The sequence below is a fragment of the Gordonia rhizosphera NBRC 16068 genome, from assembly GCF_000298195.1.
GTDB classification, from domain to species: domain Bacteria; phylum Actinomycetota; class Actinomycetes; order Mycobacteriales; family Mycobacteriaceae; genus Gordonia; species Gordonia rhizosphera.
Window position 1 is genome coordinate 1 of the sequence record NZ_BAHC01000048.1, and the last position, 43,764, is coordinate 43,764.

At 68.2% G+C, this 43,764-nt stretch carries 44 protein-coding genes, 1 tRNA gene and 1 pseudogene; 27 read left to right on the forward strand and 19 right to left on the reverse strand.

Translation table 11 applies throughout. The features are described from left to right. Window positions 1–77: 77 nt before the first annotated feature. Both GORHZ_RS04745 and GORHZ_RS04750 read right to left on the reverse strand, forming a co-directional pair. Window positions 78–752, reverse strand: a complete 675-nt coding sequence (locus tag GORHZ_RS04745) for a Crp/Fnr family transcriptional regulator (RefSeq protein WP_006330855.1) — start codon at window positions 750–752, stop codon at window positions 78–80. Between the two features lie 189 nt (window positions 753–941). Further along, the gene (locus GORHZ_RS04750; RefSeq protein WP_040530221.1) at window positions 942–1,214 is read right to left on the reverse strand and encodes a hypothetical protein; all 273 of its coding nucleotides are present in this window, start codon (window positions 1,212–1,214) and stop codon (window positions 942–944) included. 270 nt (window positions 1,215–1,484) lie between these two features. Here GORHZ_RS04750 and nth point away from each other — a divergent pair, with 270 nt between their 5' ends. From nth to GORHZ_RS04770, 4 genes are all read left to right on the forward strand, one after another. Further along, complete coding sequence (gene nth, locus GORHZ_RS04755) at window positions 1,485–2,174, forward strand: endonuclease III (protein ID WP_245551349.1); 690 nt, start codon at window positions 1,485–1,487, stop codon at window positions 2,172–2,174. Further along, window positions 2,171–2,929 carry a TlpA family protein disulfide reductase gene (locus GORHZ_RS04760; RefSeq protein ID WP_006330871.1) on the forward strand — a complete coding sequence of 253 codons (759 nt, stop codon included), beginning with the start codon at window positions 2,171–2,173 and terminating at the stop codon, window positions 2,927–2,929. Before nth ends, GORHZ_RS04760 begins: the two co-directional genes overlap by 4 nt. 110 nt (window positions 2,930–3,039) lie before the next feature. Continuing rightward, window positions 3,040–3,819: an NUDIX hydrolase gene (locus tag GORHZ_RS04765; RefSeq protein ID WP_006330873.1), complete on the forward strand. Its 780-nt coding sequence runs from the start codon at window positions 3,040–3,042 to the stop codon at window positions 3,817–3,819. Beyond that, entirely contained in the window at window positions 3,816–5,015 is a 1,200-nt protein-coding gene (locus GORHZ_RS04770; protein ID WP_006330875.1) for a MarP family serine protease, read from the forward strand. The genes GORHZ_RS04765 and GORHZ_RS04770 overlap by 4 nt, the downstream gene beginning before the upstream one ends. Before the next feature lie 16 nt (window positions 5,016–5,031). On the opposite strand, the gene GORHZ_RS04775 is transcribed toward GORHZ_RS04770, so the two are convergent. The 3 genes from GORHZ_RS04775 to acs all read right to left on the reverse strand — a co-directional run bounded on the left by GORHZ_RS04775 (window position 5,032) and on the right by acs (window position 8,748). Continuing rightward, window positions 5,032–5,976: an alpha/beta fold hydrolase gene (locus tag GORHZ_RS04775; protein ID WP_006330886.1), complete on the reverse strand. Its 945-nt coding sequence runs from the start codon at window positions 5,974–5,976 to the stop codon at window positions 5,032–5,034. 3 nt (window positions 5,977–5,979) lie between these two features. Next, on the reverse strand, window positions 5,980–6,567 hold the full coding sequence (locus GORHZ_RS04780; protein ID WP_006330887.1) for a phage holin family protein: 588 nt from the start codon (window positions 6,565–6,567) through the stop codon (window positions 5,980–5,982). 225 nt (window positions 6,568–6,792) lie between these two features. Continuing rightward, window positions 6,793–8,748 (reverse strand): acetate--CoA ligase, encoded by a 1,956-nt coding sequence (gene acs, locus GORHZ_RS04785; protein ID WP_006330888.1) that lies wholly within the window; start codon window positions 8,746–8,748, stop codon window positions 6,793–6,795. Window positions 8,749–8,975: 227 nt separating this feature from the next. On the opposite strand from acs, the gene GORHZ_RS04790 reads away from it, so the two are divergent. Beyond that, complete coding sequence (locus tag GORHZ_RS04790) at window positions 8,976–9,731, forward strand: Fic family protein (RefSeq protein WP_006330889.1); 756 nt, start codon at window positions 8,976–8,978, stop codon at window positions 9,729–9,731. A 585-nt stretch (window positions 9,732–10,316) separates the two neighbouring features. Here the strand turns inward: GORHZ_RS04790 and GORHZ_RS04795 are convergent. After that, a complete protein-coding gene (locus GORHZ_RS04795; protein ID WP_006330890.1) occupies window positions 10,317–11,177 on the reverse strand; it encodes an HAD family hydrolase in 861 nt (286 codons plus the stop codon). 439 nt (window positions 11,178–11,616) lie between these two features. On the opposite strand from GORHZ_RS04795, the pseudogene GORHZ_RS04800 reads away from it, so the two are divergent. The 9 genes and pseudogenes from GORHZ_RS04800 to GORHZ_RS04840 form a co-directional block, all read left to right on the forward strand. Then, window positions 11,617–12,060: pseudogene (locus tag GORHZ_RS04800) on the forward strand (esterase/lipase family protein); the annotation flags it as partial. A gap of 92 nt (window positions 12,061–12,152) precedes the next feature. Continuing rightward, a complete protein-coding gene (gene ssd, locus GORHZ_RS04805) occupies window positions 12,153–13,211 on the forward strand; it encodes a septum site-determining protein Ssd (protein WP_006330892.1) in 1,059 nt (352 codons plus the stop codon). Next, window positions 13,208–14,383 carry a TadA family conjugal transfer-associated ATPase gene (locus tag GORHZ_RS04810; protein WP_006330894.1) on the forward strand — a complete coding sequence of 392 codons (1,176 nt, stop codon included), beginning with the start codon at window positions 13,208–13,210 and terminating at the stop codon, window positions 14,381–14,383. Before ssd ends, GORHZ_RS04810 begins: the two co-directional genes overlap by 4 nt. Continuing rightward, the gene (locus GORHZ_RS30530) at window positions 14,380–15,180 is read left to right on the forward strand and encodes a type II secretion system F family protein (protein ID WP_006330895.1); all 801 of its coding nucleotides are present in this window, start codon (window positions 14,380–14,382) and stop codon (window positions 15,178–15,180) included. The genes GORHZ_RS04810 and GORHZ_RS30530 overlap by 4 nt, the downstream gene beginning before the upstream one ends. Beyond that, the gene (locus tag GORHZ_RS04820) at window positions 15,177–15,806 is read left to right on the forward strand and encodes a type II secretion system F family protein (RefSeq protein ID WP_006330897.1); all 630 of its coding nucleotides are present in this window, start codon (window positions 15,177–15,179) and stop codon (window positions 15,804–15,806) included. Before GORHZ_RS30530 ends, GORHZ_RS04820 begins: the two co-directional genes overlap by 4 nt. A gap of 95 nt (window positions 15,807–15,901) precedes the next feature. Continuing rightward, complete coding sequence (locus tag GORHZ_RS04825; protein WP_006330899.1) at window positions 15,902–16,120, forward strand: DUF4244 domain-containing protein; 219 nt, start codon at window positions 15,902–15,904, stop codon at window positions 16,118–16,120. Window positions 16,121–16,134: 14 nt separating this feature from the next. After that, the gene (locus tag GORHZ_RS04830; protein WP_006330901.1) at window positions 16,135–16,557 is read left to right on the forward strand and encodes a TadE family type IV pilus minor pilin; all 423 of its coding nucleotides are present in this window, start codon (window positions 16,135–16,137) and stop codon (window positions 16,555–16,557) included. Continuing rightward, complete coding sequence (locus tag GORHZ_RS04835; RefSeq protein WP_006330903.1) at window positions 16,554–16,916, forward strand: Rv3654c family TadE-like protein; 363 nt, start codon at window positions 16,554–16,556, stop codon at window positions 16,914–16,916. Before GORHZ_RS04830 ends, GORHZ_RS04835 begins: the two co-directional genes overlap by 4 nt. A gap of 74 nt (window positions 16,917–16,990) precedes the next feature. Beyond that, window positions 16,991–17,344, forward strand: a complete 354-nt coding sequence (locus GORHZ_RS04840; RefSeq protein WP_006330905.1) for a SpoIIAA family protein — start codon at window positions 16,991–16,993, stop codon at window positions 17,342–17,344. Between the two features lie 25 nt (window positions 17,345–17,369). Here the strand turns inward: GORHZ_RS04840 and GORHZ_RS04845 are convergent, their stop codons facing one another. Together GORHZ_RS04845 and sftH are read right to left on the reverse strand one after the other, a co-directional pair. Beyond that, on the reverse strand, window positions 17,370–17,930 hold the full coding sequence (locus GORHZ_RS04845; RefSeq protein WP_006330907.1) for a hypothetical protein: 561 nt from the start codon (window positions 17,928–17,930) through the stop codon (window positions 17,370–17,372). Further along, a complete protein-coding gene (gene sftH, locus GORHZ_RS04850) occupies window positions 17,920–20,247 on the reverse strand; it encodes a DEAD/DEAH box helicase (protein WP_006330909.1) in 2,328 nt (775 codons plus the stop codon). Before sftH ends, GORHZ_RS04845 begins: the two co-directional genes overlap by 11 nt. Between sftH and GORHZ_RS30710 the strand changes: the two genes are divergently transcribed. From GORHZ_RS30710 to topA, 4 genes are all read left to right on the forward strand, one after another. Beyond that, window positions 20,246–20,389, forward strand: a complete 144-nt coding sequence (locus tag GORHZ_RS30710; RefSeq protein WP_157205064.1) for a hypothetical protein — start codon at window positions 20,246–20,248, stop codon at window positions 20,387–20,389. The genes sftH and GORHZ_RS30710 overlap by 2 nt on opposite strands. A 192-nt stretch (window positions 20,390–20,581) precedes the next feature. Further along, complete coding sequence (locus GORHZ_RS04855; protein ID WP_006330911.1) at window positions 20,582–20,785, forward strand: cold-shock protein; 204 nt, start codon at window positions 20,582–20,584, stop codon at window positions 20,783–20,785. Window positions 20,786–20,946: 161 nt separating this feature from the next. After that, entirely contained in the window at window positions 20,947–21,534 is a 588-nt protein-coding gene (locus tag GORHZ_RS04860) for a hypothetical protein (protein WP_006330913.1), read from the forward strand. A 164-nt stretch (window positions 21,535–21,698) separates the two neighbouring features. Then, window positions 21,699–24,698, forward strand: a complete 3,000-nt coding sequence (gene topA / locus GORHZ_RS04865; protein WP_006330915.1) for a type I DNA topoisomerase — start codon at window positions 21,699–21,701, stop codon at window positions 24,696–24,698. A gap of 96 nt (window positions 24,699–24,794) precedes the next feature. On the opposite strand, the gene GORHZ_RS04870 is transcribed toward topA, so the two are convergent. After that, window positions 24,795–26,336, reverse strand: coding sequence for an adenylate/guanylate cyclase domain-containing protein (locus GORHZ_RS04870; RefSeq protein WP_006330917.1), 1,542 nt, complete (start codon window positions 26,334–26,336; stop codon window positions 24,795–24,797). Window positions 26,337–26,459: 123 nt separating this feature from the next. Between GORHZ_RS04870 and GORHZ_RS04875 the strand changes: the two genes are divergently transcribed. The 5 genes from GORHZ_RS04875 to GORHZ_RS04895 all read left to right on the forward strand — a co-directional run bounded on the left by GORHZ_RS04875 (window position 26,460) and on the right by GORHZ_RS04895 (window position 31,435). Further along, window positions 26,460–27,794 carry a DNA polymerase III subunit delta' gene (locus GORHZ_RS04875; RefSeq protein ID WP_006330918.1) on the forward strand — a complete coding sequence of 445 codons (1,335 nt, stop codon included), beginning with the start codon at window positions 26,460–26,462 and terminating at the stop codon, window positions 27,792–27,794. Between the two features lie 70 nt (window positions 27,795–27,864). Next, window positions 27,865–28,731, forward strand: a complete 867-nt coding sequence (locus GORHZ_RS04880; protein WP_006330919.1) for an ABC transporter ATP-binding protein — start codon at window positions 27,865–27,867, stop codon at window positions 28,729–28,731. After that, window positions 28,676–29,497 carry an ABC transporter permease gene (locus GORHZ_RS04885; RefSeq protein ID WP_051998757.1) on the forward strand — a complete coding sequence of 274 codons (822 nt, stop codon included), beginning with the start codon at window positions 28,676–28,678 and terminating at the stop codon, window positions 29,495–29,497. Before GORHZ_RS04880 ends, GORHZ_RS04885 begins: the two co-directional genes overlap by 56 nt. Then, window positions 29,494–30,291, forward strand: coding sequence for an ABC transporter permease (locus GORHZ_RS04890; protein ID WP_006330921.1), 798 nt, complete (start codon window positions 29,494–29,496; stop codon window positions 30,289–30,291). The genes GORHZ_RS04885 and GORHZ_RS04890 overlap by 4 nt, the downstream gene beginning before the upstream one ends. Before the next feature lie 61 nt (window positions 30,292–30,352). Next, window positions 30,353–31,435, forward strand: a complete 1,083-nt coding sequence (locus tag GORHZ_RS04895) for an ABC transporter substrate-binding protein (protein WP_006330922.1) — start codon at window positions 30,353–30,355, stop codon at window positions 31,433–31,435. 13 nt (window positions 31,436–31,448) lie between these two features. On the opposite strand, the gene GORHZ_RS04900 is transcribed toward GORHZ_RS04895, so the two are convergent. The 7 genes from GORHZ_RS04900 to GORHZ_RS04930 form a co-directional block, all read right to left on the reverse strand. Next, window positions 31,449–32,360, reverse strand: coding sequence for a LysR family transcriptional regulator (locus GORHZ_RS04900; RefSeq protein ID WP_006330923.1), 912 nt, complete (start codon window positions 32,358–32,360; stop codon window positions 31,449–31,451). Window positions 32,361–32,432: 72 nt separating this feature from the next. Then, a complete protein-coding gene (locus GORHZ_RS04905) occupies window positions 32,433–32,627 on the reverse strand; it encodes a hypothetical protein (protein WP_006330924.1) in 195 nt (64 codons plus the stop codon). A 231-nt stretch (window positions 32,628–32,858) separates the two neighbouring features. Continuing rightward, entirely contained in the window at window positions 32,859–33,830 is a 972-nt protein-coding gene (locus tag GORHZ_RS04910; RefSeq protein ID WP_006330926.1) for an alpha/beta hydrolase, read from the reverse strand. A gap of 291 nt (window positions 33,831–34,121) precedes the next feature. Continuing rightward, window positions 34,122–34,197 (reverse strand) — tRNA-Thr (locus tag GORHZ_RS04915). A gap of 137 nt (window positions 34,198–34,334) precedes the next feature. Next, window positions 34,335–34,766 carry a VOC family protein gene (locus GORHZ_RS04920; RefSeq protein ID WP_006330928.1) on the reverse strand — a complete coding sequence of 144 codons (432 nt, stop codon included), beginning with the start codon at window positions 34,764–34,766 and terminating at the stop codon, window positions 34,335–34,337. A 60-nt stretch (window positions 34,767–34,826) separates the two neighbouring features. Next, a complete protein-coding gene (locus GORHZ_RS04925) occupies window positions 34,827–35,282 on the reverse strand; it encodes a helix-turn-helix domain-containing protein (protein WP_006330930.1) in 456 nt (151 codons plus the stop codon). 7 nt (window positions 35,283–35,289) lie between these two features. Beyond that, a complete protein-coding gene (locus tag GORHZ_RS04930; protein ID WP_006330932.1) occupies window positions 35,290–35,898 on the reverse strand; it encodes a hypothetical protein in 609 nt (202 codons plus the stop codon). Window positions 35,899–35,943: 45 nt separating this feature from the next. On the opposite strand from GORHZ_RS04930, the gene GORHZ_RS04935 reads away from it, so the two are divergent. Beyond that, window positions 35,944–36,615: a 4a-hydroxytetrahydrobiopterin dehydratase gene (locus tag GORHZ_RS04935; protein ID WP_006330933.1), complete on the forward strand. Its 672-nt coding sequence runs from the start codon at window positions 35,944–35,946 to the stop codon at window positions 36,613–36,615. A gap of 131 nt (window positions 36,616–36,746) precedes the next feature. On the opposite strand, the gene GORHZ_RS04940 is transcribed toward GORHZ_RS04935, so the two are convergent. Together GORHZ_RS04940 and GORHZ_RS04945 are read right to left on the reverse strand one after the other, a co-directional pair. Next, on the reverse strand, window positions 36,747–37,580 hold the full coding sequence (locus GORHZ_RS04940) for a type IV toxin-antitoxin system AbiEi family antitoxin domain-containing protein (protein ID WP_006330934.1): 834 nt from the start codon (window positions 37,578–37,580) through the stop codon (window positions 36,747–36,749). A 231-nt stretch (window positions 37,581–37,811) separates the two neighbouring features. Beyond that, window positions 37,812–39,041, reverse strand: a complete 1,230-nt coding sequence (locus GORHZ_RS04945; protein WP_006330935.1) for an NAD(P)-dependent malic enzyme — start codon at window positions 39,039–39,041, stop codon at window positions 37,812–37,814. Between the two features lie 251 nt (window positions 39,042–39,292). Here GORHZ_RS04945 and GORHZ_RS04950 point away from each other — a divergent pair, with 251 nt between their 5' ends. From GORHZ_RS04950 to GORHZ_RS04960, 3 genes are read left to right on the forward strand one after another with little or no spacing between them, the layout of a single operon-like run. After that, window positions 39,293–39,958, forward strand: coding sequence for a GntR family transcriptional regulator (locus GORHZ_RS04950; RefSeq protein WP_006330936.1), 666 nt, complete (start codon window positions 39,293–39,295; stop codon window positions 39,956–39,958). Next, a complete protein-coding gene (locus tag GORHZ_RS04955; RefSeq protein WP_006330945.1) occupies window positions 39,955–41,187 on the forward strand; it encodes an MFS transporter in 1,233 nt (410 codons plus the stop codon). Before GORHZ_RS04950 ends, GORHZ_RS04955 begins: the two co-directional genes overlap by 4 nt. A 55-nt stretch (window positions 41,188–41,242) precedes the next feature. Next, window positions 41,243–43,300 (forward strand): DUF6541 family protein, encoded by a 2,058-nt coding sequence (locus GORHZ_RS04960; RefSeq protein ID WP_006330946.1) that lies wholly within the window; start codon window positions 41,243–41,245, stop codon window positions 43,298–43,300. An 8-nt stretch (window positions 43,301–43,308) separates the two neighbouring features. On the opposite strand, the gene GORHZ_RS04965 is transcribed toward GORHZ_RS04960, so the two are convergent. Next, a partial coding sequence (locus GORHZ_RS04965; protein ID WP_006330947.1) for a GDP-mannose 4,6-dehydratase occupies window positions 43,309–43,764 on the reverse strand: 456 nt, incomplete at its 5' end.

The window sequence follows — 43,764 nt, forward strand, 5'->3', positions numbered from 1 at the left end:
CGTTACGACTGCGGCGGAGGGTGCGGTGATCTCAATTTGAGAACGTTGAGAACGCAGATGAAGCCGGAGGAGGAAGGTCAGCGAGCCCGTCGCGCGAGTCGCTCGGAGTCGGCGATCAGCACGCTCTTGCCCTCCAGACGCAGCCAGCCGCGCTGGGCGAAGTCGGCGAGCGCCTTGTTGACGGTCTCTCGGGACGCGCCGACGAGCTGCGCGATCTCTTCCTGGGTCAGATCGTGGGTGACGCGCAGCGCGCCGCCCTCCTGGGTGCCGAAGCGCTGGGCGAGCTGCAGCAGCTGCTTGGCCACACGGCCCGGCACGTCGGTGAAGATCAGGTCGGCGAGGTTGTTGTTGGTCCGGCGCAGGCGGCGCGCGAGAACGCGCAGGAGCTGCTCGGCGATCTCGGGGCGATCCTTGATCCACGCGCGCAGCGCGTCACGGTCCATCGAGACCGCGCGCACCTCGGTCACCGTTGTCGCCGACGAGGTCCGCGGTCCGGGGTCGAAGATGGAGAGTTCACCGAACATGTCCGACGGTCCCATGATCGTCAGCAGGTTCTCCCGGCCGTCCGGAGAACGCCGACCCACCTTCACCTTGCCGGACAGGATGATGTAGAGCCGGTCACCGGGTTCGCCTTCGTGGAAGATGACGTGCCCGCGAGGGAAATCGACCGGTTGTAGCTGCTTGGTCAGCGCCGCGACGGCCGAGGGCTCGACACCCTGAAATATGCCCGCCCTCGCCAGTACGTCTTCCACCTATGGAACCTTTCTCGTCCAAACCACTCGCGTGACAACACCACCACCTGCGTCAGCTGCGCCTCTGGCGCGGCGGACGGGTGGTGGTTACCCTGTGCAACGCTACTCTCGGGTCAAGCATAAGTGTTGGATGGGTCACGAGCCGGACCATTCCGGCGAGTCGGCCCGGTCGGTTTGTGCTGCCGCCGATCAGCTCGCACGCTGCGGTGACGTCGACAACGCGTCTGACGAATCGGACGTGCCGTGTCCGTTCTTGCTGCGGCGGCTGCGCAATTCGTCAAGCGCGGCGGGAAAACCCTGTGTGGCCAGTGTGTCCACGTGGTCGGCACCGCCCGACTCCAGGAACTCCTCGACGTGGTCGCGAGAGACGGCAAGGCGGTCGATTCGGTTCTGCACCTTCTCCATCGCTAGTGCGAAAAGCATCAGGACGGCTGGGAACAGCAACGTGGCGAGACCTTGCATGCGCACCAGTAAACACAATCGGATCCGGCTTCTGCCAACCAGAACGGTTGCCTTCACTAACTTGTTACCAACGCTCAAGATGGTCCGTGACCTACGTCTCACGGGTGCCCCGCGGACGGACTCCGTCGGTCGGCGCGCGCAGACCTGGCTAACCTGAATCAGGTGAGCGCACGCAAGACCAGGGACATCCCGGCCCCCGAATCGCGGACACGTCCCCGGCCTGCGGGGCGTGCCGAGAGCCACCTCGCACTCGTGCGCCGTGCCCGGCGGATGAACCGGATGCTGCAGGTCGCGTTTCCGCACGTCTACTGTGAGCTCGATTTCACCACCCCGCTGGAGTTGTCCGTCGCGACGATCCTGTCGGCGCAGTGCACCGACGTGCGGGTCAACCAGGTCACGCCGGCGCTGTTCGCCAAGTACCCCACCGCGCGCTCGTATGCCGAGGCCGACCGGGTCGAACTCGAGGAGATGATCCGATCCACCGGGTTCTATCGCAACAAGGCGAATTCGATCATCGGCCTGGGGCAGGCCCTGCTCGAGCGGTACGACGGCGAGGTGCCGAACACGCTGAAAGACCTGGTCACGCTGCCGGGGTTCGGGCGTAAGACCGCCAACGTGGTGCTCGGCAATGCCTTCGGTGTGCCCGGCATCACCGTGGACACCCACTTCTCGCGGCTGGTGCGTCGCTGGGGATGGACCGCTGAGACCGATCCGGTCAAGATCGAGCACGCCGTCGGCGAGCTCATCGAACGCAAGGAATGGACCGACCTGTCCCACCGGGTGATCTTCCACGGGCGTCGGGTCTGTCATGCGCGTAAACCGGCATGCGGCGTCTGCATCCTGGCCAAGGAGTGCCCGTCGGTCGGCGCGGGCCCGATGGACAAAGCCGAGGCCGCCCGCTTGGTGAAGGGGCCGGAGACCGAGCATCTTCTCGGGCTGGCGGGGCTGGCGGCGCCGTGAACCAGACCCCGACCGGCGCCGAGTCGACACCGTCGGAAGCCGACCACAGCGCCCCGAATCCACCCTCGCGCCCGCCGAGCCGGTTCCCGGCATCGGTGCGGTGGACGCTGGTGTTCGTCGTCGTGATGATCGGCCTGGTCGTCGCGATCTGGCCGCGGGGCTCAGGTGCGGACGCACCGTCGGGGTCGAGCATGTCGGGGGTGACCGTGTCGGGGCCGCGGGCGACCGACGCGCAGGTCGACGATGCGCAGCTCGCGCAGGCCCGTCAGTCCGCGGCGCTGCCGGGTTGCCCGGCGACGGGACTGACCCCTGCGGCGCAGTCGGTGCTCGCCGGGGTCACCGAGCCGTGTCTCGCCGACGGACGGCCCTACGACGTCGGTGCCGGCACGGCCGGGAAACCGCTGGTCGTCAACATGTGGGCGGTGTGGTGCCTGCCCTGCCGGCACGAACTGCCGGTGATGGAGGACTACGCGCAGCGAGCCGCCGGCACGGTGAACGTCCTGGCCGTCCACGCCCGCGAAGGCGCCAACAACCCCTACCTTGTCCTGAAGTATCTGTCCGAGAACGGAGTCAGGTTGCCGGTGGTCCTCGACGCCGATGCGGGTATCGCCGCGGCCCTCGGCGCACCCCGCGTCTACCCCTCCACGGTCCTGGTGCGTCCCGACGGCACCGTCGCCAAGGTGCTGCCGGAGATCTTCGACGACCCCGATCAGGTCGCCGCGGCGGTCCGCGAATATCTCGGGGTGAGCACGTGAGCGGCCGCCACACGGGGGAGCACCACACGGCCCGTGACCACCCGCCGGGTGACGATCTATCTCGCTCGCCGATCGGGCCGCTCGTGCCGTCGTCGCAGATCCCGCCGTGGATGCGCCGGCTGACCGGCAACGTCGAGGCGGTGCGGGAGTCGGTACTCGGCCGGGGCGGGGATCGTCACCGATGGGCGTCGGTGATGGGCGGCCGCAAACGTGACGCGGCGGTCCTGGTGCTGATCGCCGGGAGTTGGGGCTCCGCGCCCGACCATCCCGGTGGGCTGCCGTCCGACGCCGACGTCCTTCTCATCGAACGGGCCTCGACGCTGCGCCAGCACAGCGGCCAGGTCGCCTTCCCCGGCGGAGCCATGGACCCCGGCGACGACTACCCGATCGGTACGGCGATGCGGGAGGCCACCGAGGAGACCGGACTGCTGGCCGAAGGGGTGCACGTCCTCGCGAACCTGCCGTCGTTCCCGGTCCCGGTCTCGGGATTCGACGTCATGCCGGTGTTGGCGCACTGGCGGACCCCGGGCGAGGTCCGGGTGATGGACACCGGTGAGACGGCCCGGGTCGCCCGGGTCAACCTGCGGACGCTGCTGGCAGCGGAGAACCGCTTCCAGGTGCAGCGCAACATCTTGGGCGCCCGGGCCTACCGCGGACCGGCGTTCATGGTCGACGGGTTGCTGGTGTGGGGCTTCACCGGTGGTCTGATCGCGGCCATCAGCGAAGCGGCCGGCTGGGATGTCCCGTGGGACGCCACCGACGTTCGGCCGCTCGACGATGCAATCGCCGCGGCCGGCAGCGCCCAGACGGTCGGGCCCGCGGCGGTCCTCTCCGACGCGATGCATCGCCTGATCGAGGGTGGCGGTCACGGCGAGGAGGAACGGCCGTGAGCGGCTCGGCGTGGGTGGACCTCATCGTCGTGGTCATCGCACTGCTCGCCGCCGGCAGCGGTTACCGCCAGGGCGCGGTTGCCTCCGCGCTGGCGTTCCTGGGCGTCATCCTCGGCGCGATCGCCGGCATCCTCCTCGCGCCGCACGTCATCTCGAACTTCTCCGATCGCACGGTGCGGTTGCTCGTCGGGGTGGTGTTGCTGGTCGGGCTGATCATCGTCGGTGAGGTGTCGGGCATGGTCCTGGGGCGGGCCGCCCGCAGCGGCATCCGGTCGCGGGGGGTCCGTCGCGTCGACAGCGTGGTCGGATCCGTGCTGCAGGTGCTGGCCGTGCTGGTCGCCGCCTGGCTGCTCGCCATCCCGCTGACCAGTGTCTCCGACTCCCAGGTCTCCGCGGCGGTCCGCGACTCCCGGGTGCTCGGCGGGGTGGATTCGGTGGCGCCGCAGTGGCTGCGCGACCTTCCCAACGATTTCGGTGCGCTGCTGGACAATTCGGGGCTCCCGCAGGTCATCGGACCGTTCGGCCGCACCCCGGTCGCCAACGTCGCACCCCCCGATGAGACTGTGCTGCAACTGCCTGTGGTCGAGCAGGTCCGGCCGAGCGTGGTCAAGATCGACGGCACCGCACCGAGTTGTCGGCAGGCGCTGGAAGGCAGCGGATTCGTGGTGTCACCGGAACGGGTGATGACCAACGCACATGTGGTGGCCGGCACCCGTCGGCTCGTCGTGTCGTCGCCGGGAGGACAAGAACTCGCCGCACGGGTTGTCCTGTTCGACAGCGACAACGACATCGCGGTCCTCGACGTGCCGGGTCTGGACGCGCCCGCCCTGCAGTTCGCCGACGGACCGGCGAACTCCGGTGACGACGCCATCGTGCTCGGCTACCCGGAAGCCGGACCGTTCGCGGCTACCGCGGTCCGCGTGCGTGACACCATCAACCTGTCGGGACCCGACATCTATCGCACCGGCCAGATCCTGCGTGAGGTCTACACGGTGCGCGGCCAGATCCGGCAGGGCAACTCGGGCGGACCGATGGTCAATTCCGATGGGGATGTTCTCGGCGTGGTGTTCGGTGCCGCGGAGGACACCACCGATCAGACCGGGTTCGTGTTGACCGCCAAGCAGGTGCAGTCCGATCTCGTCGCGTCGGAAACCCGGTCGGCGCGGGTCAGCACCCAGTCCTGTGTGCACGCCTGAGTCTCGCCGGTGACGATCAGGCCGGATCGGTGCCCATCAGGTCGACGAGGTGCTCGTTGACGACGTCCGGCCGCTCCTGGTGGGCGAAGTGTCCGCTGCCTTCGACCTGCCGGGGCACCATGTCGGTCGCCCACTGGGCGCTCGCGGTCATCAGATGATCGAGGATGTAGGGGTCCTGCCGGCCGCGTAGCCCGAGGACCGGGATGCTCAGCGGCCGGTCCATCAGTTCCATGAAACGCGCGCCGTCGGGCCGGAACTGCGATCGGAACGCCCAGCGCTGGTATTCCAGGCTGCAATGCGCGACATAGGGGATCTGGATCGCGGCGCGGTTGTGGTGGACCGCTTCGGCGAAGTCGTCGGTCGCGATCCATCCGGTGGCGGCGCGCTCGCGGAAGTACTCCTCGATGAAGGCGCCGTCGCGACGGGTCAGGTGTCGTTCACCCATGCGGGGCAGCTGGTTGCGCAGGAATCCGCCCAGGAACGCCGACCGCTGGCCGCGGTCGCGGAGTACGTCGTGCCGCAGAGCCCGTGGATGGGGGGAGGCGATCACGGCGATGCGGTTCACGATGCGCGGATGCAGGGTGGCGGCGGCCCAGCACACCAGGCCGCCGTCGGCGTGGCCGACGAGCGTCGCGTCGGTGTGCCCGAGCGCACGCACCAGACCGTGCGCATCGCCGGCGAGGGTCCAGCCGTCATAGCCGCGGGGAGGTTTGTCGGTGTCGCCGTAGCCGCGCAGATCGACGGCGACGGCCCGGAACCCGGCGTCGGTCAACGTGGTGATCTGATGGCGCCAACTCCACCAGAACTCGCCGAAACCATGCAAGAGCAGGATCAGCGGGCGGTCCGCCAGCCATCGACCGTCGGCCTCGACGGCATGGAACCGGACCCCGTTGGCGCGGACGTCGAAATGGTGCCAGTCACCGGGTATCCGGACGCTCGACGGGTCGGGCGGCTCCGCCAAGGCTCACCCCCGCCGGGGATCGTGCGCCCGGGGGATATCCGGATGGTCCGACGAGGACGCCGGTGCCGGGGACGAAGCGCGGGACGAGGGCGTCGGAGACGAACCCGCCGGTGATGCGGTCGAGGCGGAGGTGGAGTGGCTGCCCGGCAGGACCGCCTGCACCTCCTTGACACTGGCGATCGTCTTCTCCGGACCCCGGATCCTGCGGAAGAAGACGTAACCCACGATCGCCATGACGATGGTGACGAGCACCAGCAGCAGGAAGACGATCAGGAACGCGAGCCACCGCGGCATCCAGATGTCGAGCAGTTCGGCGAGGAAGAAGAAGAAGAAGAAGCTCGAGTAGAGCGCCATCACGCCGGCGGCGATCAGCAGGCCGGTACCCGCGCCGGCCTTCTTCGCCTCCCCGACGAGTTCGGCCTTGGCGAGGGCCACCTCCGACCGGAACAGGGTCGACACGCTCGCGGTCGCGTCCTTCACCAGGTTCCCGATGGACGGCTCACCATTGCGGCCGAGGTTCGGGTCCGACAGCGGGATCGACGGGACCGTCCCCGTCGTCTGTGCGGGTTGGCCGGGCTCGTTGCGGCTCACAGCATCCTCCGTTGCTCGGTGTCGAGAGCTTATGTTGCCATGCCTTCGGCCGAACCGACGTTGGCGGGGAGATGTCTCGTGTCGAGTGGGCGCCGAATTTCGTCGAGTGGGCGCCGCTTTTCGTCGAGAGTGCTCGGCTCACCGAGGCGAGCGCCCACTCGAGGCAAAAACGACGCCCACTCGACGGCCGTGGTGTGGGCTGGGAGGCTGGGCCTGGGCCTGGGGTCAGGCCTTACGCTGCCGGATGGCCTCGAAGACCGAGGGGTCGACGAGGGTAGAGGTGTCGCCGAGTTCGCGTCCTTCGGCGACGTCTTTGAGGAGGCGTCGCATGATCTTGCCCGAGCGGGTCTTGGGCAGTTCGGGGACGACGTTGATCTCGCGGGGTTTGGCGATCGGGGAGATCTCGACCGACACCTGTTCGCGGAGTTCGGCGATGAGGCCTTCGCCGGTGTCGATGACGCCTTCGCGCAGGATGACGAAGGCGACGATGCCCTGGCCGGTGGTTTCGTCGGCGGCGCCGATGACGGCGGCCTCGGCGACCCCGGCATGTCCGACGAGGGCGGATTCGACTTCGGCGGTGGAGATGCGGTGTCCGGAGACGTTCATGACGTCGTCGACACGGCCCAGCACCCACAGGGCGTGGTCGTCGTCGTAGCGGGCGCCGTCACCGGCGAAGTACCAGCCCTGTTCGGCGAAGCGTGACCAGTAGGTCTCGCGGTAGCGTTCGTCGTCGCCCCAGATGCCGCGCAGCATGGATGGCCACGGCTTGTCGAGCACCAGGTAGCCCTGCTCGCCGGCGCCAACGGGGTTGCCGTGGTCGTCGACGATGTTGGCCGAGATGCCGGGCAGCGGCGCCATGGCCGAGCCGGGTTTGGTGACGGTCACCCCAGGCAGCGGGGAGATCATGATGGCGCCGGTCTCGGTCTGCCACCAGGTGTCCACGATGGGGGCCTTGTTGCCGCCGATGACCTCGCGGTACCACTTCCACGCCTCGGGATTGATCGGTTCGCCGACGCTGCCGAGCAGCCGCACGCTCGACAGGTCGTGGGCGTCGGGGATCTCACGACCCCACTTCATGAAGGTTCGGATCAGGGTCGGGGCGATGTAATAGACGGTCACCCCGTAGCGCTCGATGATCTCGAAATGCCGGTGCTCGTTGGGGGAGTTGGGGGTGCCCTCGTAGACGACCTCGGTGGCGCCGTTGGACAGCGGGCCGTAGACGAGGTAGGAGTGTCCGGTCACCCAGCCGATGTCGGCGCCGCACCAGAAGACGTCGCGGCCTTCCTTGTGGTCGAACACGTAGTGGAAGGTGTAGGAGGCCTGGGTCAGGTAGCCGCCCGAGGAGTGCACGATGCCCTTGGGCTTGCCGGTGGTGCCCGAGGTGTAGAGCAGAAACAGCGGGTGTTCGGCGTCGAAGGCCTCGGGTTCGTGGTGCGGGGACTGTTCGGCGACGGTGTCCTCCCACCACACGTCACGCCCGTCGACCCAGGGCAGGTTCTCGTCGTGGTTGGTGCGACGTACCACCAGCACCTTTTCCACCGAGGCGGCGGCGTCGGCGCCGGTGCCCAGCGCCTCGTCGACGGCGGCCTTGAGCGGGGCGGGCTTGCCGCGGCGGTACTGACCGTCGGTGGTGATGACCAGTTTGGCCTCGGCGTCGTCGACGCGGGAGCGCAGCGCGCCGGCGGAGAAGCCGGCGAACACCACCGAGTGGGTCAGGCCCAGGCGGGCACAGGCGAGCATCGAGATCAGCGCCTCGGGCACCATCGGCATGTAGATGGCCACCCGGTCGCCGGCGACCAGGCCGATCGCGGTGAAGTAGTTGGCGGCCTTGGATACCTCGTCCTGGAGTTGGGCGTAGGTGAGGTCGCGCGAATCGCCCGGTTCACCGACCCAGTGGATCGCTACTCGGTCGCCCTTGCCGGCGGCGACGTGGCGGTCCACACAGTTGTAGGCGACATTGAGTTTGCCGCCGACGAACCATTTCGCGAACGGCGCATCCGACCAGTCGAGGACCTGGTCGAAATCGGTCGCCCAGTCCAGACGACGTGCCTGCTCGGCCCAGAACGCCAGGCGATCCGCATCGGCCCGGTCGTACAGTTGTGCGCCGGCATTGGCCTGCGCGGCGAATTCCTCCGAAGGCGGGTACCCCTGGGCTGCAGACGAGGTGGTGGCGGAAGACATCGGTCAGATGAGCCTTTCACTATCGACGGACAAAACGGCGTGATACAACGTGACGTGCATTCATACCGGGTTCTCATTGTGAGGGTAGTCACGTTGGGAGCCCGTTGCAGGTGCCTATCCGCCCGACCACCGCGGATCCGCGGTGAGTGGTCGGATGGGCGCGACGAGCGGTGCGAGCGGTCCCCGCAAGCCGGGGCAGGACACACCGATCATTATCGTGGAGACCCATGACCGACGACCCGCTGGCGCCGCTTCTGACTCTTCCCGGTGTCGCCGATGCCGCCGATCGGGCCCGTGACGCGTTGAGCGCGGTGCACCGGCATCCCGCGAATCTGCGGGGCTGGGACAAAACCGCGACCGAGGCCTCCTGGCGGGCGGGCCGATCCTCGGCCGCCATCGACGGCGGCAGCGTCGAACTCCGCCGCGACGGCGACTTCGACGACCCGATCCTGGCCGGTGCGATGCGCGTCGCGCAGGCGCTCGACGGGGATGCCCTCGACCAGCTGACCGGGGTGTTCCGGCGCGCCCCCGCGCAGGCCATAGCCCGACTGCACATGCTGGCGGCGGCCGATCTGGTGACCGACCCGGACGATCTCGGCCGCCCGAGCGGTGAACCAGGCGTGGCCGCCCGACTCGATCTGCTGGGGCAACTCATCACCGGCGCGACGTCGGTTCCGGCGCCGGTACTGGCCGCCGTCGTCCACGGCGAACTCCTGGGGGTGCGCGCGTTCCCGACCGCGAACGGTGTCGTCGCGCGCGCGGCGTCTCGTCTGGTGTGCACCTCGTCAGGACTGGACCCTCACAATCTCGGCGTGCCCGAGGTCACCTGGCTGCGGCGCCTCGATGAATACCGGACACTGTCGGCGCGATTCGGCGAGGGCGACGCCGAGGGTATCGGTCGCTGGATCGTCCTGTGCTGCGAGGCATTCGAGGCCGGGGCGGCCGAAGCGCGTTCCATCGCCGATGCGGCACGCGCGGGATGACAGCCCGATAGCGGCGGGCAACAGCGCCCTCACAAGATGGGCCCTGCAACGCACTGCGGGCGGCCACCGAGACCGTGTCACCGGTCACGCTGCCGCCCGCGTAGCACGGACCCAAGTTACCAAGCGTGCTTGGTGGGTTGTGGGGATCGCCTCGGCGAGGGACCGCGTGCCGACCCGGTCTGTTCCAGTGTGGCGCATTCGATTTCGGTGCCGTGCAGCGAAGTCGAGCATCCTCGGATCGATTCGTTCCGTCTGGCGAACTCACGCTCGTCCCGATCGGATCGATTCGTCCGGCCCGACCCAGAACTCCTCGGGTTCTGTGGTCTACGGCCCGTGTGCCTACTGCCTGGAATGTTCCGTGCCGATCTGCGATGTCGCAGGCGCACAACGCTTTTGCCTTTATGCGGCTTGTGCTCCGCGTGGGTACTTGCCGCCCGTGCTGGGAAGTGCTCGGCGTGGGGGTTCGCTCCTTCTCTTCCGGATCGAACTTTGCCTTCCGAGTTTCCGTAGCTCTTTTGTACACCGTGACTGCGATCACAGCAAGGGTCTTTCGCACCACCCGCCGCCGGTGTCGGCGGGACTGCGTCAGGAGCCCGCGGGCCGGCGTCGGCGGCCGAGAAGTGAACGCAGAGCGAGGAAACCGGTGGTCACGCCGACCCCGAGCAGCAGCGCGGCGACCATCCGCGACGACGCTGACCCGATGCGCGTGCGCAGCGGAACGGGACGATCGAAGCGCAGGACCGGCCATCCCACCTCGGCCGCGTGTCGTCGTAGTTGCCGATCCGGATTGACCGCGACGGGGTTGCCGACGGCCCCGAGCATGGGCAGGTCGGTGATCGAGTCGGTGTAGGCGTGGCACTGCGAGAGGTCGTAGCCGTGGACCGCGGCGAGTGCGGCCATCGCCGTCGCCTTGTTCTCGCCGTAGCAGTAGAACTCGAGCTCGCCGGTGTAGCGACCGTCGACGATCTCCATCTGTGTCGCCTCGACGTGGTCGACGCCGAGCAGCTCCCCGATCGGGCCGACCATCTCGATCCCCGACGCCGAGATGAGCACCACGTCGTGACCGCGGGCCCGGTGACCGGCGATGAGTTCGGCCGCCTCGGCGAACACCAGCGGATTCACGACGTCGTGCAGGGTCTCCTCGACGATCGCGCGGACCTGTTCGACTTCCCAGCCACGGCACATGTCAGTGACCTGGCGACGGAGGGTCTCGACCTGGTCACGGTCGGCGGCCGTCAGGAGGAACAGGAACTGGGCGTAGCTGGACTTGAGGACCGTCCGACGGTTGATGAGCCCCTGGTCGAAGAAGGGCCGGGAGAACGCCAGGGCACTCGACCTGGCGATGACCGTTTTGTCCAGGTCGAAGAAGGCGGCGATGCGTGAGGAGCGATCGGTCCGCTCGGAGGGCTGCTGCGATTGCGGCGTCTCCGGTGAGATGTCCGTCACGACGCCAGCCTACGGGTTTGCCGCGTTTCGCCGGTAGCGTCGATGCAACGTTGCTGCTGCGTGAATCCGCAGGCAGTGATGCGGAAACGTGATCTTCGGGGCCGGTTGGTTGTGGTTGCACGAATTCCGGCAGGCTGTGTATAGTCGGTCTCAACCGGTTGATACCGGTGCCTTTCAGCCCGACCCCCCGGGGCTGAAACGCGATGACCCCGGCCTCCTCCCCCCCTGGCCGGGGTCGTCCTCTATCTGGAGGTCTTTTTCTCTCTCCCTCGTGGCGCATGTCGTTGCGCTGTGCGTGCGGTCCGCTGAAAACCAATTCGCCCAACCAGGCAATTGCCGGGTTGGGGGTGGGCGGATCAATGACACCTGGGGAGGGGTTCGCATGTCTGTCACTCGAAGAAGCCTCCGCAACAGCGCATCGAGGGCTGCGGCGCAGACGATGGCGTTGGCCATGACCTGCGTGTTCGCGATCCTCGGCTCCGGAGTCGCGCAGGCGGTGCCACGGGATCCGCTACCGGAGACCCACAGCTTCCTGGCGGGGATTCCCGCCGAGCTCGCTCATCGCGGTGGGTCGCTCCCCGGATCCAACGACTTCTCGTGCCGGCCCACCGCACGCCATCCGCGTCCGGTCGTCCTGGTCCACGGCACCGGCGGATCACAGCAGACCAACTGGGGTGCCTACGTCGCGATGCTCGCCAACCGCGGGTACTGCGTGTTCGCACCCACCTACGGAGCGTTGCCCGGCACGGCCCGGCCGGTGTCCGCGATCGGCGGAATGACCCGGATGGAGACCGGTGCGGCGCAGCTGTCGCGGTTCATCGACCGTGTACTGGCCGCGACCGGTGCGAAAACCGTGGATCTCGCCGGACATTCGCAAGGCACGCGGTTCATCCACAAACGCGGAGAATTCCACAGATCCTGCCCTCGCCGGACTACGCGGGTGGCGTGCGCAGATCCGCACGTGACGATGGGCCCATGACCGATGAACTCCTCGCCCTCGTGGGCCCCGATCTGCGCGAGGACGTCGCGCGGTGCGCGGCCGCCGCGGGATACCGGATTCGGACCGCCCCTGCGGCCGACTGTCGACGCGACTGGCTGCGCGCCGGTGTCGTGATCGTCGACGTCGAGGCCATCGGGGTGCTCGCCGGGCTCGGGCCGCCAGGTCGCGACGGGGTCATCGCGGTGACCGATCACGAACCGGCAGAGGAGATCCGGCGATCGGCGATGAATCTCGGCGCGGACCAGATGATCACCCTGCCGGCCGACGAGGCACGGTTGGTGGGGGTGCTGACCGGATTCCGGTCACCGAGCCGGGGCACGGCGGGCGCGCTCGCGCTGATCGGCGGCCACGGCGGTGCGGGCGCGACGACCCTGGCGGCTGCGGTCGCGGCGGTCGCATCCGAGTCGTCGAGGGTCCTGGTGCTCGATGTCGACGAGTACGGGGCGGGCATCGACCTCGCCCTGGGGATCGAGGGGCGTTCCGGATTGCGTTGGCAGGACCTGACTCTCGAGGGCGGTGCGGTGCGCGCATCGTCGCTGCACCGAGCGCTGCCGCAGGTGAACGACCATCTGTCGGTGCTGTGCCCGCAGCGGGACAACGCGCGCCGGATCGGGGTCGACGCCGTGACGGCGACCATGGACGCCGCCCGCGTCGACGGCGACCTCGTGGTCGTGGATCTGCCCCGGACGTTCGAGGCCATCACGAATGCCATCCTCGACTCGGTCGATCTCGTCGTACTCGTGACCACGGCGTCACTGCCCGGGGTCGCGGCGTCTCGCCGGGTCGCCGCACGGATCGCGGAACGCGCCGTGACAGCCGAGGTCGCGGTTCGGGGTCCGGCGCCGAGCGGTCTGCGCGCCGTCGAGGTCGCCGACGCGATCGGGCTGCCCCTCATCACCGCGTATCGGGCGGACCCGGCACTGCCGTCCCGGATGGAATCGGGACGGCTACGAGCCGCGCCGCGCAGTCCGCTCGGTCGTGCCGCGCGGACCATCCGTGGGCGCATCGGAACCGCGGATCGGCCTGCGGCATGACCGGCGGGCAGGAAGCGCTCCTGCACCGGGTGCGGGACCGCCTCGCGGCGCTGGCCGTGGAACCGACCGCCGAGGTGATCGCCGATGCGATTCGCGCGGAGTCCGGGGGCCTGCTCGGCGACACGGATCTGCTGGCCGCGCTGCGGTTCCTGCAGACCGAGCTGATCGGTGCGGGCCGGCTCGAGCATCTGCTCGCCGAGCCCGACATCGCCGACATCCTCGTCGTCGGCGCCGATCAGGTCTGGGCCGACCGCGGACACGGGTTGCAGCGCACCGACATCCGGTTCGAGGACGAGGCGGCCGTCCGACGGCTGGCCGGTCGTCTGGCGTTGAGCGCCGGCAAGCGCCTCGACGACGCGCAGCCCTGGGTCGACGGGCAACTCGCCGATGTCGGCAAACGGGGACACACGGTGCGGTTACACGCCGTGATCCCGCCCGTGGCGACCGATGGGACGTGCATCTCGCTGCGCGTACTGCGCACCGCCACCATCGATTTCGACGATCTCGTGAGGCTCGGTGCGATCCCGGCGGATGCGGCCGGTGTGCTGCGGTCGATGCTCCGGGCGAAGCTGGCGTTCCTGATCGTGGGCGGTACGGGCTCGGGCAAGACCACACTGCTCGGGTCGCTCATCGGTGCGATGGACCCCACCGAACGCATCCTGTGCGTCGAAGATGCTCTCGAACTCGACCCGCCCCACCCGCACGTCGTGCGGTTGGTCGCCCGCACGCCCAATGTCGAAGGGGTGGGGGAGGTTCCGGTCCGCGCGCTGGTCCGGCAGGCGCTGCGGATGAGGCCGGACCGGATCGTGGTGGGGGAGGTGCGCGGTGCGGAGGTCATCGACCTGCTCACCGCACTCAACACCGGGCACGAAGGCTGCGCGGGCACATTGCACGCGAACTCGACCGCCGAGGTGCCGGCCCGGATGGAGGCGCTCGCCGCGCTCGGCGGGATGGACCGGGCCGCGTTGCACAGCCAGCTCTCGGCCGCGGTGCACATCGTGCTCGGCGTCGCACGCACGACGGGCGGGTCGCGTGGCCTCGCGGAGATCGGGCTGGTCTCGCGTGGCGACGACGGCTTCGTGAAGATCCGGCCGCTGTGGATGCGCAACGTCGGCTTCGCTGATGCCATGACCGATTTCGAGCGCCTGCTGCAGGCACGGCCGGATCCGTGACCCTTCTGCTGGGCGCGCTCGCGGTCGGGGTGCTGTGGTGTCCCGCCACCCGCGCCGAGATCCGTCTGGCGTGGCTCGCCGACACCGGTCGGTCCCCACGCCGCCGCTCATGGCGGTGGTTCGCCGCCGGTGCGGCCCCGGTCGTCGCGCTGGTCGTCCTCCCGGTGGCCGCCGCCGCGTCGACCGGCATGATCGCGGCCGCGTTGACCTGGCGATGGCGGCGCCGGTCCCGGGATCGGAGGCGAGCCGCGGAGTCGGCAGACCTGCTGCAGGCGCTGGCGGTGATGATCGCGGAGCTCTCGGTGGGCGCGCCGCCGGCCCACGCCTGTACCTCGGCCGCACGGGAACTCGGGGCGCGATCCGATTCGGCGGTGGCGCGGGGCCTGGCCACGATGGCGGGCCGAGCCGAGCTCGGCGGCGATGTCGTGCCCGACACCGACGGCATCGACACGACGAGCGCGATGTCGTGGCAGCGGATCGGGGTCGCATGGCAGATGGCCGACCGGTACGGCCTGCCGATGGTGGAACTGCTGGAATCGGTGCGGGCGGATCTGCTCGCGCGCCGGCAGTTCGCGGACCGCACACGGGCGGGACTGGCCGGTCCCCGCGCGACCGCGGCGGTCCTGGCAGGGTTGCCGGCCGTGGGTGTCGCGCTCGGCGAGCTGATCGGTGCCCACCCGTTGGGCATCCTGCTCGGGACGCGTGCCGGCGGCGCCCTGCTGGTCGTCGGTACCGCGCTGGCACTGGCCGGCCTGGCCTGGTCGGACCGGATCGTCGATCGGGTGGTCAGCGGGTGAGCACGCCGACCCTGGTCGCCGTCTTCCTCGTCGCGGCCGCGGTGTGGTGGTGGCCATCTCCCCGCTGGTGGTTGCTGCGGGTCATCGACCCCGCGGGAGCCGAACGGTGGAACACCCTGGAAACCCATGGCACTCACAGTCGGAACGATCCCTTCGCGGTCGCGGCCAGCTTCGATCAGCTGGCCGTGTGCCTGGGTGCCGGGTTACCGGTCGCGTCGGCGGTCGAGATCGTGGCGCGGACCGCGCCACCCGGTCTGGGCGAGCCGTTGTCGGCGACAGCGGAACTCCTGGCACTGGGCGCTGACGCAGAACACGCCTGGCGCCGGTTCGCGCCCCGCTACGCCTCCGGACGATCCACGCGCACCGACGATCTCGACGCGGAACGGTTCGAGGCGCTGGCGGTGCTGGCGCGGCGGTCGGCCCGATCCGGATCGTCATTGTCGCGTGGGCTGGCCGAACTCGCGGAGACCACCCGACGGCAGGCCGACAACGACGCGCTGGCCGCCGCCGAACGTGCCGGCGTGAAGATCAGCGGGCCGTTGGGCCTGTGCTTCCTGCCCGCCTTCGTGTGCCTGGGCATCGTGCCGGTGGTGATCGGACTCGCCGGCACCGTACTCGGTAGATGATCGGACGTGCAGACGAAATCGTTGGATCCGTTCGGGGCCCTGAAACGTCCAAGTAGACAGCACACATCGTGCCACGACAGGAGGTCACAAACATCATGCTGGACAGGATCTTTCATCGACCGATGACGCGCGCCGGTGCCGCGGTGACGCGACTGGTCGCCGATGACACAGGGATGAGCACGGCAGAATATGCCATCGGGACCATCGCCGCGGCCGCCTTCGGCGCCGTGCTCTATACCGTTGTCAGCGGAGACAATGTCGTGAACGCCCTCACGGGCATCATCGGTCGGGCACTGAACACCTCGGTGGGATGAGACACCTCGGTCCGATGAGCGACGACGAGTCGGTCGGCGGTCGGCGCAGCGGGTTCTGGTTGCGTCGACTGTGGTCCGACGAGCGTGGGATGGTCACGGTCGAGGCGGCCTATGTGATCGCGGCGATCGTCGGGGTGGTGGTGCTCGGTATCGGCGCGATCGTCGGTGCGTCGGTGCAGATCCGCTGCACCGACGCAGCCCGGGAGGCCGCCCGGCTGACCGCCGCGGGCGATCCGTCCGCGCGCACCGTCGCCGCCCGCCTCGCCGGGGATCGCGCACGCATCTCCATCACCGACAACGGCGCTCAGGTCGTCGTCGAGGTGCGCTCGCCGATACCGCTGATCGGGGCGATCGAGATGTCCGCCTATGCGGTCGCGGCCAAGGAACCCACTGCCGCAACGGCCGTCGCCGATCTCCCCGCGGAGGTACCCCCGTGACGCCATGCTGGCGCGACGAACGTGGGTTCGCCACGATCACAGGCGCTTTCGCAATCGCCGCGGTCGCCGCGGCCACGCTTGCGGTGCTGTATGTCGGTGGTGCCGTGCTGGCACGCCACCGCGCCCAGTCCGCCGCCGATCTGGCCGCACTGGCCGGGGCCGCCGATCTTGTGATGGCGCTACCCGATCCGTGCGTTACGGCGAGGCAGATCGCCGAGGTGCAGCGGACTCGGGCCCGAGTGCGATCGTGCCGGACGGACGGAACCGACCTGGTCCTCAGCGTCGCCGTGCCGGTCGCACTCGGTCCGTTCGGCATGCACGAAGCGGTGGCGACCGCACGGGCCGGGCCGGTCGGGTGAGTTCGCCGTGAGTTCATCGATGCGTAGCGCGGCCCGCGGTAGCGTGGGACACAGCCGATCAGGAGGAACAAGAGATGTTCACCGTGGTGAAGGAACAGGGCCCGAACGTCATCGTTGAGGCCGAGGGCATGATCCACTCCAGCGACTACGACGTGTTGACACCGACGCTCGAAGGCGTCGTGAAAGAACACGGCCACGCCAATCTGATGATCATCGCCGAGGGCCTCAAGGGGGAGACGCCGAGAGCCATGACGAAGGACGCAGAGTTCGGCTTCGGCGTCTATAAGGACGTGAAGAAGTTCGCGCTGGTCTCCGACGAGACGTGGCTGCGCGTGGCCGTGCACATGATGTCGCCGTTCACCGGCACCGAAGAGAAGGTCTTCGGGCTCGACGAGCGGGCCGATGCCGAGGCGTGGCTGACGGCCTGACCGGGCCGCGCCGGTCTCGTTCGTGTCAGTCCTCGTCGACGACAATCTGTTTCGGATAGACCCGCTGAGACCGCAACGGCGAGAACCGGATCCTGCCGAAGCTGACCGTCTCGTCGCCGAGATGCGACACCACCAGCGAGGAGTTCGGCGGCAGGTCGGGGAGGTGGGACTGCACCGCACGGACGAACGGTGACCAATGGAGGAGTTCGCCCTCGGTGAGAAACCCTCCGGCGATGGCTCGGGCTCGACTGTCGGCAGCGACGACGGCGAGGTACACCTCACCGAGGCCGGGGGACACCCGCGGCCCGACCATCGCGCTCTGCAGATACCACAGCGCTGTGGTCACCTCACCGGCGAAGCCGCCGCGCTCGGCCGCACACCAGGCGTAGTGCACGTCCAGACTGTCGAGGGCCGCTGCCTCGCTGACGAAGAGATCACGTTCCCCGATGGTCGCAGGGCCGTCGCCGTCGGCGAGCCCCACGGGCTGGGCGAGGAGGAAATAGACAGGTGTCGGTTGGGTGATCGCGCCCAGGGACAGCACCGGGTCGTCGGCGCGGGGTTCGTCGGGACGATCGTCAGGCACCATCCCAGTATCGCCTACCGATCAGCGTGAGGACCTTGATCGCGCCATCCTTGTCGAGCGGGTGGTTGCCATTGCCGCATTTCGGCGACTGCACACACGACGGGCAGCCCGACTCGCACCGGCAACTCGACACCGCATCGCGGGTCGCGGCGATCCACGTCGGGAACGCGGCGTAGCCCCGGTCGGCGAAACCGGCTCCACCCAGGTAGCCGTCGTAGACGAAGACGGTCGGGAGAGCGGTGTCGGGATGGGAGTTGGTGGAGAGCCCGCCGATGTCCCATCGGTCGCAGGAAGCGACCAGCGGTAACAGACCGATCGCGGCATGTTCGGCCGCGTGTAACGCGCCGGGGAAGCGGCCGACGGTGACCCCGACCTCCTCGAGTGCCTCGGGAGTGATCGTGTACATCACCGCGCGAGTGCTCAGAGTCTGCGGCGGCATGTCGAGTTCGACCGCGTCGAGCACCTCCCCCGACAGCAGGGTCCGCAGATACCCGACGACCTGATGGGTGACGTCGACATCGACGAGGGCCACGGTCAGTGCGTCGCAGTCGCGGCGGTCCACCACGTTGGTCACGGTGATGTCGGTGGTCTCGCGGGCAGCGGTGGTCCAGTCGGGTTCCTCCGGATGTGCCAGCGCGAGACCGTCGGACAGGTCGAGTTCGTCGATCACATAGGACTGACCCTGATGGATGTGCAGGGCACCGGGATGCACTGTCGAGGGTGCTCGTCCGGTGTCCACGGTGCCGAGCAGCTGCGAGGTCGTGGTGTCGACGATGAGTACCTGCCCGCCGATACCGCCGCGGATGTCGATGTCGCCGTGCGGCTCCACGCCGGGGGCGACGTACCAGCCGGCCTTACGTCGCTTCAGCATTCCGTCGGAAGCGAGGGCGGCCACCGCCTCGCCGGCACCCCATGCCTCGATCTCCTTGTCCTGTAACGGGAGTTCGGCGGCGGCACACAACAGATGAGGTGTGAGGATGTACGGGTTGGTCGGATCGGTGACCGTCGCCTCGACCGGCCGCGAGAGCAACGCCTCGGGATGGTGGACCAGGTAGGTGTCGAGCGGATCGTCGCGCGCGACGAGCACGACCAGCGAATCACCCGACGTCCGCTGCCGCCCCGCGCGCCCGGCCTGCTGCCAGAAGGAGGCGACCGTGCCGGGATAGCCGCCGACGATGACGGCGTCGAGTCCACTGATGTCCACCCCGAGTTCCAGGGCGTTAGTGGTCGCGACCCCGACCAGATCCCCGGAGGAGATGGCCTGCTCGAGGCGGCGCCGATCGTCGGCGAGGTACCCGGCACGGTAGGCGGCCACCCGGTCGACGAGTTCCGGTGCGCTCTGGGCGAGGAGATGACGTGCCTGGCGGGCGGTGAGCTCGACCCCGCGTCGGCTGCGCAGGAAACAGAGCGTCCGTGCGCCCTCGACCACGAAATCGGCGAGCAGCCGAGCGGATTCGGCACCGGCGGATCGTCGGACCGGCGCGCCGTGCTCTCCGGTCACCGCGGGCAGGAAGTCGGGCTCCCACAGCGCCACGGTCCGTTCCCCCCGCGGTGATCCGTCCTCGACGACGCCGACGGCGGGTTCACCGATCAAGCGGGTCAACGCATCTGCGGGCTCGGCCATCGTGGCGCTGGTCCCGATCACCGTCGGATCGGCGCCGGCCGACCGGGCGATCCGAAGGAGGCGGCGGAGAACCAGAGCCGTATGCGAGCCGAACACCCCGCGATAGTGGTGACATTCGTCGACGACGATATAGCGCAGGTGTCGGAAGAAGTGCCGCCACCGGGCGTGCCCGGCGAGGATGCCGATGTGCAGCATATCGGGATTGGTGAAGATCCAGCGCGAGTGCGCCCGGGCCCACTGCCGGATTTCCACGTCGGTGTCCCCGTCATATGCGCAGGGCTGCAGATGGGTGAACTCCCGGTGTCCGCTGAGTAGCGAAGTCAGCGAACGGATCTGATCGGCCCCCAGCGCCTTGGTCGGCGAAAGATAGAGCGCGGTGGAATGCGGATCCTTCATCAGTGTGGACAGGATGGGCATCTGATAGGCCAGTGATTTTCCGGAGGCGGTACCGGTGCACAGGGCGACGTGCTTTCTGTGATAAAGGAGGTCGGCCGCAGCTGCCTGATGTGTCCAGGGGCGGTCGATTCCGGATTCGATGAAGGCGGCCACCAGGTCTGCCGGCACCCACTCCGGCCACTCGACGAAAGCCGCTGTCCGCGAAGCTATTACCGAGAGATGGGTGAGGCACGAGGAGTCGGTGTCGGTGCCGGCCATGCTGCGGTGCAGGAGCTCGGTACCGAAGGTGGGTTCACGCATGATTATCGATCTCAAGAAGGGGTCGGCGGCCCTCGCCGACGCGTCCTCCGATGTTACTGGGGGATGTCCACGCGCTGAAGACTGGTGGCATTTTACCCAGTTTGGTTGGGGCGACTATCGGATGTCGGCCGAACATGATTGACTTAGTGGCGGTCGCAGCTTTCGCAGGGCTCCGGGACATCCGGTGGATCGGCGAGATCGTGTTGTGTCCGCGGTACTGAGAACGGTTTGGCGGGGTAGTCCGCGGGGTCCAACGAGGTATGGCGGTCGGAACCGACCACGACACGAGACCCTCGTGTCGAGTCAGTTGGAATGTATGAAAAGGAATGCAGGAATGGCACAGGGGACTGTGAAGTGGTTCAACGCGGAAAAGGGCTTCGGCTTCATCGCGCCTGATGAGGGGTCCGACGACGTGTTCGTCCACTACTCCGAGATCCAGGGCACGGGCTTCCGTACCCTCGAGGAGAACCAGCGCGTCGAGTTCGAGGTCGGCCAGGGCACCAAGGGCCCGCAGGCCACCGGCGTCCGCGCCGTCTAGGACTTACCAAGCTGCGACAGCAGACTTGAGCGAAGCCGCTCCCGGTCACCGACATGGTGGCCGGGAGCGGTTCTTTCCGGGCGGTGCTTCTCGGTGTGTGCAGCGGACACGGCGGCGCGTGCAGCGGACACGGCGGCGGGGTCAGGCAGTAACCTCGGTGTATGGGTCAGCTGTCGTTCTTCTCCGCGCAGATCGCCCAACCCGCGTACGAGGACCTCGAGGGGCTTCTGGCCACGCACGGCCAGGCGGTTCGCTCCGATTCTGGTACGCGGGTCTCGGTGGTCGTCGCCGAGGAGTGGCGCGCCGTGGCGCTCGTCGAGGAGATCTCGGCCACTGGTGTCGACGCCGAGATCGTCTTCTCCGACGAGGGCAGTCCGATCGCCCGGACCGCACCCAGTCACGAGTTCGATGAACTGCATCGACGGTGGTTGGCGGGTGCGGTGAAGGCGATGCCCGCAGGTTGGGTCCCCTCGCCACGTGCGCTGCGTCTGTGGACGATCGCCGCCGGAGAGCGCGACGAGGATCGCTACCTGCTCGGGCTCGATGCCCACGCCCCGGAGATGCACGCTGCACTGGCGACCGCACTGATGCGGGTGGGGGTCGCGCCGACCCTGGTCGGCACCCGCGGCAAGGCGCCTGCGCTGCGGGTCGCCGGTAAGCGTCGCCTGACGCACCTGCTCGAATACGTCGGCGATCCGCCCACGGTCCCCGGTGCCGCCGAACACTGGCCGGTCGTCGTCGGTTTCTGACCCGCCGCACCAGCCCCGGACCAGGGGTTTTCCGCCTCGTCGCCGTTTTTGGTGTGCGCAATCCGTCACACTCTGGGTCTGCCACGGGAATCCGAGTGTGCAAATGACGCTGTATATAAGGTACAAACGCTCAGGACCTTCAGACTGTGAAGTAAGGACGCCCGGTGGCCGATACCAGCACCGCATCTCCCGCGACGGGGAGCCCGATCCGACGATTGGTCATCGTCGAGTCGCCGACCAAGGCCCGCAAGATTGCGGGATACCTCGGGTCGAACTACGTCGTGGAATCCTCGCGCGGCCATATCCGTGACCTTCCGCGCGGTGCTGCCGACGTCCCCGCCAAGTACAAGGGCCAGCCGTGGGCGCGCCTCGGGGTCAACGTCGACGACAACTTCGAGCCGCTCTACGTGGTCTCCGCCGACAAGAAGTCGACCGTCACCGAACTCAAGACGCTGATGCGGGACGTCGACGAGCTCTACCTCGCCACCGACGGTGACCGCGAGGGCGAGGCGATCGCCTGGCACCTCCTCGAAACCCTCAAGCCGAAGATCCCGGTCAAGCGGATGGTGTTCCACGAGATCACCGAGCCGGCCATCCGGGCCGCCGCCGACAACCCCCGCGACCTCGACATCGACCTGGTCGACGCCCAGGAAACCCGCCGCATCCTGGACCGCCTGTACGGCTACGAGGTCTCTCCGGTGCTGTGGAAGAAGGTCATGCCGAAGCTGTCGGCGGGCCGTGTTCAGTCGGTGGCGACCCGCATCATCGTCGATCGAGAGCGCGAGCGGATGGCGTTCGTGTCCGCCGAGTACTGGGACATCGCGGCGATGATGGATGCCGGTGCGGGCAGCGACGCCAAATCCGGCCCACAGACATTCGGTGCGCGCCTGGTGTCCGTCGACGACGCCCGCGTGGCCACCGGCCGCGACTTCGACTCGCGGGGCGGACTGAAACGCGGCGACGGCGTCGTCGTGCTCGACGGCTCCCGCGCCACCGCGCTGGCGGAGGCGCTGCGGGGTGCGGCGATGACGGTCACCTCCGTCGAGGAGAAGCCCTACACCCGTCGCCCGTATGCGCCGTTCATGACCTCGACGCTGCAGCAGGAGGCCGGCCGCAAGCTGCGCTTCTCGTCCGATCGCACGATGCGGATCGCGCAGCGGCTGTACGAGAACGGCTACATCACCTACATGCGTACCGACTCGACGACGCTGAGCGAGTCGGCCATCAACGCCGCGCGGGCACAGGCCCGGGAACTCTACGGCGAGTCGTTCGTCCATCCGACCCCGCGGCAGTACAACCGCAAGGTCAAGAATGCGCAGGAGGCCCACGAGGCCATCCGTCCGGCCGGCGAGACGTTCCGCACGCCCGGTCAGGTGGCCGGGCAGCTCGAGACCGACGAGTTCCGGCTCTACGAGCTGATCTGGCAGCGCACCGTCGCGTCGCAGATGGCCGACGCCAAGGGCACGACGATGAGCGTGCGGATCAGCGGAACCGCGACGTCCGGGGAGCGCTGCACGTTCGCCGCGTCGGGCCGCACCATCACGTTCCCGGGCTTCCTGTCGGCCTACGTGGAGACCGTCGACGACCAGACCGGAGGTCAGGCCGACGACGAGGAGACCCGTCTTCCGCGGCTCGCGGAGGGACAGTCGCTGACCGCGACCGAGCTGACCGCCGACGGCCACTCGACGAACCCGCCCGCGCGTTTCACCGAGGCCTCGCTGGTCAAGGTGCTCGAGGAACTCGGCATCGGCCGGCCGTCGACGTATGCCTCGATCATCGGCACCATCCAGGACCGCGGCTACGTGGTGAAGAAGGGCAACGCGCTGGTCCCGTCGTGGATCGCGTTCGCCGTCGTCGGACTGCTGGAGGCCTACTTCCACAGCCTCGTCGACTACGACTTCACCGCCACCCTCGAGGACGACCTCGACCAGATCGCAGCGGGTGCCGAGGACCGCACCCGATGGCTCTCGGAGTTCTATTTCGGTGACAGCGCCGACGCAGACGGTTCCGACAGCGCGAAGTCCGCCATCGCCAAGTACGGCGGCCTCAAGAAGCTCGTGGGCGTGAATCTGGAGGAGATCGACGCCCGCGAGGTCAACTCGATCCGCCTGTTCGACGACGAGGCGGGCCGTCCGGTCTTCGTGCGGGTCGGGCGTTACGGCCCGTACCTGGAACGTAATGTCGCCGGCCCCGACGCCGAGCCTGATTTGCAGCGCGCCAACCTGCCTGCCGACATCACGCCGGACGAACTGACCCTGGCCGTTGCGGAGAAGCTGTTCGCCACGCCCCAGGAAGGCCGCTCGCTCGGTTTCGACCCGGTCACCGGTCACGAGATCGTCGCCAAGGAGGGTCGCTTCGGCCCGTACGTGACCGAGATCCTGCCGTCGGACGACGAGGACGGGGACGGCAACGCCCCCGCGACCATCCCCCCCGGACCCACGCCACGTGACGGCGGCGAGGACGGTGGCGTGATCCCGCTCGACGACGAAGGGGCCGGGGGCGGCGCCGCGACGAAGACGACGACGGCGAAGAAGACCGCAAAAAAGGCCGCGAAAAAGGCCGGCCCGAAACCGCGGACGGGGTCGCTGTTCAAGACGATGGACATCTCCACGGTGTCCCTCGAAGACGCGCTCAAGCTGCTGTCGTTGCCACGCGTCGTCGGCGTCGACCCGGAGTCAGGTGACGAGATCACCGCGCAGAATGGGCGCTACGGCCCCTACCTGAAGAAGGGCACCGACTCGCGGTCGCTGGCCAGCGAGGACCAGCTCTTCGACATCACGCTCGACGAGGCACTCAAGATCTACGCCGAGCCCAAGCGCCGGGGCCGGCAGGCCGCCGCGCCTCCGCTGCGTGAGCTGGGCAACGACTCGGTCAGCGAGAAGCCGATGGTGATCAAGGACGGCCGATTCGGACCGTACGTCACCGACGGCGAGACCAACGCCAGCCTGCGCAAGGGTGACGAGGTCGCGACCATCACCCCTGAGCGGGCGATGGAGCTGCTGGCGGATCGTCGTGCGCGCGGTCCCGCCAAGAAGACGGCGAAGAAGGCTGCGGCGAAGAAGACCCCGGCCAAGAAGACAGCGGCGAAGAAGACCGCGGCCAAGAAGACGACCACGAAGAAGGCGACCGCGAAGAAGACCGCGGCCAAGAAGTCGGCCGACTGATCGCCTCCCCTCCGCTGGTCGAGTCACCCGTCCGCTGGTCGAGTCACCCGTCCGCTGGTCGAGTCACCCGTCCGCTGGTCGAGCTGCCCCGACCCGCTAGGCGAGGGGCGTATCGAGGCCACCGCCGGAGACGTCCACACCCATCCGACCGAAGTGCGGACGCGCGAGCAGCGTCTCGATTCCGCGCCCGCGTAGTTCGACGCCCTCGCCGATCTCCCAGTTCTCCGCCTCGGCTTGGGAGGCCAGGAAGACCGCACGGGCGGACCCGAGCACGCGCGCGGGTTCGTCCTTCGCGAGCTCGGTGAGCCGGGCGGCCTCGTTGACGGGGTCGCCGATGACGGTGTACTCGAGCCGCTGCTCCGAACCGATGTGGCCGGCGATGGCCTTACCGGCCGAGACCCCGATCCCGATGTCGGTGTCACCGAGCGTGCGATACAGCTCGCTGCGCAGTTCGCGCGCCGACGCCAGCGCACGACCGGCGAAATCCTCCAGATCCAGCGGCGCACCGAAGATGGCCAGCGCCGCGTCACCCTGGAACTTGTTGACGAAGCCGCCGTGCCGCCCGACGACGGCGACGACCACCCGGAAGAACTCGTTGAGCAGCTCGACCACGTGGCGGGGCGGCCGGTTGACCGCGAGGCGGGTGGACCCGACGATGTCGACGAACAGCACGCCGACATAGCGTTCCTCGCCGCCGAGTTCGGTGCCCTCCTCGATGGCCCGGCGCGCGACATCCTCACCCACGTAGCGGCCGAACAGGTTGCGCAGTTCCTGGCGCTCACGCAGGTCGGAGACCATGTCGTTGAACCCCGCCTGCAACAGGCCGAGGTCGCTGCCGTCGTAGATCTTCACCGCGACATTCAGGTTGCCGGCACTGACCTGGCCCTGTGCCCGGCGTAGCTGCTTGATCGGGTCGTTGATCGCGGCCACCACCCGGACGATCGCGATGACGCTGAACGCGAGCGCGGCACCCGACATCCACAGGATGGGTCGCTGCAGGCCCGCGGGGTCGGTGTCGATCCAGCCGAATCTCTGCAGGGTGATCAATCCGATGATCACCGCGAGGGGTGCCACCACGCTGATGACCCAGAACACGGCGATCCGAGTGGTGACGGTCGGCGCCACCGCGACGCCCGGGTTGTTGGCCATCGCTGCGACCGTGATCGGCCGCAGGACCTTTTCCGCCTGCATGTAGGAGAGCACGCACGTGACCAGGGCGCCGATCGCGCTGGCGATCGCGACGATGAAGGCGTTCTTGTTCGACACCGAGAGGTTGACGAGTGTGAACAGCACCCCACCCACCAGCCAGAGCGCGGCGTTGACCACCGACAACAGATACGGCAGCTTCAACGCGCGGCGACGGGCGATCTCATTGTCGAGTCGGCTGCGGCGTCGATGCCAGACCAGCACCGGCAGTGACAACTGGATGCTCGCGAACGCGCCGACCAGCATCGACACGACCAGATAGATGACGAAGATGACCTGGTTGAGCGCGGTGATCTCGTCGAACCGGATCGAGTCCTCCAGCGGCATCCCGAACCGGAGGAACGCGAACGTGAACAGCGCACCCACCACGTTCGCCCGGAGCATGTCGAGGGCAAGGATCGGCCACGGCGTATGCGCCAGCCATCGGGCCATGTGCAGGCCCTTTGACCACTGAGACCGACGTCGAACCACGTAACAAAGGTAGCGGGCTGCTTGCAATTGCTACACGCACACGCGGCGCAGTGTTGTGTCCGAACTGGGCATTAGTCTGTCGGTGTGACCAATGTCTTCGATCGGTTGACCGGACAGGCAGTCGTCGCCGACGAATTGCGGGGGGCCGCCTGGGCCGCGAGGGGGGTTTCGGCGCGGCTCGACGCGGGTGTCGTGGGGGCGGTGGCGACCTCGACAGGCTCGGCGCCGCGCATGTTCGACGGCGCCGACGGCGCCACGTTCGGTCATCCGGCGTCGGATGGCGACGACGAGGTGTTCAGCGGATTGTCTCGGGCCGCGATGACGCACGCGTGGCTGTTCACGGGCCCACCCGGTAGTGGACGTTCGGTGGCGGCGACCTGTTTTGCCGCGGCACTGCAATGCCAGTCCGACGACGAGGTCGGGTGCGGACAGTGCCGGGCGTGCGTGACGGTGATGGCGCAGACCCACGCCGATGTGCGCCACGTTGTCCCCCAGGGCCTGAGCCTGTCGGTGCTCGAGGCGCGTGACGTCGTCCAGGCGGCAGCGCGCCGCCCCGGCACCGGACGGTGGCAGATCGTCATCATCGAGGACGCCGACCGGCTGACCGAGCAGGCGGCGAACGCGTTGCTCAAGGCGGTCGAGGAACCTCCGTCACGGACCGTCTTCCTGCTGTGCGCGCCGTCGGTCGACCCGGAGGACATCTCGGTGACCCTCCGGTCGCGTTGCCGCCATATCGCGCTCACGACACCGTCGGTCGCCGACATCGAGCGGGTGCTCGTCGACCGCGACGGCATCGAACCGGATCGGGCGGCGTGGGCCGCCGCGGTGTGTGGAGGCCACATCGGGCGGGCCAAGCGGCTCGCCACCGACGACGCCGCGCGGGCCCAGCGCGAGCAGGCCCTCGGTTTGGCCCGGGCCGCCACGCGTGACTCGACCGCGTACGCGGCGGCGGAAGCGCTCGTGAAATCGGCGGACGACGCGGCCAAGGCGCTCAGCGCCCAACTCGACGAGGCCGAGACCGAGGAGATGAAGACGGCGCTCGGTGCCGGTGGCACCGGTAAGGGCACGGCCCGTCCACCGCGCGGAACCGCCGGTGCCCTCAAGGAGCTCGAGAAGCGGCAGAAGTCCCGCGCGACCCGGGTCCTGCGTGACGTCCTCGACCGGGCGCTGGTGGATCTCGCCGCGCTGTTCCGCGATGCGCTCGTCGTCTCCATGGGCGCCCGGGTGACCCCCATGCATCCGGACAAGGCCGACGACATCACCGTGCCGATGGCCGGGTACGCCTCACCCGAGCAACTGCTGAGGTGTGTGGAGGCGGTGCTCGAATGTCGGACCGCGCTCGACGTCAACGTGAAACCCAAGTTCGCGGTGGACGCGATGGTGGCACGGATCGGGATGGCGATGCGCCGCGAGGGGTGAGGCGCCGACCCGGGTGAGGGTTACGAGCCGGTAATCCGGCAGCAACAACGGACTCCTAACGTCGGCCGCAATGAACTCCGACACCCCAACGTCCGGTACGCCTCGTCCGGCCGGCACCGGGATCGACATCACCGGGCTCACGAAGGAATTCGCGAGCCGAACCGTGCGCGGGACCACTGCGGTCACGGCGCTCGATGACGTGTCCCTGCAGACCTCCGAGGGATCTTTCCTCTCGCTGCTCGGGCCATCCGGATGTGGGAAGTCCACGGTGCTACGGATTCTCGCCGGCCTGGAGACACCGACGGCGGGTACCGCGCTGATGAACGGTGAGTCGCCGAACGAACTGCAACGCAACCACGAGCTCGGCATCGCGTTCCAGGATTCGGCGCTGCTGCCCTGGCGGTCGGTGGAGTCCAACATCAAACTGCCGCTGCAGGTGGGACACCTTCCCGCCGACGACGATCTGGTCGCCGATCTCATCGAGCTCGTCGGGTTGACCGGTTTCGAAAAAGCGAAACCGGCGACTCTGTCCGGCGGTATGCGGCAGCGGGTCTCCATCGCCCGTGCGCTGGTGGTGCGGCCGACGGCGCTGCTGCTCGACGAACCGTTCGGCGCCCTCGACGACATGACCCGGCAGCGGCTCAACGTCGAACTGCTGCGTATCTGGACCGAGAAGCCCGCGACCACACTGATGGTGACGCACGGTATCGCCGAGGCGGTCTTCCTCTCGGACGTGGTGGCAGTGATGAGCCCGCGGCCGGGGCGCGTCGTCGAGATGGTGACGGTCGACCTGCCGCGGCCGCGGGAACCCGAGATGATGCGGACCCCTGAATTCCATGCCATCCATGACCACCTCTCCGGGGTGCTCTTCGGCGGTGGCGATGTCGGCGGCGCAGGCGGTGACCGACCGGTCGCCCCGGAGGCCGTGCGTGGATAGTGGGGGAGCGGGCCGGTGGCAGGCCGGTGCTGCGGGGATCGTCGGGCTCATCGTGCTGTGGTGGATCGCCGGGGCCCTGCAATGGTTTCACGGCACCATCCCCACCCCGGGTGCGGTGCTGTCCACCATCGTCGACACCGGTGCGCGGTTCTACCTCGAGAACTTCTCGACCACGGTGGAACTGGCGTTGAGGGGATTCCTGTGGGGCAACGTCCTGGCCATCGTGCTGGCCGTCGCGGTGGTGCTGATCCCCCCGATCGAAGGGCTCGCCACCCAACTCGCGATCATCTCGTACTGCGTACCCATCATCGCGGTGGCGCCGATCATTCAGGTCGCGTTCACCGAGGTTCAGACCATGATCGTGTTCCTGGCCGCGATCTCGGTGTTCTTCACGACGATGATCGGCACGCTGTCGGGACTGCGGTCGCCGCACCAGGGTGCCCTCGACCTCGTGAAGGTCTACGGCGGTGGACGTGTCGCGCAATTGCGGCGGGTCCGAACGGTGGCCGCGTTGCCGAACACGCTGGCGGCATTGAAGATCGCGGCTCCCGCGGCGGTTCTCGGTGCGGTGCTCGGTGAGTTCCTGGCCATGCCGGACCAGGGCGCCGGACCGGCGATGATCGTCGCCCAGCAGCGCGGCGACATCCCCCAGGTGTGGGCGATCGCGCTGCTGTCCGGTGCGATCGCCGGGATCGGATACGCATTCGTCGCGCTCCTCGCCCGTTTCGCCACACGCTGGTCGACCGGAACGACGGTGTCGGCGTGAGTGCCGCCGGTTTGTGGGGGATCACACGCTTCCTGGGATCGTTGTTGCTGTCGTTCGTCCTGATCCTGGTGATCTGGTGGCTCTTCCTGCTGGCCTTCCCGGACATCGGCCCGATCATCGGTCGCACACCGTCGGACGTGTTCGCCTATCTGTTCACCGATCCCGACGCCGCCGACAACCGAGCAGAGATCCTCGGCAATCTCCGGATCACCTTGCAGGACGCGGCGATCGGCTTCGTCGCGGGTATGACCGCAGCTGCGCTCACCGCGGCCCTGTTCGTCATGTCGAGGCCCGCCGCGCAGACCTTCATGCCCTTGGCGATGCTGCTACGGTCGGTGCCGCTGGTCGCGATGACCCCGCTGATCACGCTGGTGGTCGGACGTGGTGTCGCAGTCGTGGCGATCATGGGCGGCATCGTGGTGTTCTTTCCTGCGCTGGTCATGATCATGACCGGACTGGCCAACGCGCCCAAGCAGATCGGGGACGTCATCACCGTGTACGGCGGCGGGAGGCTGACCACGCTGCATCGGGCCGCGATTCCGTCCGCGGTGCCGTCGCTGTTCAGCGCCGCGAAGGTATCGGTGCCGGGCGCGCTGGTAGGCGCGACGGTCGCCGAATGGCTCGGCACCAACAAGGGTTTGGGTGCATCGTTGCAGCAGGCGCTGCCCGCCGCGGCCTATGACGAACTGTGGGCCTCGGTGCTCGTGATCACCGTTGCCTCCATCGTGCTCTACGCCATCGTCGGTGTCGCCGAGGCGATCGTGCTCAATCAGATGGGCATGACACAACACTGACCCGACGAATCAGCAACGCGGACGACGGCGTCCGAACCAACCATGTGAAAGGTGATTCCCCATGACCAATTCGTCTCGCCGCACCGCGTTTGATCGGCGATCATTCCTCCGGTATACGATGCTCGCCGGCGGTGCCGCGGGAACGCTGGGTCTGACCGGTGCGCTCGCCGCATGTAGCAGCGGCAGTGACGATTCCGGCGGCGCGGCGACCACGAACCCGAAGGTTCAACTGTCGTGGCAGAAGAACATCGAATTCGCCGGTGAGTATTGGGCATTGGAGAAGGGCTACTACGAGGCGGCCGGTGTCGGCACGCCCGAGTTGCTCACCGGCGGCGGCGCCGGCACCGGTGTGGAGACGGGGCTGACGTCGAACAAGGTGTGGATCGGCATGACCGCACCGCAGCTGACCGCGCCGGTGATCCTGCAGGGCGCCAAGCTGATGACCGTCGGGGCCACCTACCAGAAGAACCCGTTCTGCATCGTGTCGTCGGCGGAGTCGCCGATCTCGTCGCCGGAAGAGATGAAGGGCAAGAAGATCGGTGTGCAGGCATCCAACGAGAACGTCTTCAAGGCGCTGCTCACCGCCAACGGGATGACAGAGAGCGACGTGCAGAAGATCACCGTTCAATACGATCCCACGCCGCTCACCACGGGCGACGTCGACGGGTGGGTCAGCTACGTCACCAACGAGCCCATCACCCTGGCGGCAGCGGGATTCCCCAACAGCAACTTCCTCTTCGCCGACTTCAACCTGCCCTTGGTCGCGGAGACGCTGGTGGTGCGGCAGGAGACCATCGACAACGAGCGCGACCAACTCAAGGCGTTCATCAAAGCCGACATTCAGGGGTGGTACGACGCCATCGCCGATCCCGCCGGCTCGGCCAACCTCGCCGTCACCAAGTACGGCAAGGACCTCGGCCTCGACGAGGCCGAACAGACGAAGGAAGCGACCGCGCAGAACGCTCTGATCGTGTCCGCCGATACCAAGGCGAACGGCATCCTGACAATGACCGACGAGCTGATCGCGGAGAACATGATCGCACTGGAGAAGGCCGGCTACACGCTCAAGCCGGAGCAGATCTTCGACATGTCACTCGTCGATGAGATCTACGCAGAGAACCCGGAGCTCAAGCGGCCCATCTGATCTGGGGACCGCGTCAGAAGCCGGCGCGTCCGGTGCGGGTCGCGATGTCGAGCAGATCGCGGGCCGGTCCGCGCAGGGTGATGTTGGGAGTCCACACCGCGCGTAGTGGCCGGAGCATGCGCAGGCCGGTGATGTCGACGCGGACGAGGCGTCCGGTCGCGATGTCGTCGTCGACCGAGAGTCGGGACAGTACCGCGGCTCCCGACGAGGTCAGCACCGACGAGCGGATGGCGGTGACCGAGCGCAGCTCGATCAGCGGGTCGACCGGGGTGGCTCCCGAATCCCGCAGCGCCGCTTCGAATGTGACGCGGGTCCCGGAACCGGGTTCGCGCTGGATCAAGGGTGTCGAGGCGAGATCGTGGATGTCGACCGCGCGGCCGTCCGCCCAGGGATGCCCGGGTGCGGCGACGAGCACGAGTTCGTCCTGGGCAACCACGGCGGAGTCGAGACCTCCTGTGGCACCGGGACTCTCGATGAAACCAAGATCGGCCTCACCGGAATGGACCGTCCCGATCACGTCCGCCGAGTTCATGGGCCGGACGGAGATCTTCACCTCGCTGCGGTTGGCGAGCGTGCTGACCCAGGACGGTACGAGGTATTCGGCGACCGTCTTCGAGGCCGCGACGACCAGCGTCGCGTGCCGCGCTCCGACCAACGCATCGACTCCCGCCATGAACTGCGCCGCCCGCTCCACGAGCGCATTGGCCCATTCGAGCACCGCCATGCCGTTGGAGGTCAGGTCCACGCCACCGGGTGACCGGATGAAGAGCTCCACCCCGAGTTCACGCTCCACGCCGCGCACTCGGGAACTCACCGCCTGCTGACTGATCCCGAGTTCACGGCTCGCGGCACCCATACTGCCGAGCCGGGCCACCGTCACGACGACGTCGAGTGCGGCGATGTCGGGGAGACGACGGACGACCATGCCTCACCGTAGGCGGGTCACCGCTCTGGTCACAACCGGGGCTTGTGGGGAGTGGTTTGTGAACGCGATGCGTCAGGCCTCGGCGGGCGTGCCACCGCCCTCGGTGTCGTCAGACGGCGCCGTATCGTCGGAGGTCTCGTCTTCCGTCTCGTCCTGCTCGCGGAACGGGTCGTATCCGTCGACACCCTCGAGTACCGTCAGTTCCTGGTCGATTGCGGCGGACACAGCTCTGGCTTCCTCTTTGATCTTGTTGATGAAGTCCGACATCGTCTGCTCCTCGCGTGTCGACCGATGGCCTCGCTTTCCACTATAGGGAGGGTCGGGTCGTCCGAAGTACCAAACCCGGCGTCGATCGTGCGCGCCCGGGCGTTGATCGTGCGCACCCGGGCGTCGACCGTGCCCACCTCGGAGTGCCGGCCTCGCCCGGGCGACGACGAGACCCTCCCGGTCGCGGCGGACAGGGTGCTGCCCCGGGAGGGTCGTCGTGCGTGACTCGCGCTACCCGACGGGAAGCGTTGTCACGGTGTGAGAGTGAATGAGCAAGCGGTAGTAGTCGCCTCCTGGATAGTAGGCCGTTGACGTATCGCCGGTCAGCATGTCGCTGATCCACTGGCCGGACAATCGACGGAGGACGCGTCCGTTGCGGGGACGTGGGACGGCGAGTTCGGAGGCCTCACCGATCAGGTCTGTGGTGTCACCCTCGACGTCGATATGGATACCGGTGGTCAGCCGGACCCCGAGAAACTTCTGCCGGGTGCCCTGCTCTAGCCACCAGACACCCAGTCCTGCGATGTTGGACATGGACGGCTGAGAGGCGATCACCCGGATCGGCAGCCGAGCTGCGCCGAGATCCACGGTCGCGGCTTGGAAGTTGTTGCCGAAGAACGAGTTAACCGGGTCGAACAGCATCAGGCCGGCAAGGATGTGGTATCCACCCGGGTCCGCCATGCGCAGCTGGTTGGCGGCGGTGAGAGCCACCTCGCCGCCCGCGGAGTGTCCGGCGAAGACCATCTTTTGCGGCATGACCACAGTTCCGCTGCGAGTATGCTTCGCCGCTCGCTCGAGGCTGCGGAACACCGGACTGCCCGGCGTGGAGTGCGCGCCGAACGCGGTGGCGAGACCCTTGACGAAGGCCGTGTTGTCCACGGAATTTAAGGCGACGGCGCAGCCGGAGAGATTGATCGACCGCAACGTGGTGGCGGCGACCAGCAACCCGTCGTCCGACAAGGACCCCGCGAGCTGGCCGAGATTCTTCGCAGTACGTGAGAATCCGTGCTGCAGCCAGACGAGTCCGGTGGGTTCGCGGTTGGGAAGGTACCAGGTGACCGGGACCCGCATCGGTTGACCGGCACACGTCGTGGTGATGTAGGTGTCGGCCGACACCGAGCGCCCTGCGGCGGAGGTGGGCTGCGCCGCCGCGTATGCCGGCGCGATCAGGCCGACGGCGCAAGCGACCGCACACACCGTCATCGGCCATCGATACGGACGTCGTCGGTGCACCTCTCGAATGGTTCGGTGTCGGTTTCGGAACAGCATCGCTCCCCCTTCCTGCTGTACGAGATCCCCCATGTGTTCCACTGAACGAAACCGCGTTTCGCGGTGGCAGAAGTTCTCGGGCGCCCCGTTCGCGCAACACGACGAGCGTAGACTCCCGGGGGCGCACGATGCACGCTGAGGTGCGGGGAGTCGATGCGGGGCGCGCACGATGGACGCACGTTGTGCGCAGTCGACGCTGAAGTGCGCACGATCGACGTGCCGTCATGGAGCCGCCCAGGGGAATCGAACCCCTGACCTATTCATTACGAGTGAATTGCTCTACCGACTGAGCTAGGGCGGCGTGCTGCGCGAGGCAGCGCTCACGAGTCTAGCGAGCGACGTCGCCAGGTCAAAACCGGGCCTCGGTCGGAACGCGTGTGTGCCCCGCCCGCGGTGCTTCCCGTGGGCGGGAACACTCAGACCACCCGCTGACCGTCGTCAGGCGTTGGCCAGGTCCGGCGCCAGCTGCGTGAGCCGGATGCTGTTGCCCGACGGGTCGCGGAACCCGGCGTCGATGCCGTAGGGCCGCTGCTCGGGGGTCTCGGTGAACTCGACTCCGCGCGACACCAACTCCTCGTAGGAGGCCTGGCAGTCGTCGGTGGTGAGGAAGACCGTGCCGGCGAAACCCTTCGCGGTCAGGTTGCGGATCTCGTCCTGAGTGCCGGCATCGATCATCGGCGGACCCGGGACGGCCATCAACACGATGGAGACATCCTCCTGTCCGGGGGGCCCTACGGTGAGCCACCGGAAGTCGCCCATCTCGGCCATGGTCACGTCGGAGCGGACCTCCAGGCCGACCTTCTTCGTCCAGAACTCCAGCGCCTCGTTCTGGTCGTGCACCCAGAGCTGTGCGCTTGCAATGCGAATCATTGTGGTGCCCTTCTCTTTTGCGGGAATCCCCGCGGCTGTTCTCGGTTGGTGATCACCACGCTACGAGTCGTCGGGGCCGGCGGTCTTCTTCCCGTGTGCTGTCTTGTCGACGCGGGTTGTCGGCGCCGGCCGGTGGTAGACACGCAACACGCACGCGGGCACCCGCGCATAGACGTGGGCCGGCGGAAACGATGCCCGGTAGGCGGTGGGGGTCTTGCCGAACGCCTTGGTGAAACTGGTGGTGAACGACCCGACGCTCGACAGGCCCACCGACATGCAGATGTCGGCCACCGACCGGTCGGTGTTGCGCAGCATCGCCGCGGCCCGTTCGAGTCGTCGGGTCTGCAGGTAGGTGTGTGGGGATTCGCCGAAGGTGGCGGTGAACGCGCGGGTGAAGTGGGCGCGCGAGAGCCCGGCGACCGACGCCATGTCGTCGACGGTCAGCGGTTCGGCGAACCGGGCGTCGACGAGGTCCTTGGCGCGCAGCAGATGACGGGCCGGCGGCGGGCTGGGCATGGGTCGATTATCTGCCCGAATCCGCGTCGTCGTCGGGTGGCTGATCCCAGCGTTCGAGCAGGGCCCGGCCACGGGGTGAGAGCTCGTAGCCGACCTCGAGGCTGTGGGTGACGCCCAGCTTCTTGAGCTTGCGGACATCGAGTTTGAAATCGGCTCTCGGTCTGCCCAATTCGGCGGCCAGCTCGGTGGAGACGACAGCCGGGCGACGCGCGATGATCTCCAGCACCGCGCGTGTCCACGGCCCGTGGGTGGAGCGTGCGTCGAGGCGATCGAGCCGCTTGGTCAGATCCGCGACATCGTCCTCGGAGAGTTCGGCATCCTCGCGGAGCGCGATTCGGGGGTCGGGCCCCACCCAGCGCAGTCCGATACGGAAGACCGGGTCGTCGTTCTGCCGGAGCTTCGCGATGGCCGCCGCGGCCGTCGCGAACCCGGCCCGCGCCGCGTCGTCGTCGCTGATCTCGCTCGGGTCCACCGGCTGCACCGACGTGATCTCGACGACTCCCGCAGAAGTGGTGAAGGTCGAACCGGCCCGCACGCGGGCGGCCTCCCATCGGCGGAAGGCCAGGTCGACCGACCCGTCCGCCACGCCCTGAGCGATCGGCGCCGGAAGCAGCACAGAGCAAGGGTACCGACGATGCGTTCGCGGTCGTAGTGTCGACGTATGACCGGATCCACAGGAACCCCAGTCAGTGCCGCGGTGGCGACCGAGGCCATCTCGGACCCGTGGCGGGTCCTCGCCGAGGCCCTGTACGCGGCCTACAAGACCGGGAACATGGTGCGTGGCGGCGAGTTCATCACCAGGATCATCGAGGCGGCGGAAGTGGCCGGCCATCACCCCGACGTCGACCTCCAATACGGCTCAGTCCATCTCGTCCTGACCACGCACAGTGCGCATGCCCTCACCGAGGCCGACGTCGCGCTCGCCAACACGATCGCCGCCATCGCGCTGGACCTCGGACTCGAACCTCTGGCCGCGCCGCCGGCGCGATTCGATCTCGCCATCGACGCACTCGACATCGACAAGATCCGGCCGTTCTGGAAGGCGGTCCTGGGCTATCGGGACGAGCCGGAGCAGACCTCGGTTGACCTCTCCGACCCGGCCGGGCGCCTGCCCGGGGTCTGGTTCCAGCAGATGGACGCACCGCGGCCGCAGCGCAGCCGGATGCACGTCGACCTCTGGGTGCCGCACGATGTGGTGGCCGACCGGATCGCGGCTGCCGTCGGCGCCGGCGGACAACTGCTCACCGACGAGTACGCGCCGTCGTTCTGGGTGCTCGCCGACGCAGAAGGCAACGAGATCTGTCTGTGCACCTGGCAGGAACGCGACGACTGAGCTCCGTTCGCCGAGCGGTCTGCAACGGCTCACCGTCCGCTGACTGAAAATGGCCCCGTGAGGTCGATCCGAGGGGATATCCCCTCGGTGGTCGCTGTCGGGGCCGGTTTCAGTCGGCCCTCGGACCACACTCATGGTGCCAGCTTCCGTCGACGACGCGGCCGATGCCGGTCGGCATCGGTGAACGTGGTGATGTCGGCGAGGGTCTCATCCCAGCCGAACATCACGTCGTCGTAGGTCAACCGCATCGTGGTGAGACCCCGGGCCAGCGCTTTGCGATCGCGCCGCCGGTCCTTGCGGTAATTCTCGAGGCTCGTGTGGTAGAGCTTGCTGTCACATTCGAGCAGCAACCGTCCCACTCGCAGATCGACCACGCCGACATCGCGAATGCTCGGCTGGACGACGACGTGGAAACCTCGTGCTCTCAGGCGCAGTCGGACAGCGGTCTCGGTTCCCGATTGCGAACGGGCGTCACACTTCGTGATCCGACGGAGTATCACACGATTCATCTGGGGCATGGCGGCGAGAAGTTCACGCACGCTCAGTTGTGTGGAGTTGAGGATCGAATCGGCCACGATGATCCAGTCCTCGGCCGTCATGCACTGCGCGGCGCACATCAGTGCATCGGCGATCGGGTCGACGGCGGTATGGATGGGAAGAGGGCGGCCCGGGGTTTTGCAGAAGTTCTTGCGCTTGCCGTGGTGTCTCGAAGCCCGAGCATGCAGGGAGTCGTGGCCGGGCGGAATCCAGAAACCGTAGTGGCGCAGGGCCGAGACACATGAAAGTACGCCGCCTTTGCGGACGGCCTGGACCACCGTCTCGTCGGCTGTCGGAAAGGCATACCAACCGCGGCGCGGTCGCTCGAGGGTGCCTTCGCGGATCGCGCGGCGCAGTGACGCGTCGTTTTCCCCGCGGGCGATCAGTTCCGCGCGGGAGTAGACGCCGTATGCGTGAGGATTCTCCACGCCCCATCAGACGTGGTGGGCGGGTCGGCGGTTCCACTCGTGTCATCCGAGGCGCACGGCCCTGGTGGCGCGGTCCGCGTTGGCCGGTTCCGTCAGGTGCGGCCGGGTCCCCGCCTACTGAAAGTGGCCCCGTGGCGCGGCACCGAGGGGATATCCCCTCGGCCATCGCCCAGGGGGCCACTTTCAGCAGCGGTCCGGACCGTCGCGGCACCGGTTGACGCATTCAGCCGATCAGGCGACTCCCTCGGCCCGCGCGGCGTCCGCGACAGCCTCGGCAACCGCGGTCGCGACGCGCTTGTCCAGCGGGCTCGGCACGATCCGGTCGGGCCGGAGGTCGTCGGCGGCGACGGAGAAGATCGCTTCTGCCGCAGCCAATTTCATACGCTCGGTGATACGTCTCGCGCCGGCGTCGAGGGCGCCCTTGAAGACGCCCGGGAAGGCCAGCACGTTGTTGATCTGGTTCGGGAAGTCGCTGCGACCGGTCGCGACGATCGCGGCGTGTTTGGCGGCCAGGGTCGGATGGATCTCCGGATCGGGGTTCGACAGGGCGAACACGATCGAATTGTCGGCCATGGACGCGATGAGCGACTCCTCGATCTTCCCGGCCGAGACGCCCAGGAACACATCCGCACCCGCCAGGGCCTCGGCGGCACCGCCGGACAGGCCACGCGGATTGGTGCGTTCGGCCAGCTCGCGCTTGACCTCCGTCAGGTCTTGGCGATGGAAGCTGATGATGCCCTTGGAGTCGAGTACGACGACATCCTCGATATCGGCTGCGCGGAGGATGTTCGCGCAGGCGACCCCGGCGGCACCGGCGCCGGAGATGACCACCTTGAGGCTGGTGATGTCGCGATCTTGCACCTTCATCGCGCCCTTGAGTGCCGCCAGCACGACGATGGCGGTGCCGTGCTGGTCGTCGTGCATGACCGGACAGTCGAGGGCCTCGATCACGCGATGCTCGATCTCGAAACAACGGGGTGCGGAGATGTCCTCGAGGTTGACCGCGCCGAAGCTTGGACGCAGCCGGACCAGGGTCTCCACGATCTCGTCGGGATCCTTGGTGTCGAGCACGATCGGTATCGAATTGAGCCCGGCGAAGGTGCGGAACAGGGCGGATTTGCCCTCCATGACCGGCAACGATGCGCGCGGTCCGATATCGCCGAGGCCGAGGACCGCGGAGCCGTCGCTCACCACGGCGACCAGGCGATCGGTCCACGTGTACTTGCTGACCAGGGCCACGTCGTTGTCGATCGCGCGTGACACCTGCGCAACGCCCGGGGTGTAGGCGATCGACAGATCGCGCTGTGTGTCGATCGGGGAGCGCAACTCGACCGAGAGCTTCCCGCCGACGTGCGCCATGAAGATCTCTTCGTCGGTGATCGGCACGTCGGTGATCGACGGCTCGTCGAAGGGTGCGCCGTTCTGGTTCTCGGTGGGGATGTTGTCTGCCTTGCCGGCCACGTTGTCCTCCTGCTGCCCGCGGTGACCGCGGGGTGTCCTTGTGGGTGGCGCCACGTCGGCGGGGCACCAGTACACCGATGGGATCGGTCTGCGGCGGTCGGGGTTCCGCCCGTCCTGCCCGTTCTCGATCTGCCGCGTCCGATCGTCGTGCAACGTTCGCGCAGCCCGACCAGTGTCCCACCGCGTTTGTGACACGGGCAAGGAGCCCCTGAGTTGAATGAATGGAGTCACATGAGGTACAACTTGTATCTATGTTGCATGCGAGCGCTACGCCGAATGCCGGGTCGGCGGCCGAGCGGGTCTACCACGAGGTCAAGGAGCTGATCCTGACCAACGACCTCGCCGGCGGTGAACTGATCAGCGAGGGTGATGTCGCCACTCGATGTGAAGTGAGCCGCACCCCGGTCCGTGAGGCCTTCCTGCGCCTGCAGGCCGAGGGCTGGATGCGGCTGTACCCGAAGCGCGGCGCGCTCGTGGTCCCCATCTCCGACCACGAGGCCCACGACGTCGTCGACGCCCGCAAGCTGCTCGAGGAGCATGCGGTGCGCGCCGTCGTCGACGACCCGGTCGCTGTCACCGCGCTGGTCACACGACTGCGCGAGAACCTCGCCGCCCACCGCGCCGCCGATCCGGACGACGTGGCCGAGTTCTCCCGCATCGACGCCGAGTTCCATCAGATCATCGTCGCCGCCGGTGACAATCCGCTGCTCGCGGAGTTCTTCGTCGGCCTCGGCGAGCGTCACCGCCGGATGACCACCGCCAGCGTGCACCGCGACGTCGCGGTGGCCTCACGAATTCTCACCGACCATCAGCAGCTGCTCACCGCGATCGAACAGGGTGACGCCGACATCTTCGCGGACGCCCTCGCCTCCCATCTCGCGGGCGTTCACGACATCCGAACCGGGGGCCGACGATGACCGCGACCGCCATCGACCTGCAGCCCGCACCCCCGACGACGACCACCGGTCGGTGGAAACCCGTCTCGCTCGCCGTGTTCGCCGCCGCGTGGGGCGGCAACGAGTTCACCCCGCTGCTGGTCATGTACCGGCAGGACGGTGCGCTGTCGGCCGTCGCCGTCGACGGCCTGCTGTTCACCTACGTCCTCGGCATCGTCCCGGCCCTGCTGGTCGGCGGACCGCTCTCGGATCGGTTCGGCCGCCGGCCCCTGATGCTGCCCGCGCCGATCTTCGCGGCGCTCGGCTCGCTGCTGCTCGCCCTCGGACCGGACTCGCTGACGCTGCTGAGCCTCGGGCGTGTCGCGAGCGGGGTGGCCCTGGGTCTGTCGATGGCGGTCGGCGGCACCTGGATCGCCGAGATCAGTCACCGCGAGGGCGTCGGGGTCGCCGTCGGTGCGCGCCGCGCCGCGATGAGTCTGACGGCCGGCTTCGGCATCGGTGCGGGGCTGGCCGGCGTGCTCGCACAGTGGGGGCCATGGCCCACCGTCACTCCGTACGCGGTCAACATTGCGCTGGCCGCCGGCGCCCTGACGCTGCTGACGGCCTGCCCGGAGACCCGCGCGCCGTCGTCGTCGCCCGGCCGGCTCATCGACGACCTGAAGATCCGGGGGATCACCAACCGGCGGTTCCTGTTCGTCGTCCTGCCCATCGCGCCGTGGGTGTTCGGCGCCTGTGCCTCGGCCTACGCGATCATCCCGGCGCTGATGACGATGCACACCTCCGGCGCGCCGATCGCGTTCGCCTCCCTGTGCTGTGTCCTCGGTCTCGCCGCGGGCTTCGGCATCCAGTCCGTCGGCCGCCGCATCGACAACCCTGCCGGCGTGCGCGGCCCCGCCCTCGCTCTGGTCATCCTCGCCACCGGCATGGCGCTGGCCGCGGCGGCCGCGTCGGCGCTGACGATCTGGCTGTCGCTGGCCGCGGCGGCCGTGCTGGGCTGCGGCTACGGCATGGCGATGATCTCCGGACTGCTCGAGGTCCAGCGGATCGCGGGCCCGAACAATCTCGCGGGGCTCACCGCCGTGTTCTACGGCGCCACCTATCTCGGCTTCGCGGTGCCGGCGGTTCTCGCCTGGATCTCCGAGACATACTTGGCGGTCACCTACCCGATGATGTTCGGATTCGGGGTCGTCGCGGCGCTGGTGTGTCTGGTGATCGTCGTCATCGCGCATCGGGTCGATCGCCGGGCGTAGAGGTGGTCGCCGGTACCCTCATCGGTGATTCTTCACGACAGGGGAGGTGCCGACGATGATGCTGGGGGCGTGGGTCACCGCCGTGACGGCCCTGGTGCTGGTGGTGCCCGGGGCGCTCGTCGGTCGTCGTATGACGTTGCCGTGGCCGGTCGCGATCGCCGCGGGCCCGCCGATCACCCTCGCGATCGTCGGGGTGTTCACCGTTGTCTACTCAGTCGTCGGCTTCGAGTGGAACGTCTGGACCGCGCTGCTCGCGCTGGTGATCACACTGCTCGCCGGCTGGGCGTACGCGGCCGCGCTACGCAGCCGGAGGTTACGTGGGCTCGCGGGTCCGACCCGAGACGACGATGAGCCGCTCGACCGCCGCGGGACACTCGCACTGGCGGCCGGTGCGGTGCTGGGCGGGGCGATCATCGCGATCACCTGCATCCGGCCGCTGGTGATCACCGCCGCCGAGGGATTGGACAGTATCCCGCAGGTCTGGGACTCGCTGTGGCATGCGAGTTCCCTGCGCTGGATCCACGAGACCGGTATCGGGTCGGCGTTGCGCATGGGCGAGCTCATGAACTACGACACCCACGGGTTCAACTACTACCCGAACACCTGGCATGCACTCGGTGCGATCCTGTTCCCGATCACCGGCGCCAACCCCGTCGAGCTCTACAACACCTACTCGCCGGCGGTGCTGGCCGTCACCATCCCGTTCGGGGTGGCCTCGCTGGCCTACTGGTTCGCCCGCCACCGCCTCGCCCCCGACCGCGCCGCCTTCCTGGCCGGGACGGCCGCCGCCATCTCCGGTCTCTTCCCGTCGTTGCCCTACGTGGAGGTCGAGCTCACCTCGGTCCCCAACGCGGTCGGTGTCTCCATCGCGCCGATCGCGGCGATCCTGGTCATCAGCGCCGTCCGAGACCGGCGACGCGTGCTGCCCGCCGCGATCGCGGTCTCCGGGGTCACCGCGACGCATCCCTCCGGGCTGATCCTCGCCGGCGTCATCGTCGTGCTGTGGTGGCTGTGCGAGGGGCTGTGGCGGCCCGCATACGGCCGGCTGCGTGATCTGGCGACCCTCGCCGTCACCGGCGCGCTGACGTTGGTGCTGATAGCGCCCGTGGTGCTGGGGACGATCGCGGTCGCCGACACCAACACCCTGCCGTTCTTCGACTTCCGCGAGGAGACCGTCGGCGTCCTCGACGGACTCGCACAGGCGGCGTTCAACGGAACCGTCCCGCTCGGTGAGGTGTCGTATCCGGTGTGGGGTCTGATCGTGGCGACGATCGCCGGCCTCGGGGTGCTGGCCTGGCTGCGGTGCTGGGCGGGGCTGGCCACCTGGGCGGCGTTCGTGCTCGTCACCGCCAACGCGGTGGTCTCCCTCGGCCCGCTGTCCTACCCGCTCGGCGCGATCGGCGGCTACTTCTACAACTCACCGCACCGGCTGACCTTCGTCGTCGCGCTGTTCTCCGCGGCGGTCGCCGGGATCGCCCTCGGCATGCTCGCGCTCGGTGTGGCCGCGCTGGTGTCACGGTGGACGTCGAGCGAACCGGCGCCGATGAGGCAGCCCTCCCGACGATGGGTGATCCCGGCGACTGCCGCCGTGCTGATGGTGCTCGTCGCGGGGGCGGCGGTGTGGCGATACCCGACCAACGCGCAGATCGCGACCAAGCACCGCGACGGCAAACTCGTCGGCGCCGACGACCTCGCGGCCTACCACTGGCTCGAGCAGCAACCGGGGGCTCGGGATTCGCTCATCCTCAACAACCTCGACCAGGGCACCGGCTGGATCTATCCGGTCACCGGGCTCACGCCGATGTTCGCGTTCTACCGCGCCAACGACTTCTCGCAGCGTCAGCGAGATCTGTTCTGGGGGGTGTCGCAGATCGGTGCCGACCCGTATATCGACGGCATCGTCCGGGACCTGAACGTGCACTACGTGATCGACAGCCCGCCGAGCTACTGGCCATTCCAGAACGGGGTGCCCGACCCCGACCACGGCGTGCAGGGCGACCCGTTCCTGGCCCTGCGGCGCCAGGGTGCACCGGGTCTGACTCCGGTCTTCCGGCAGGGCAACGTCACCGTCTTCGAGGTCAACGAGAAGGTATACCCGGAGCCGACCGGCTGAACGCGGCCTCAGGCGTCGGGAAAACCCTCGGGGTTGTGGGACTGCCACCGCCAGGTGTCGGCGCACATGTCGTCGATCGTCTTCGCCGCCCGCCAGCCGAGTTCGGCGTTGGCCCTCGACGGATCGGCATACGACGCGGCGATGTCGCCGGCGCGGCGCGGGGCGATCTGGAAGGGGATGGGCCGTCCGCTCGCCCGCTCGAAGGCCTTGATGACCTGCAGGACCGACACGCCCTGACCGGTGCCCAGATTCCAGATCGACATCGGGTCGGTGCCGGTGCTGATGCGGTCCAGGGCGGCGACATGTCCGGCGGCGAGGTCGTCGACGTGGATGTAGTCCCGGACGCCGGTGCCGTCGGGGGTGTCGTAGTCGTCGCCGAACACCGAGAGCTTCTCCCGACGACCCACCGCGACCTGCGCGACGAACGGCATCAGGTTGTTGGGGATACCGCTGGGGTCTTCGCC

Excerpts from the sequence above, each read along its gene's own strand:
- GORHZ_RS04900 (WP_006330923.1), bottom strand. The coding sequence starts at position 32,360 with ATGGTCGTCCGTCGTCTCCCCGACATCGCCGCACTCGACGTCGTCGTG.
- GORHZ_RS04840 (WP_006330905.1), top strand. The coding sequence starts at position 16,991 with ATGTTCACCGTGGTGAAGGAACAGGGCCCGAACGTCATCGTTGAGGCC.
- sftH (WP_006330909.1), bottom strand. The coding sequence starts at position 20,247 with ATGCGTGAACCCACCTTCGGTACCGAGCTCCTGCACCGCAGCATGGCC.
- GORHZ_RS04910 (WP_006330926.1), bottom strand. The coding sequence starts at position 33,830 with ATGACGGTGTGTGCGGTCGCTTGCGCCGTCGGCCTGATCGCGCCGGCA.
- GORHZ_RS04925 (WP_006330930.1), bottom strand. The coding sequence starts at position 35,282 with ATGCCCAGCCCGCCGCCGGCCCGTCATCTGCTGCGCGCCAAGGACCTC.
- GORHZ_RS04765 (WP_006330873.1), top strand. The coding sequence starts at position 3,040 with ATGCGCCGGCTGACCGGCAACGTCGAGGCGGTGCGGGAGTCGGTACTC.
- GORHZ_RS04855 (WP_006330911.1), top strand. The coding sequence starts at position 20,582 with ATGGCACAGGGGACTGTGAAGTGGTTCAACGCGGAAAAGGGCTTCGGC.
- GORHZ_RS04895 (WP_006330922.1), top strand. The coding sequence starts at position 30,353 with ATGACCAATTCGTCTCGCCGCACCGCGTTTGATCGGCGATCATTCCTC.
- GORHZ_RS30710 (WP_157205064.1), top strand. The coding sequence starts at position 20,246 with ATGATTATCGATCTCAAGAAGGGGTCGGCGGCCCTCGCCGACGCGTCC.
- GORHZ_RS04935 (WP_006330933.1), top strand. The coding sequence starts at position 35,944 with ATGACCGGATCCACAGGAACCCCAGTCAGTGCCGCGGTGGCGACCGAG.
- GORHZ_RS04885 (WP_051998757.1), top strand. The coding sequence starts at position 28,676 with ATGTCGGCGGCGCAGGCGGTGACCGACCGGTCGCCCCGGAGGCCGTGC.
- GORHZ_RS04860 (WP_006330913.1), top strand. The coding sequence starts at position 20,947 with ATGGGTCAGCTGTCGTTCTTCTCCGCGCAGATCGCCCAACCCGCGTAC.
- GORHZ_RS04880 (WP_006330919.1), top strand. The coding sequence starts at position 27,865 with ATGAACTCCGACACCCCAACGTCCGGTACGCCTCGTCCGGCCGGCACC.
- GORHZ_RS04905 (WP_006330924.1), bottom strand. The coding sequence starts at position 32,627 with ATGTCGGACTTCATCAACAAGATCAAAGAGGAAGCCAGAGCTGTGTCC.
- GORHZ_RS04830 (WP_006330901.1), top strand. The coding sequence starts at position 16,135 with ATGAGCGACGACGAGTCGGTCGGCGGTCGGCGCAGCGGGTTCTGGTTG.
- acs (WP_006330888.1), bottom strand. The coding sequence starts at position 8,748 with ATGTCTTCCGCCACCACCTCGTCTGCAGCCCAGGGGTACCCGCCTTCG.
- GORHZ_RS04960 (WP_006330946.1), top strand. The coding sequence starts at position 41,243 with ATGATGCTGGGGGCGTGGGTCACCGCCGTGACGGCCCTGGTGCTGGTG.
- GORHZ_RS04950 (WP_006330936.1), top strand. The coding sequence starts at position 39,293 with ATGTTGCATGCGAGCGCTACGCCGAATGCCGGGTCGGCGGCCGAGCGG.
- GORHZ_RS04810 (WP_006330894.1), top strand. The coding sequence starts at position 13,208 with ATGACCGGCGGGCAGGAAGCGCTCCTGCACCGGGTGCGGGACCGCCTC.
- GORHZ_RS04750 (WP_040530221.1), bottom strand. The coding sequence starts at position 1,214 with ATGCAAGGTCTCGCCACGTTGCTGTTCCCAGCCGTCCTGATGCTTTTC.
- GORHZ_RS04870 (WP_006330917.1), bottom strand. The coding sequence starts at position 26,336 with ATGGCCCGATGGCTGGCGCATACGCCGTGGCCGATCCTTGCCCTCGAC.
- nth (WP_245551349.1), top strand. The coding sequence starts at position 1,485 with ATGAACCGGATGCTGCAGGTCGCGTTTCCGCACGTCTACTGTGAGCTC.
- ssd (WP_006330892.1), top strand. The coding sequence starts at position 12,153 with ATGACCGATGAACTCCTCGCCCTCGTGGGCCCCGATCTGCGCGAGGAC.
- GORHZ_RS04955 (WP_006330945.1), top strand. The coding sequence starts at position 39,955 with ATGACCGCGACCGCCATCGACCTGCAGCCCGCACCCCCGACGACGACC.
- GORHZ_RS04825 (WP_006330899.1), top strand. The coding sequence starts at position 15,902 with ATGCTGGACAGGATCTTTCATCGACCGATGACGCGCGCCGGTGCCGCG.
- GORHZ_RS04920 (WP_006330928.1), bottom strand. The coding sequence starts at position 34,766 with ATGATTCGCATTGCAAGCGCACAGCTCTGGGTGCACGACCAGAACGAG.
- GORHZ_RS04845 (WP_006330907.1), bottom strand. The coding sequence starts at position 17,930 with ATGGTGCCTGACGATCGTCCCGACGAACCCCGCGCCGACGACCCGGTG.
- GORHZ_RS04790 (WP_006330889.1), top strand. The coding sequence starts at position 8,976 with ATGACCGACGACCCGCTGGCGCCGCTTCTGACTCTTCCCGGTGTCGCC.